This is a genomic window from Paenibacillus sp. FSL L8-0641 (assembly GCF_038006265.1).
Classification (GTDB): Bacteria; Bacillota; Bacilli; order Paenibacillales; family Paenibacillaceae; genus Paenibacillus; species Paenibacillus polymyxa_D.
This window is the reverse complement of record NZ_JBBOUW010000001.1, coordinates 4,925,172-4,982,842: the sequence shown is the minus strand read 5'-3', so window position 1 is coordinate 4,982,842 and position 57,671 is coordinate 4,925,172. Positions and strand designations below refer to the sequence as shown.

39 protein-coding genes (2 of these 39 cut by a window edge) are annotated in these 57,671 nt (G+C 47.0%); 34 read left to right on the top strand and 5 right to left on the bottom strand.

All coding sequences use genetic code 11. The annotated features are described in order from the left end of the window. The 6 genes from MKY16_RS22465 to MKY16_RS22440 all read left to right on the top strand — a co-directional run. Nucleotides 1–810 carry the 3' portion of a class I SAM-dependent methyltransferase gene (locus MKY16_RS22465; RefSeq protein ID WP_340957061.1) on the top strand. It extends 429 nt beyond the left edge of the window, so 810 of the gene's 1,239 nt are visible here — the last part of the coding sequence; its start codon lies off the left edge, out of view; the stop codon is at nucleotides 808–810. Nucleotides 811–985: 175 nt separating this feature from the next. Continuing rightward, nucleotides 986–1,375, top strand: coding sequence for a flagellar protein FlaG (locus MKY16_RS22460; protein WP_340957059.1), 390 nt, complete (start codon nucleotides 986–988; stop codon nucleotides 1,373–1,375). 15 nt (nucleotides 1,376–1,390) lie between these two features. Continuing rightward, a complete protein-coding gene (fliD, locus tag MKY16_RS22455; RefSeq protein ID WP_340957057.1) occupies nucleotides 1,391–2,851 on the top strand; it encodes a flagellar filament capping protein FliD in 1,461 nt (486 codons plus the stop codon). A 19-nt stretch (nucleotides 2,852–2,870) separates the two neighbouring features. Then, the gene (gene fliS, locus MKY16_RS22450) at nucleotides 2,871–3,275 is read left to right on the top strand and encodes a flagellar export chaperone FliS (RefSeq protein ID WP_340957617.1); all 405 of its coding nucleotides are present in this window, start codon (nucleotides 2,871–2,873) and stop codon (nucleotides 3,273–3,275) included. Beyond that, on the top strand, nucleotides 3,268–3,603 hold the full coding sequence (locus MKY16_RS22445; RefSeq protein WP_134902729.1) for a hypothetical protein: 336 nt from the start codon (nucleotides 3,268–3,270) through the stop codon (nucleotides 3,601–3,603). The genes fliS and MKY16_RS22445 overlap by 8 nt, the downstream gene beginning before the upstream one ends. A gap of 251 nt (nucleotides 3,604–3,854) precedes the next feature. Then, nucleotides 3,855–4,052, top strand: coding sequence for a cold shock domain-containing protein (locus MKY16_RS22440; RefSeq protein ID WP_013312263.1), 198 nt, complete (start codon nucleotides 3,855–3,857; stop codon nucleotides 4,050–4,052). A gap of 158 nt (nucleotides 4,053–4,210) precedes the next feature. Here MKY16_RS22440 and MKY16_RS22435 read toward each other — a convergent pair whose 3' ends face one another. Beyond that, nucleotides 4,211–15,286: a DUF7507 domain-containing protein gene (locus tag MKY16_RS22435; protein WP_340957053.1), complete on the bottom strand. Its 11,076-nt coding sequence runs from the start codon at nucleotides 15,284–15,286 to the stop codon at nucleotides 4,211–4,213. 433 nt (nucleotides 15,287–15,719) lie between these two features. Here MKY16_RS22435 and hpf point away from each other — a divergent pair, with 433 nt between their 5' ends. From hpf to MKY16_RS22410, 5 genes are all read left to right on the top strand, one after another. After that, entirely contained in the window at nucleotides 15,720–16,274 is a 555-nt protein-coding gene (gene hpf, locus MKY16_RS22430; protein WP_029514571.1) for a ribosome hibernation-promoting factor, HPF/YfiA family, read from the top strand. Between the two features lie 412 nt (nucleotides 16,275–16,686). Beyond that, nucleotides 16,687–19,137, top strand: a complete 2,451-nt coding sequence (gene secA, locus MKY16_RS22425) for a preprotein translocase subunit SecA (RefSeq protein WP_039271459.1) — start codon at nucleotides 16,687–16,689, stop codon at nucleotides 19,135–19,137. A 225-nt stretch (nucleotides 19,138–19,362) separates the two neighbouring features. Continuing rightward, a complete protein-coding gene (locus tag MKY16_RS22420) occupies nucleotides 19,363–19,497 on the top strand; it encodes a hypothetical protein (protein ID WP_280921432.1) in 135 nt (44 codons plus the stop codon). 151 nt (nucleotides 19,498–19,648) lie between these two features. Then, nucleotides 19,649–20,762 (top strand): peptide chain release factor 2 gene (gene prfB / locus MKY16_RS22415; protein WP_141695457.1). Its coding sequence is split into 2 segments (ribosomal slippage): nucleotides 19,649–19,720 and nucleotides 19,722–20,762, totalling 1,113 coding nucleotides; the frame shifts between segments, so codons are not numbered across the junction. Between the two features lie 97 nt (nucleotides 20,763–20,859). Then, entirely contained in the window at nucleotides 20,860–21,759 is a 900-nt protein-coding gene (locus MKY16_RS22410; protein WP_069010671.1) for a YitT family protein, read from the top strand. Nucleotides 21,760–21,858: 99 nt separating this feature from the next. Here the strand turns inward: MKY16_RS22410 and MKY16_RS22405 are convergent, their stop codons facing one another. Continuing rightward, a complete protein-coding gene (locus MKY16_RS22405; protein WP_340957052.1) occupies nucleotides 21,859–22,773 on the bottom strand; it encodes an SMP-30/gluconolactonase/LRE family protein in 915 nt (304 codons plus the stop codon). Between the two features lie 416 nt (nucleotides 22,774–23,189). Here MKY16_RS22405 and argC point away from each other — a divergent pair, with 416 nt between their 5' ends. The 13 genes from argC to MKY16_RS22340 all read left to right on the top strand — a co-directional run bounded on the left by argC (nucleotide 23,190) and on the right by MKY16_RS22340 (nucleotide 39,548). Beyond that, nucleotides 23,190–24,239, top strand: a complete 1,050-nt coding sequence (gene argC, locus MKY16_RS22400) for an N-acetyl-gamma-glutamyl-phosphate reductase (RefSeq protein WP_340933372.1) — start codon at nucleotides 23,190–23,192, stop codon at nucleotides 24,237–24,239. A 105-nt stretch (nucleotides 24,240–24,344) separates the two neighbouring features. Beyond that, on the top strand, nucleotides 24,345–25,571 hold the full coding sequence (argJ, locus tag MKY16_RS22395; RefSeq protein WP_069010676.1) for a bifunctional glutamate N-acetyltransferase/amino-acid acetyltransferase ArgJ: 1,227 nt from the start codon (nucleotides 24,345–24,347) through the stop codon (nucleotides 25,569–25,571). A gap of 118 nt (nucleotides 25,572–25,689) precedes the next feature. Next, nucleotides 25,690–26,529, top strand: a complete 840-nt coding sequence (argB, locus tag MKY16_RS22390) for an acetylglutamate kinase (protein ID WP_029514564.1) — start codon at nucleotides 25,690–25,692, stop codon at nucleotides 26,527–26,529. Between the two features lie 53 nt (nucleotides 26,530–26,582). After that, nucleotides 26,583–27,845: an acetylornithine transaminase gene (locus MKY16_RS22385; RefSeq protein ID WP_318627922.1), complete on the top strand. Its 1,263-nt coding sequence runs from the start codon at nucleotides 26,583–26,585 to the stop codon at nucleotides 27,843–27,845. Nucleotides 27,846–27,893: 48 nt separating this feature from the next. After that, entirely contained in the window at nucleotides 27,894–28,850 is a 957-nt protein-coding gene (argF, locus tag MKY16_RS22380; RefSeq protein WP_340957051.1) for an ornithine carbamoyltransferase, read from the top strand. Between the two features lie 63 nt (nucleotides 28,851–28,913). Next, on the top strand, nucleotides 28,914–30,149 hold the full coding sequence (locus tag MKY16_RS22375) for an argininosuccinate synthase (RefSeq protein ID WP_069010680.1): 1,236 nt from the start codon (nucleotides 28,914–28,916) through the stop codon (nucleotides 30,147–30,149). Nucleotides 30,150–30,235: 86 nt separating this feature from the next. Further along, on the top strand, nucleotides 30,236–31,648 hold the full coding sequence (gene argH, locus MKY16_RS22370; RefSeq protein WP_340886555.1) for an argininosuccinate lyase: 1,413 nt from the start codon (nucleotides 30,236–30,238) through the stop codon (nucleotides 31,646–31,648). 447 nt (nucleotides 31,649–32,095) lie between these two features. Beyond that, nucleotides 32,096–32,347, top strand: coding sequence for a hypothetical protein (locus MKY16_RS22365; RefSeq protein ID WP_029514559.1), 252 nt, complete (start codon nucleotides 32,096–32,098; stop codon nucleotides 32,345–32,347). Further along, the gene (locus tag MKY16_RS22360; protein ID WP_069010682.1) at nucleotides 32,340–34,799 is read left to right on the top strand and encodes a glycosyltransferase family 2 protein; all 2,460 of its coding nucleotides are present in this window, start codon (nucleotides 32,340–32,342) and stop codon (nucleotides 34,797–34,799) included. The genes MKY16_RS22365 and MKY16_RS22360 overlap by 8 nt, the downstream gene beginning before the upstream one ends. A 23-nt stretch (nucleotides 34,800–34,822) precedes the next feature. Beyond that, the gene (locus tag MKY16_RS22355; RefSeq protein WP_029514557.1) at nucleotides 34,823–35,830 is read left to right on the top strand and encodes a glycosyltransferase family 2 protein; all 1,008 of its coding nucleotides are present in this window, start codon (nucleotides 34,823–34,825) and stop codon (nucleotides 35,828–35,830) included. Then, entirely contained in the window at nucleotides 35,793–36,212 is a 420-nt protein-coding gene (locus tag MKY16_RS22350; RefSeq protein WP_029514556.1) for a GtrA family protein, read from the top strand. Before MKY16_RS22355 ends, MKY16_RS22350 begins: the two co-directional genes overlap by 38 nt. Continuing rightward, nucleotides 36,209–37,810: an ArnT family glycosyltransferase gene (locus tag MKY16_RS22345; protein ID WP_340957050.1), complete on the top strand. Its 1,602-nt coding sequence runs from the start codon at nucleotides 36,209–36,211 to the stop codon at nucleotides 37,808–37,810. Before MKY16_RS22350 ends, MKY16_RS22345 begins: the two co-directional genes overlap by 4 nt. A 103-nt stretch (nucleotides 37,811–37,913) precedes the next feature. Continuing rightward, nucleotides 37,914–39,548, top strand: a complete 1,635-nt coding sequence (locus MKY16_RS22340) for a glycosyltransferase family 39 protein (protein ID WP_340957049.1) — start codon at nucleotides 37,914–37,916, stop codon at nucleotides 39,546–39,548. A 78-nt stretch (nucleotides 39,549–39,626) separates the two neighbouring features. Here MKY16_RS22340 and MKY16_RS22335 read toward each other — a convergent pair whose 3' ends face one another. Then, on the bottom strand, nucleotides 39,627–40,415 hold the full coding sequence (locus tag MKY16_RS22335; RefSeq protein WP_340957048.1) for an alpha/beta hydrolase: 789 nt from the start codon (nucleotides 40,413–40,415) through the stop codon (nucleotides 39,627–39,629). Between the two features lie 265 nt (nucleotides 40,416–40,680). Here MKY16_RS22335 and MKY16_RS22330 point away from each other — a divergent pair, with 265 nt between their 5' ends. After that, complete coding sequence (locus MKY16_RS22330; protein ID WP_340957046.1) at nucleotides 40,681–41,844, top strand: S-layer homology domain-containing protein; 1,164 nt, start codon at nucleotides 40,681–40,683, stop codon at nucleotides 41,842–41,844. Nucleotides 41,845–41,915: 71 nt separating this feature from the next. Here MKY16_RS22330 and MKY16_RS22325 read toward each other — a convergent pair whose 3' ends face one another. Continuing rightward, nucleotides 41,916–43,334 carry a VanW family protein gene (locus MKY16_RS22325; protein WP_069010687.1) on the bottom strand — a complete coding sequence of 473 codons (1,419 nt, stop codon included), beginning with the start codon at nucleotides 43,332–43,334 and terminating at the stop codon, nucleotides 41,916–41,918. A 224-nt stretch (nucleotides 43,335–43,558) separates the two neighbouring features. Here MKY16_RS22325 and ftsE point away from each other — a divergent pair, with 224 nt between their 5' ends. The 8 genes from ftsE (at nucleotide 43,559) to MKY16_RS22285 (ending at nucleotide 55,433) form a co-directional block, all read left to right on the top strand. Beyond that, nucleotides 43,559–44,245 carry a cell division ATP-binding protein FtsE gene (gene ftsE, locus MKY16_RS22320; RefSeq protein WP_023990620.1) on the top strand — a complete coding sequence of 229 codons (687 nt, stop codon included), beginning with the start codon at nucleotides 43,559–43,561 and terminating at the stop codon, nucleotides 44,243–44,245. Continuing rightward, nucleotides 44,235–45,152 carry a permease-like cell division protein FtsX gene (gene ftsX / locus MKY16_RS22315; protein WP_013312238.1) on the top strand — a complete coding sequence of 306 codons (918 nt, stop codon included), beginning with the start codon at nucleotides 44,235–44,237 and terminating at the stop codon, nucleotides 45,150–45,152. The genes ftsE and ftsX overlap by 11 nt, the downstream gene beginning before the upstream one ends. An 83-nt stretch (nucleotides 45,153–45,235) precedes the next feature. Beyond that, complete coding sequence (locus MKY16_RS22310; protein ID WP_029514550.1) at nucleotides 45,236–46,519, top strand: M23 family metallopeptidase; 1,284 nt, start codon at nucleotides 45,236–45,238, stop codon at nucleotides 46,517–46,519. A gap of 206 nt (nucleotides 46,520–46,725) precedes the next feature. After that, entirely contained in the window at nucleotides 46,726–48,192 is a 1,467-nt protein-coding gene (locus MKY16_RS22305; protein WP_029514549.1) for a S41 family peptidase, read from the top strand. 165 nt (nucleotides 48,193–48,357) lie between these two features. Beyond that, entirely contained in the window at nucleotides 48,358–49,674 is a 1,317-nt protein-coding gene (locus MKY16_RS22300) for a PDZ domain-containing protein (protein WP_340957043.1), read from the top strand. Nucleotides 49,675–49,851: 177 nt separating this feature from the next. Further along, complete coding sequence (locus MKY16_RS22295; RefSeq protein WP_029514547.1) at nucleotides 49,852–50,409, top strand: class I SAM-dependent methyltransferase; 558 nt, start codon at nucleotides 49,852–49,854, stop codon at nucleotides 50,407–50,409. A gap of 273 nt (nucleotides 50,410–50,682) precedes the next feature. Beyond that, entirely contained in the window at nucleotides 50,683–51,066 is a 384-nt protein-coding gene (locus MKY16_RS22290) for a hypothetical protein (protein WP_029514546.1), read from the top strand. 302 nt (nucleotides 51,067–51,368) lie between these two features. Beyond that, nucleotides 51,369–55,433, top strand: a complete 4,065-nt coding sequence (locus MKY16_RS22285) for a glycosyl hydrolase (RefSeq protein WP_340957041.1) — start codon at nucleotides 51,369–51,371, stop codon at nucleotides 55,431–55,433. 414 nt (nucleotides 55,434–55,847) lie between these two features. Here MKY16_RS22285 and MKY16_RS22280 read toward each other — a convergent pair whose 3' ends face one another. Then, on the bottom strand, nucleotides 55,848–56,228 hold the full coding sequence (locus MKY16_RS22280) for a helix-turn-helix domain-containing protein (RefSeq protein ID WP_340957040.1): 381 nt from the start codon (nucleotides 56,226–56,228) through the stop codon (nucleotides 55,848–55,850). Nucleotides 56,229–56,483: 255 nt separating this feature from the next. On the opposite strand from MKY16_RS22280, the gene MKY16_RS22275 reads away from it, so the two are divergent. Further along, nucleotides 56,484–57,671 carry the 5' portion of a DNA-binding protein gene (locus MKY16_RS22275; RefSeq protein WP_340957038.1) on the top strand. It continues 222 nt past the right edge of the window, so 1,188 of the gene's 1,410 nt are visible here — the first part of the coding sequence; it begins with the start codon at nucleotides 56,484–56,486; the stop codon falls past the right edge of the window.

Here is a 57,671-nt window from a genome sequence, read left to right as displayed (position 1 = left end):
GGATTTGATCCAAGCTACATTGGACCTGAGGTGGACCTCAATGGCAGATTAAGATTCGAGAAGAGACTATACGATGAAGAGAGTGTTCACATTAATGCAGATGCTATTCTGTGTCGGCATGTTATTGAACATATTCCTAATCCTTTAATATTGCTCAAGTCCTTAAGAAAGACACTAGTACATTCTCCAAATGCTAGGGTATTTTTTGAGACGCCATGTGTTGACTGGATTTTTAATAATAAGATAATGTTTGATTTTTTTTACGAGCATTGTTCTTATTTTAATAAATATTCGATTTCTAAAGTATTTGAATTGGCTGGATTTGATGTATTAAGTATAGAACATATTTTTAATGGTCAATACATGTGGGTAGAAGCTAGGCCAGTAGAAGGCGCGAGAAACGCACAAAATACAAATTACTCAGAATGTAGTGACACAAGCAGCATTGATTTTACCCAAAACGAAGTCGAGTGGAAACGAAGAGCGCTGAAGCAGTTTTCTGAATATTCTAAATTAGGAAAAACTGCTGTTTGGGGGGCGGGGGCTAAGGGCGTAACATTGTTAAATTTAATTGATCCTGAGTTAAAATTTATTGACTGTGTAATAGATGTCAATCCAAATAAAGTAGGTAATTATTTGCCTGGAACAGGGCATGAGATAGTTGGGATAGAAAGCTTAAGCAATAAGGGACTGTCAACAATTATAGTAACGAATTCGAATTATCTTGATGAGATTATAAAGGTAGTTAAACAAAAAGAACTTAAAATCAAACTTGTCGATATTGAGAATTGGTATACTCAGCAGGTATGACATTTTTTTAGTTTTAAAGAGCGGGGACTACTAAGAGATTGTCATATATATCCTGAATCCAGGAAGTGAATTCATAAAAATGATTTCTCTGTATGAATGGATATCCTATTCAATCTTCAATCTTCAACCTCACTAACCGATAAATATAATAAATAATTCCATCGGGGGATGAACGATGAATCTACAGTTTTCACTTTCTACCAATGCGGCAAGTTCCACGTCGAGTACGAGAAGTCAACTAAGTGATTCAGATGTTACTCAAAGCAGCATGCTTCTGCGGGCAGCAAAAACCGGGATTGATTTAAGTAGGCTTGAACAGCAAGGAGTTAGCATTTCGCTTGGGGACGAACAGCTTATTAAGGCGATAGATCGAGCCGTTAAGGCTCTCCAGGGCCCTACAACAACTTTGGAAATGAGTGTACACGAAAAGACGCATCAGATTTTGGTTAAAGTTCTCAATAAGGATACAGGTGAATTGATACGTGAAATTCCTCCTGAAAAAACACTTGATCTTGTTGCGAAAATGATGGAAATAGCAGGGATCCTAGTAGACGAAAAAGCTTAAGGAGGTAATTATATAATGCGTATTAACGGATTTTCGGGGATGGATATTGACAGTATGGTCACAAATTTAATGACTGCCAAAAAAGCACCATTAAACAAGTTGAATCAACAGAAACAAATCTTGGAATGGACACGGGACAGCTATAGAGAGTTAAACAGCAAAATTGTTGATTTCAGAACTAAGCTTTCGGAGTTTAAGTTATCACCAGCGATGAATACACAACAGGCGGTTGTATCGGGAAATACGACCGCAATCAAAGCAGACGCAAGTGCTAATGCGAGCGGTGCGGCGATGGCTGTACAAGTTACAAGTCTCGCGCAAAAGTCGAATATGACAAGTGGAAGTAAGTTATCGACTAGCTCTAGTGCAGATGCTACGCTAACAACAAAAATTGGAGATCTATCCACCAGTACAGGTGCTGCAGATTATACAGTCACCATTAATGGGAAATCTTTAACCTTTTCTAGCGACAAAACTATAGCTAATGTTATTAATACAATTAGTACGGATGCCGATATGAAGGTTAATGCGAGTTTTGATGAAGTATCCGGTAAATTTTCCATCACATCAAAAGATTATGGAACGAATCTTACAGATGGTTCAGGTACTTTGAAAACATTATTGGGCATGGGTACAATACAAAACGCTACAGCAGGAACAGTCAAAATTAGTACGGACGGTGGTTCAAGTTTTAAGGAATTTACCACTAATAACAATTCTCTTACTGTTAATGGTGTCACGCTCACCCTTTTATCAACGAACACATCTACAGATCTTGCGAATATTCAAACTCAAACAGATCCAGCTAAAGCGCTAGATACGATCAAAAATTTCGTTCAAAATTACAATGACTTACTCAATACCTTTGGCTCGAAAGTTAAAGAGGAAAAATACCGCGATTATCAGCCACTTACAGATGAACAAAAGAAAGACATGAAAGAGAATGATATTACACTTTGGGAACAAAAGGCTAAAAGTGGCCTTCTCAAAAACGATAATATCCTGTCCTCTGCAGTCTCCTCGATGCGTTCAGTGATTACAGGAAGTCTCGGTGATCTAAGCGCAATAGGCATTACAACTGGACAATACTATGAAAATGGAAAAATATATATCAACGAGGAGAAGCTTAAAGTTGCTTTACAGAGCGACCCTCAAAAAGTCATGAATATTTTTCAGGGTAGTGCAGATGGCGCAACTCCAGGAATATACAGTAAAATCAGTGACGAAATGAACGGAACATTGGACTTACTAGCTAAGAAAGCAGGTACATCCAAGTTTAGTTCTGATGTAAATAGTATATTTAAAACAGAAAGTATTATGGGCAAGCAGCTTGCGGATTACAATAAACGAATTTCTGACATGAAAAGCCGACTTAGTGATATGGAAACACGCTATTACAAACAATTCTCAGCCATGGAAGAAGCTATGAATAAATACCAATCCCAGTCGTCCAGTCTGACAAGTTTTTTACAATAGAAAGTAAAGGGTGAGTGGATTGATTACATCTCCTTATGAAAAATATCGGCAGTCTTCGGTTCAAACCTCTACTCCTTCTCAACTTGTAGTTATGTTATATGATGGAGCCATTCGCTTTGTTAAGGCGGGACTGGTTGCTTTAGACTCTAAAGACTATCAAAAGGTTAACCTAAACCTTGGTAAAGCACAGACCATCATTAGTGAGCTTATGTCGACGTTGGATCACTCCTACGATATTTCGAAAAGCTTGTTTGCTCTCTACGAATACATGAATTATCTTTTAATTCAAGCCAACATAAAAAAAAGTGCAGATCCAGCCAATGAAGCTCTAGGATATCTCACCGAATTACGCGAAACCTGGGTACAGGCAAGTAAGTTGACGGCTGGCGCTGCGGATACACCGATAGGATCCAACCATGGATGAGCTTATCGGCCAACTGGAGAACCTTACTGCTGATTTAATGAATCGACTGAATATAACATCTTATGAAGAGATGGTGAGATTTGTTGAAAGTCGTCAGTTGCTAGTGAATGAACTAGAGGACATTCTTAAGCTAAGTGCTGCCGACGCAGGGCAGACTGATCGTATAAGAAATCTTATAGGTAATGACACTGCCATCATAAGCAGAATGAATTTCTTAAAAGCAGAAGCAGCCGACTGGCTTCAACAGCGTAACATGGCCAAAGTTCAGCGCAACGTCTACGAAACTGCCTATTCTCCTGATGCCATTTTGATGGATCGCCGAAAATAAAAATATTTTCCCTAACCCGCTTCACCTGTTTCAGCATACAGGGAAGCGGGTTATTACTATATTATAACCTCTATACAATCATTAAGAATTCATTGTAACGATATTCAACTGTATTAGCAGGAGGATATTGATGGCAAATAAATGTATGAAAACATTATCAATTCCAATTGACAATGGATAACTTTGGGTGGTATAGTCGGAAATGTGGGCGAGAGCTTCACTTCATTTGATGACGAAGGGAATGTTAGTGCATGCAAGGTAAAGTAAAATGGTTTAACGCAGAAAAAGGTTATGGTTTCATTGAAACATCTGACGGCGGCGACGTATTTGTACATTTTTCCGCAATTCAAACAGAAGGCTTCAAAACACTTGAAGAAGGACAAGACGTGGAGTTCGACATTGTTGAAGGCGCACGTGGACCACAAGCCGCTAACGTAACCAAATTATAATCATCCCCGGCATAGCCGACCTACATAATTGGTAAGATGGTTAGCAATGGATAACGCGCTAGCACTGCCCTGGAATTTATTCCAGGGCTTTTTTATGTTTTCTAATTACATAAAAAAGCCCCTTACCCGGTGGTAAGGAGCTCAACGCAACAGAACATTTACTCTAGAGAACCATCAAAGTCAGCCATTTCCACAAAAATGGTATTGGAAGAGGCAGATTGTTTCTCTACGCTTCCGTCTGGATAACGGAATTGATAGCGCAGAATAACTTGGGCGATCAGATACGCACGGAGCGCAGATTCGATGTCGAAAGAGAATACGATGACGGCTTTGTGGTCTGGGTCAAGCCGACCTAACGGTATATCTTGGAGCAGGTTAGGATGCGGAAGCGGCACAGAATTCACGGTGACCGTTCGCAGCAAAATGAAATCTTCGGCTGCAAATGGTGCAGTGAGCAAGAGCTCTTCCAGCGGGGTATTGCCGATGTTTTCCACATGGACGGTGAAGGACAGGGTATCTTCTTGGCCGACACGCAGAGCGCTGGAGCTAAGCGTGAGTTTAGGAATGGCTGCAATAACGGTCACGCCAACGGTGTTGGTCTGGGAGGTTTTCTGGATGGTCTCTCCTCCACTACGACGTGAGGTATATTCGATGATGGCCTGGTTGCTGAATGTTCCATCAGCAGGTGCTTCACGAATTTGTGTCTGAAGCGTAAGGGTGAGCGTCTCCCCTGGTGCAATATCCGGGAGCGTGATACCTGCGGCGGGATTAGCACCTGGCTGTGCTTTTTCTTGGATAGTTAGGCTGTTGGGTACATAAATGAGTCCATGCGGCAACGGGTCCGTGAACAACGGATATTGTGCAGAGATCCCCCCTTTGTTAGTAATCTGAATGGTGAAGGTGAGTGTGTCGCCTACAGAGGCATCTGTGGTGTTCACCTTTTTAACTAATTCGAGCAGTGGGGATACAATTGGGATCGTAACGGCTTTGGTAGTCAATGTCCCTGATACGACTCTTCCTCCAGGTAGCGTAAACGAGTAGGCAAAGGCAGCTTGATTTACGATGTAGCCAGATGGAGGCGTCTCCGATACGGTCACTTGATAAGTCAATGTCAATGACTGTCCTGGTTCCACATACCCTAGGCTAACACCGATAGTTGGATCGGCTCCCGACAGTGATTGACCGTTCAACTGTATGCTGTCAGGAATCAACAGAGTCCCGGCAGGAATGAAATTTTGCAGTGTAACTTCGGATGTTACGTTGCCGAAGTTGTTGAGCAGTACCGTATAGGTAAGACTTTCTCCTGCGATGGCCTCCGTATTTTCCGTGGAGATACTTGCGGCAAGCTGTGGATCGAAAACAGCTATAGTCACGGTATTGCTGGTAACCTCGCTAGCACCGTCACTGCCAGCATATTGAAGCCGCACGCTATTGTTTAGACGTCCTCCGAGAGGCAGAGACTGAACGTTCACGCTGTAGGATACATCAATTGTCTGTCCTACCTGCAAGCTGCCGATAAATAATGGTTCACCCGGCTTGCTAGAAGCAGGTGGAGAACCGCTAATTCTCAAGCTACTCGGGTTTATGATGGTTCCATTCGGTACGTAATCGGCTAACACTACATCGGTAATGACCGAGCCTCCATCATTAACAAGAGTCAACTGATAAGGCACAGCATCGCCTAATGCGACAGTAGACACTGTTGTGCGTAGCACGGCTGACAAGGCTCCTTTAGCAGTAGGGGCTACTTTAACCGAGACAGAAGGTGAAGCAGTTACCAGATTCGTGCTTCGTCCGTCCGGCAGCTGGTAGGAGTAAGCCAGCGAAGCTTGATTCACCAGTGTGCCAGACTCGGAGGCACGAACGACAAGCGCGGAGAAGAGGGTAGTCGTCTTTTCTCCTGGTGCGATAGTGCCTAGGGCAATGCCTTGCCCTGGACTGACGCCATATTGAGGGATTCCATTAACCGAAACAGAGCCAGAAACAAAAGAAAGCTCCGATGGCAGTGAGTCCGTTAACAAGCCAAATGCACCGATATTCCCAGTATTTTCTGCAATGATGGAATAGGTGATGCTTTGACCTGGCTGTACGCTCTCCGTGCTGGCTATTTTCGTCAGTTTCACTACAGGCTGAAGTAAGGCAATGGTGACAGCATTGGACAAAACGGCACTCGCTTCTTCACCATTTGAGAGTAACAGGCGTGCCTGATTCGTACGTGGTCCTGGCTGTTCTGTCGCTGTGATACGGACATCAAAGGATATGACAGTCTTGGAATTCGCTTCTAACGGTGGCAAAGGTATACCGGTGCCGGGATCGCTTTCTGTTACCGTAGATCCATTAATCTGAACTGAACCTGTAATAAACTCGATGTCTTCTGGCAAAATATCCAGCAAACGGGCATCTTGCACGGTATTTGTATCCTCGTTGAAGATCACGAGTTCATACGTCAAGGTTTCGCCAGTAGTGGCGAAAGGTGAGCTTACGCTTTTACTTAATGTGATGTCTAGCGGTGACACGGCAACCTCAACAATGTTGGATAAACGGAAACCGCCTGCCTCTCGCCCATTTGGTGCATTAAAGCGATAGTCTACCTCGGCCTGATCAACCAGCAGTACGGTTGCAGGGATGGAAGATACCAGCACTTGGAAAGTGACAGTTGCCGATTGTCCTGGTGGTATGGCTGGAGTCGGGATGCCGGAAACCGGGCTTGCACCGGGAGCTGCAATGCCATTAATCGAGACGGTGTTGGGAAGGAATACAGAGCCGTCTGGAATATTGTCGCTTACCGTAGTTGAGGCTGCAATGTTACCCGTGTTGGATACGACAATCGTATAAGTGATGATGTCTCCGACGGTGGCATTATTAGTATTGCTTGTTTTGACTGCTGTCAGGATCGGCTGGAAGACTGGAATAGTTACCACATTAGATGTTGAACTGCCAGTAAATGCCCCGCTGGTAAAGCTAACGGATGCCTGATTGGTTAATTGTGCCGATGTGGGCAAGAAATCAACTCGAGCCTGGAACGTAACGGTAGTAACAGCTCCTGGAGCGAGCGTACCGATGGCAATACCAAATCCAGGATTTCCATCAGGGAAGGAGGTTCCATTTACAGTAACACTGCCATTCACAAAGGAGCTTCCTGCTGCAATGATATCTGAAACCACTATATTATTGGCGGTACTGATTCCATTGTTGGAAACGGCCAAGGTATAGGTGATGATATCGCCGACAATGGCGTCTGTAGCTGCTGTTCCTTTGACAATGCTCACATCTGGTGAGGATACAGAGATACTAACTGTGTTGGATACCGCAGATCCGGATACTGTTCTGCCATCTGGTGGTTGGAAAGTGAATGAGCCTGATGCCTGATCGACCAGTACCTGTGGATTAGGCAGAGTATTGATAACGGTTTGGAACGTTACGGATACCGTTCCGCCTGGCAACACGGATCCAACGGGAACGCCAGTTTCGATGGACAATCCAGGTTGCGGACTGCCAGCAATGCTGACACTGTTGGCAAGGAAAGTCGATCCGGCTGGGATGTTATCGCTGATGGTAAGTGCTGCTGCAATATTGCCGCTATTTACGGCCGTAATCGTGTACGTCAGTGTATCGCCGACGGAGGCGTTAAGAGTGCTGGATGCTTTAGTAATTGCAATTAGCGGTTGGAACACAGGTACGATGAGTGGATCGGAAAAGGCAGTGCCAGTGAACGTTCCGCTAGTAAACGTGACGGCTGCAATATCTGTGAGCAGGGGTGGTTGCGGCAAAGACTGGACAGTCGTTTGGAAACTGACGACGAATGTATTTCCAGGTGCGACGTTTCCAATGGCAATTCCAGCAATCGGAGAGGCATTAGGGAAGGCTACTCCGTCGATGAGGACACTGCCCGGAACGAAGGAGGTACCTGCAGGAATTGTATCGGTCACGACAGTATCTGTGACTGAATCCACACCGCTATTCGTGATGCTCAGTGTATATCTGATCGTATCTCCGACTACAGCGGCTGCCAGACTGGATGTTTTCGTCACCTGAATATTAGGTGCAGACACAGCAACATTGACTGTATTGGATGTGACGGAACCACTCAGCACCCTACCATCTGGTGGTGAGTACGTAAAATTCGCTTGCCCTTGGTCGGTTAATATAGGCGGAACTGGCAGAGACGAGACGATGGTTTGGAAGCTCACTGTAATACTGCCTGAAGGGGCCAGTGATCCGAGCGTTATGCCTGTAACTGGCGAAGCTCCTGGTACAAGGATGCCATTAACGACTACGCTGTTAGGCAGTAGCTCAGAGCCAGTAGGAATGTTATCCGACAGCACAGGTATAACGGCAATATTTCCGGTATTGGTGAGTGTCAGGGTATAGACCAATGTTGATCCGATCTGTGTATTGACGGTATTGACGGTTTTGGTCAGGCCGATGATTGGCTGATAAACAGGCAAGGTCACCGGATCGGATTGCGAAGACGAGGTCAACGCGCCCGAAGTAAAGCTGACGGTTGCTTGATTAGTTATTTGCGGCGGCTGCGGCAGACTAACGACGGAGACCTGGAATGTAACGGCTGCCGAGCCACCTACTGCAATGGTGCCAACAGGGATACCTGAGCTTGGTGATGCAGTAGGTACAGATGTGCCATTCACGGTTACACTGCCAGAAACAAAGCTGGTGCCGGGCGGCAGCTGATCAGATACAACGGCATTGACGACTTGACTGATTCCGTTATTCGTAGCGACGACAGTATACGTAATGGTATCTCCGACTACAGCATCTGTAGCGGAGGCTGTTTTGATAACGTCCACATCTGGCGAAGAGACCGAGACGGTCACGGACGGAGATACTGCACTTCCAGTCAGGACACGACCATCTGGTGGTTGATAGCTGTAAGCTGCGGTCGCCTGATTGACCAATGTACCTGATGCGGGCAGTGAGGTAATGACTGTCTGAAAGGTCAGAGTGACGGTCGTAGCTGCACCTATGATACCCAATGGGATCCCAACACTTGGATCTGAACCAGGTGCTGCGGTGCCATTGATCACTACACTATTAGGTATAAAAGCTGCCCCTGCCGGAATGGGATCACTAAGTACGGTATCTGCACCGATGTTTCCAGAGTTCGTAACGGAGAATGTATAGGTTACAGTATCTCCAACTGTAGCTCTTCCCGCTCCCGCGCTTTTAGTTACAGTGACGATCGGTTGATACACAGGGATGGTAACGGGATTGGATACCGAAAATCCATTAAATGCACCTGAAGTAAAGCTGACGGTTGCTTCATTAGTGATGGACGCCGGTGTCGGCAGGGATTGTACGTTAAGCAAAAAGCGAATCGTGGCTCCGCCACCAGCTCCAAGCGTTCCGACAGGAATGCCATTTTGTGGGTTGGCTGTAACAACAGGAGTACCATTAATTGTAACGCTGCCCGGGACAAAGGCGGTTCCGAAAGGAATGGTGTCCGTAACGATTACGCTAGTAACCGGATCGAGTCCGTTATTGAACGCAGTTATGACATATGGGACAGAATCGCCCACGACAGCGACAGCCACCTCAGCTGCCTTCGTGGCTGTAACATTCGGTGACGAGATTGGAATGGATACAGGCAGGGCTGCTCCGCTTCCAGTCAATGTTCGTCCATCTGGCAATTGGAACGTGTAGTTCACAGTGGCCTGGTTGGTCAGTATAGAGCCAGGTGGTACTGATATGACCACGGCGCTAAATGAGACGGTTACCGTCGCGCCTGGTGCGATTGAACCGATATTAATGCCTGTAATAGGGTCTGCTCCGGGAATGGGCGCACCGTTGACCAATACGCTATTTTGATTCAGGCTAAGCGAGCTGGATAACAGATCAAGCACGACCGTTTCTGCAGGCGCGTTGCCGGTATTGGTTACAGTGATGAAAAAACCAAGTGTATTCCCTACGGTAGCACGATCCGCACTGAGGGTATTGGTCACATTCAAGATCGGCTGTAATACAGGCAGGCTGACTTGATTCGAGATGGATTGACCTGCAAAAGCCCCGGAATTAAAGGATACCGTTGCCTGATCTGTTGACAAACCTGATGCTGGCAAGGATGTTACTGTGGCCTGGAAGGTAACCGTTGCTGAGCTGCCAGCTGGAACAGTGCCTACGGACACACCTGTAGCAATGTTGGCTCCTGGTATAGTGATACCGTTGACTTGTACGGAGTTAGGTATAAAAGTAGTGCCATCAGCTATCGGGTCGATAAAGACCGTCCCTGTTACAGGTTCAATGCCTCCGTTTGCTGCGGTAATGGTGTACGTAATGGTGTCTCCAAAGGCTACAGAAGTCTGATTGACTGTTTTGGTCACGGTGACATCTGGATTGGATACAGGAATAAACACCGGATTGGATTGGACGCTTCCGTTTAATGTGCGACCGTCAGGTGGCTGGAAAGTGAATGTGGCCGAACCTTGATTTAACAGGCCCAGGCCAGTGGGGACAGCGTTAATGACCACTTGAAAGGTAAGAGAAACAGAAGCCCCCGCTGCAATGTTTCCGACTATTACCCCTGATTGGGGATTGGCTCCAGCAACAGGCAGACCGTTCACGGTGACGCTATTCGGTATAAAGGAGGAACCAGATGGAATGGCATCGGTGAAGGTGGCGGTCGCTGCTAGATTACCTGTATTTTGGGCAGTGAGTGTATAGACTACGGTGTCGCCTACCGTTGCTTGACTCGTATTTGCGGTTTTAAGAAGACTGATAATAGGCTGGTAAACAGGGACGACAACGGTGTTGGAGAGTGATGTGAAGTTCAGTGTGCCGCTGGTAAAAGAAACTGTAGCCTGATCACTCAGCTGAGGTGGGTCAGGCAGGCTGTTGACAGACACGGAAAAGGTAACGGTTGTTGACGCTCCAGCAGCGATGGAGCCAATTGGAATCCCCGTTAAGGGGCTAGCTGACGGCAGCGTTGTTCCATTTACGATAACGGAGCCAGGAACAAAAGAGGAGCCTGTCGGAATGGTATCGGTCACACGAACATCTGTTATGATTTCGATGCCACTATTGGTAGCTGTAATAGTATAGGTTATCGTATCACCAGGAACGGCATCAGTTGCCGAGGTGCTTTTACTGACCTGCACATTGGGTGACGATACAGGAATTGTGACAATATTGGACGAAACATTGCCGTTAACAATCCGGCCATCCGGCGGTTGAAAGGAAAAGCTGATATTCGCCTGGTCGGTGAGTTGGGGAGGTAAAGGCACGGAAGTAATCACCACCTGAAAAGTTGTTTGAGTTACGGCTCCAGGTGCAATGGAGCCAATAGACAGACCTGCTTCGGGACTGGTACCAGGAATAGGAACACCGCTGACGACCACACTGTTCGGTACTAGTGCTGAGCCTGCGGGAATATTGTCTGTCAATGTGGCAGCAGCAGCTATGTTACCATGGTTGGTTACCGCCACGGAATACGTTACGATATCGCCAACTGTTGCCCGTAGGAGGTCAGCAGTTTTACTTACAGTTAGCACTGGAGCATTGACGGCTACTGTCACCGGGTTAGATACTGACACGCCTGAAAAAGCACCGCTCGTGTAGCTGACACGCGATTGATTGATGAGCTGCGGCGGACTTGGTAATGGAGAGGATACCGTTACCCTGAAGGTGATCGTAGCTCCCCCTCCAGCGGCAATGCTCCCAATTACGATACCTAAAGAAGGATCTCCACTGGCTATTGTGGAGCCATTCAGCGTTACGCTACCCGCAGTGAATTGAGAGCCGGCCGGGATAGGATCGGAAACGACCACATTGTTCACGGTCTGGATTCCGTTGTTAAGTACGGTCAGGGTGTATAATACCGAATCACCTGGAATGGCGGTGAAACGGTTTGCAGTCTTCGAAATGGACACATTCGGCGCAGACACAGGAATGGATAGCACGTTGGACGATGTGCTATCTGTTCGCACCCGCCCATCAGGCAACGTAAAGGAAATGGCGGCGGTGGCCTGGTCTGTCAGTTGAGATGGTGTTGGAAGAGAGGCTACTACGGTTTGGAATGTCAGTGTGATAGGGCTTTGCGGCGACACGGTTCCGATGAAAATGCCTGCTGCTGGACTGGCTCCGGGCTGACTAACACCATTGATTACTACGCTGTTCTCCATAAATGTGGAACCGGCAGGAATAACATCTGTCAGCGTTACAGAAGCATTATAGTTACCGTTGTTCGCGACCAACAATGTATACAGAATTGTGTCGCCTATCGTAGCTGCTGTTGTATTTGCAGATTTGACCACACTGATACGAGGCTGATAAACCGGCACAGAGACGGTATTTGTCTGGGATGTTCCGGTAAAAGCACCGCTGGTGAAGCTGACACTGGCTGTGTTTTGCAGCGGCTGTACGGACGGAACGGCGTTAACTAGCACGGCATAGGACACCTGCACGGATGCGCCTGCGCCAATGGTACCGACTGGAATGCCACTTCTTGGATCGACTGTGCTCACAGGTGAACCACCGACGGTTACGCTTCCGGGTACAAATGACACGCTGCCGGGGAGTGGATCGGTAATCACGGTGTTTGTGATGGGGTCAATTCCGTTATTAACGGCGTTCACGCTGTAGGTCAGCGTTTCGCCAACACTAACGGATGTGAATCCCGCAGACTTGGTTACGGCTACGTTGGGAAGCGAAATCGATACGGAAACAATATTGGAAAGAAGCGAGCCCGAGAGGGTTCTTCCGTCTTGCAAATGATATGAATATTGGAGCAGGCCCTGATCGTTTAATCCACCCCCGGGTGGTAGGGAATCTACTGTCGTCCGGAATGAGACTGTAATTTGTGCACCAGGGTTTACGGTGCCCACTGAAATTCCCGTATTAGGATTGGCGCCTGGCACTGAGGACCCGCCGACAATGACGCTTCCGGGAATAAAGGTAGAGCCTGTCGGTACAGTTTCCGTCAAGGTCGTGTTTAATACGACTGTTCCGGTATTAGCGATGAGAAATGAATAAGTAATTATTCCACCAACGCTGGCACGGTTGGAGCTTGCGCTCTTGGTAATCGTCGGCGCTGCGATAACGACAGGTATGGTTACAAGATTGGACAAAGATGATCCGGTAAAGGCCCCAGAAGTGAAGCTGACAGTTGCACGATTGTTGATCTGTGCAGGAGAAGGTAGAGAATTAATGGCTGCCCGAAATACAACTGTAACCGATGCGCCTGGAGCTAAAGTACCGATCGGAATGCCGTTCACAGGTGTAGTAGTCGCAGAAGCTGTTCCGTTCACGGTGACGCTACCAGGTACAAAGGCAACTCCGTTTGGCAGCGGATCGGTAACGACTACATTGGTCACATTGGCGATTCCGTTGTTTGTGGCGGTTAGGGTAAACTGAACAGTCTCTCCGACTGCGGCTGCTGCCAGAGAAGATGCCTTTGTCACGGTCACATTTGGTGAGGAGACGGGAATGGTGAGCGTGTTGGACGTCCCGCTTCCGTTCAATACACGTCCGTCAGGTGGTGTGAAGGTATACGTGTAAGCCGCCTGATCGGTCAAATTACCAGAGGCGGGAACCACATTGACCAGGGTCTGGAAGGTCACGGGTATAGTAGCACTTGTATTAATCGTTCCTACTGAAAAACCAGTAGCGGGATTGGCAGCAGGCACGGAGGAACCGCCAATGGTCACACTACCCGGTATGAAGGATGATCCGGCGGGAATACTCTCCGAAAAGCTGAGATTTGCAGCAATGCTGCCCGTGTTGGATATTTGAAACGTGTACGTAATCGTATCTCCGACTGTAGCAGCCGTTGTATTGGCACTTTTAACAATCCCGATGACGGGCTGGTAGATCGGTGTACTGGCAGTGTTGGACGGAACGTTGCCAGAAATGATAGGCCCTCCAGGTACAGTTTGGAAGGAAAAGGATGCGGATGCCTGATTACCTAGCTGGGTGTTTGCTGGCAATGAAGTGACGGTTGCACGGAATGTAATGGTCACCGTGGAAGCAGGAGCTACACTGCCCACTGTGATACCTGTAGCGGGATTGGCCGTTGACTGGGCTGTGCCCGCGACAACAACACTGCCAGGTACGAAGGTAGCCCCGGTTGGTATGGTATCGGTAAGTACTGTGTTGGAAGCACTGACGAGCCCCGTATTCGAAATGTTAACCGTATAGGTAACTGTATCGCCAATAACCAAGCCCGTAGAGCTGGCAGTTTTGGTCAGGGTCACCAGCGGAGCATTGATATCAATTTGAATGGCATTGGCATTTACAGTGTAAATGTCGCCATTGGTTGTCAGCTGGAGGACACCTGTCGTTTGGCTGTTGAGCAGCGTGGAGGAAATATCGACATTGGTAATGTCCCAGCCTTGCCGTCCACCGGTCACCTGCGTTCCAGGTGTCCCATTTACGGCATTAGTTGTACCGAAGGTCCCGGTCGTGACCAATGTACCGTCATCTCCGTTTATTTGCGAAGCGAAAAAATTAGTCGAAAAATTATTAGGCCCAGACAGCGCAGTCAAACTGGATGTGGTAGGTCCAAACAACGCACGGTCACCAGTGATGTCCACGTCACCCTCTTGGGCGCTAATCAGCGCCCTGCCGCGCAGAGTTCCCTGTACAGGAGTGGCAAAGCCACTCACTACAACGTTGACCGAGCCAGTAGCACTGCTGACCCCCTCACCGCCTACACGCAGCGACAGGTTACGGAAGGGCAGAGATGGGTTATTGTACACCACAGCCAGCGTCCAGCCGGCATGGTTGGTGTTGGTGGAATCCGGAACCGTGATGGTGCCCGTCACATTTCCGACCGTGTATGCCCCTGCACCGCCTTGAATGACCAGATTTGTGACATTTGCTGTTCTCACATAGGTACTGAGACTGGTGACGTTGACTGATGTTGCAGATTCAGGGCTGACCGTGGTAGATAAAGCAGGTGTCTGAAATGTGACCGGGTTACTGGCGCTGGACAATACATTGGTGCTGCCGTTGGCATAACTTCCTCCCCAAATAAGCTCAGCATACAGCACTGTACTGCCCGCAGGGAGCACAAGGAATGCTGTCGATGAGTTACTGGTAAAGGTAGAAGTCGTGCCAAATGGATACGTGCCGAAGCGAGAGGCTGTATTGGTTGTGATGAAAGCGCCAATGCTGGTCGCTGTTCCCGGCACTCCTACCGAATTAGAACGTGCCAGCCCAAGTGTATTCCCTATAAAGGTGACAGCCCCCGTCTGGTTCGTTACGTAACGCTGAATAAAAGCCATGGATTAGCTTCCTACTTTCCATCTCTTCCAAATCTGTTATCTTGAGATCTCCGTATAGGAAGAGCCAGCTAGGCTGGGTGTAATAATCCTTTCGTATAAATTGTCTGGGTTGTAACCAGGCCTTGCATACCGCACAAGTCCATGTACCTGTCCAGCGGGAAAGGGACACCCCCTTTTTCGATAAGATCGCTTAGCATGAAGCCCAAAATAGTTGTTTGTCATGACGTCAGCGGAGCAATATTCGTATATGCACTCATTATTCACATATGTATGCAAGTCGATTTTAAACATACCTGTTTTCAAAGAATGACGTTATGGGAAGCGTTTTAGCGAAAAAAGAGGGATTTTGTAAAATAGCTTCGAAATGTTGGTCTCTTTTTTTACTTGGCGTTAACATATGTGCTATACTGAAGGGGCAAAGGAGGCGTGCCCTATGAACTTAACAGTACGAGGTCAACAGATCGAGGTTACCGACGCTTTGAAGGACTACGTTGATAAGAAATTCAGCAGACTTGAAAAGTATTTCGATGCACCCCCGACGTCTGATGGAAGTGTAACGTTAAGCACAACCAGAGATTTGCACACTGTAGAAGTAACCATTCCTTTGCCGGGGCTTGTACTCCGTGCCGAAGACGAGAGCGATGACATGTATGCATCCATTGATGCCGTGGTAGACAAGCTTGAACGGCAAATTCGCAAGCACAAAACCAAGCTAAACCGAAAATTCCGTCAAGAAGGCAGTTTGAAAACCCTTTTTGTGGAAGATCCGGCAGGTGGCGTGGCTGTTGCTGAAGATGCAGAACTGGATGAGCTGGAAGTTGTCCGCACCAAGCGTTTCTTATTGAAACCTATGGATGTGGAAGAAGCTATTCTTCAAATGAACATGGTTGGACATAATTTCTTTGTGTTTTCCAATATTGACAACGAAGAAGTTAACGTAGTTTACAAGCGCAATGATGGTAAATACGGTCTGATCGAACGGCAATAGCCTGTGAAGTAGGAACTTTTCACATTTTAAAATGAATAGAACGATTTCGATTGAAGCATGCTTCATGGATATTAGGAAAATGAAAACAACACGAGCCTTATCCTTGCGAACCTGGCGGGATAAGGCTCTTTTATATGTTTTTTTGTGAAAGTAAGGAAATTTAAACTTGGATAAGTGTAATCAAGTTGTGTATTTCGTGCGTCAATTGTTTTGGTATCTTTAACCGGATGCAAATCTGGAGGCTGCTTGTGTTGCGGCATGTCCTACAAACTGTTACAATTTATGCAAAGAACATCGCACGATGGGCTGGTACAGCCGGGCCTGTCAAACATATCGGGAATCAATTTCATCATGGACCCTTTCTTATTGTGAAATTGATTCTATTAATTGTTTTGCGCGAAAGGGGTAAACCATGCTAGGAATTGTTAAGAAAATCTTCGGAGATACCAATGAACGTGATGTCAAGCGTTTGATGAAGACGGTTGAACTGATCAATAAGATAGAGCCGGATTTCGAAAAGCTCTCGGATGAGGAGTTGCAAGCGAAGACGGTGGAATTTAAAGCTCGGGTCGAACAAGGGACTACGGCTGAAGAAATTTTGCCAGAAGCTTTTGCTACTGTTCGCGAAGCGTCCAAACGGGTGCTGGGTAAACGTCATTATGACGTACAGATGCTCGGCGGTATTGCGCTGCATGAAGGTAAAATTGCCGAAATGAAAACCGGTGAAGGTAAAACACTGGTAGGAACACTGCCGGTTTATTTGAATGCTCTGTTGGGCAAAGGCGTGCACGTGGTTACGGTCAATGACTATTTGGCGCAACGTGACAGCGGAGAAATGGGACAAATTTATAACTTCCTAGGAATGTCCGTAGGGCTTAATTTGGCCAACATGGATCATGCCGCCAAGCAGGCAGCATATGCTTGTGACATCACATACGGTACAAACAACGAGTTCGGATTCGATTATCTGCGTGATAATATGGTGCTTTACAAAGAACAGATGGTACAACGTCCGTTGTACTTCTGTATCATTGATGAAGTGGATTCCATTCTCGTCGATGAAGCCCGTACACCATTGATTATTTCAGGACAAGCCCAGAAATCGACCGAGCTGTATTTTGCGGCTGACCGTTTTGTGAAGAGCCTGAATGTTGAAGAAGATTACACGCTGGATATTAAGGTGAAGTCGGTTGCTTTGACCGAAAACGGCGTATCCAAAGCTGAAAATTTCTTTGGTCTTGAAAACTTGTACGATCAGGAAAGTGTTACAATCAATCACCACATTGTACAGGCATTGAAAGCTAATGCTATTATGCGTTTGGATGTGGACTATGTCGTGGCTGACGGTGAAGTCCTAATTGTCGATGAGTTTACAGGTCGTTTGATGGCTGGACGTCGTTACAGTGATGGTTTGCACCAAGCTATTGAAGCCAAGGAAAACATCATTGTACAAAATGAAAGCATGACATTGGCGACAATTACATTCCAAAACTATTTCCGTATGTACCGCAAATTGGCGGGTATGACGGGTACAGCTAAAACAGAAGAAGAAGAATTCAAAAAAATATATGGTCTGGAAGTGCTCCAAATTCCGACGAATAAGCCTAACCAGCGTGTAGATATGCCTGACATAGTGTACAAGAGCGTGAAAGGCAAATTCCATGCTGTGGTAGATGAAATCCTGGAGCGTAACAAAAAGAACCAGCCGATATTAGTAGGTACGGTTTCTATTGAAAACTCGGAGCTTCTTTCTGAAATGCTGAAACGCAAAGGCGTTCGTCACAAAGTGCTTAACGCCAAGTATCATGCTGAGGAAGCTGAGATTATTTCCCGTGCAGGTGAAGCAGGCGCAGTTACCATCGCTACCAACATGGCCGGACGTGGTACTGACATCGTACTGGGTGAAGGCGTATCAGAACTTGGTGGTTTGCACATCATCGGTACAGAACGTCATGAATCCCGTCGTATTGATAATCAGCTTCGCGGACGTGCAGGACGTCAGGGTGATCCGGGCTCCACACAGTTTTACTTATCGCTGGGCGATGAGTTAATGAAGCGTTTTGGTGCGGACAACGTACTGAATATGATGGAGCGTTTGGGCTTCGAGGAAGACCAACCTATCGAGAGCCGTATGATTACACGTGCTATCGAATCAGCTCAAAAACGCGTCGAAGGCAACAACTTTGATCAGCGTAAAGTCGTTCTCCAGTATGATGATGTAATGAACCAGCAGCGTGCTATTATTTACAAACAACGCCGTGAGGTGCTGGAATCAGAGAACATCAAGGAAATTGTGTTTGACATGATCAAGCCTGTCATTGAGCGTGTAGTGGAAGCTCATTGCGGGGATGACATTCCTGAAAACTGGGAACTTGAAGAAGTAGCAGAGTATGTGAATAACAACCTGCTTGAGGAAAATACACTTACACGTGACGACCTGTGGGGCAAGGAAAAAGAGGAGATCGTGGATATGATCTTCGAAAAAGTTACCAACAGATACCACAGCCGTGAAGAAATGATTGGCGAAGATATGGTACGCGAGTTCGAGAAAGTTATCGTACTGCGTGCGGTCGATAGCAAATGGATGGACCATATTGATGCTATGGATCAATTGCGTCAAGGTATTCACTTGCGTGCTTACGGCGGTACCGATCCTCTGCGCGAGTATCAATTTGAAGGCTTCGAAATGTTCCATGCTATGATTGCTAGCATCCAAGAGGAAGTAGCGACATACATCATGAAAGCACAAATTGAATCCAATCAAGAGCGTCAGGCTGTCATCGACGAAGACAAAATTTCGACGAGTGGCGAACCTGCGGCTCCTAAAAAGAAATCCGCTCCTTCGCGTCCGCGTAGAAAATAACGGATTGAAATTAAGGGAGAGTCTTGAGATACACTATTCCCTGCAGTGCATATAATGGCAGGCGGCAGTTCAACCACTGACCGTCGGCCATTTTGTGCCATACAGGGGATGCACTGATGTTTTCAGCTTATAGTGTTTTTGTTGGAGGATCAGTTTGAATATTTTTTTCTTGAGAAGATTGTCCCTATTTCTATAATTATGACAAGCAAGCGGGTCTTAGCTTGCTTGTCAGTTAATTCAGCTCTTGACTCGGCTCACATACCTGAGCCGATTATCTATAAGTCGTTTGACTTTACGGCGGTCGGTAGCGAAGTGAAGGATTTGAATCTGGAGAAGCGTCAGCGTTCGCCTTTGCAGTGAGATGCCCACCTTTGAATGTGTTAATCCAATCAAGGGCATCTCGCTGCAACAGCGATCGTAAGATCAAATCATTCGCGCAGCGCCTACCCACCAGTCGTAACTCACAACGCTTTTACTTCCCCTAACCATATATTAAAAGGAGAATGACATCATGATTGATCCAAGTGTAAAGCATGATTTGCGAGAAATAGGCAAGAAACTAACAAACCTTAGGGGGTCTCTTTGACTTAGATCTCAAACAGGAAATGATCGCAAACTTTGAAGTAAAGATGGCTGCACCTGACTTTTGGGATGATAATGATAAAGCCCAAGGTGTAATAGCGGAAATGAACGCTGTTAAGTCTTCAGTAGACAGCTATGAACAGCTTCGTCAGGAATACGAAGACGCTGGCATGATGGCCGAGCTGGCTGATGAGGAAGGCGATGAAACACTGGCTGGAGAGATTGAGAACAGTGTCAGTTCTCTGCTGAGCAAGCTTCAGGAGTTTGAATTGCAATTGCTTTTGAATCAGCCGTATGACAAACTTAATGCCATCCTGGAGTTGCATCCGGGAGCAGGCGGAACGGAGTCCCAAGACTGGGGCCAAATGTTGCTACGGATGTATACACGCTGGGCAGAAAAACGGGGCTTTAAGGTAGAGACCCTGGATTATCTAGCAGGTGATGAAGCAGGGATTAAGAGCGTAACCCTTTTGATCAAAGGTTACAATGCCTACGGCTATTTGAAAGCAGAGAAAGGCGTGCATCGGCTTGTTCGTATCTCTCCATTTGATTCCTCCGGCCGTCGACATACATCGTTCGTATCCTGTGATGTGGTGCCGGAAATTGCGGATGATGTGGACGTTGAGATCCGCACGGAAGATCTTAAAATTGATACGTACCGGGCCAGTGGTGCGGGCGGTCAGCATATTAATACGACCGATTCAGCCGTTCGGATTACGCATTTACCTTCCGGTATTGTCGTGACCTGTCAGAATGAACGTTCCCAGATCAAGAACCGAGAGCGTGCCATGACGATGCTCCGTTCCAAGCTCTACGAGCGTAAGATCGAAGAGCAGCGTCAGCATTTGGACGAAATCCGCGGAGAACAGTCCGATATTGCATGGGGCAGCCAAATTCGCTCCTACGTGTTCCATCCATACAGCATGGTTAAGGATCACCGTACTAGCGTGGAAACTGGCAACGTAGGGGCTGTCATGGATGGCGATCTCGATCCCTTCATCGATGGTTACCTGCGCAGCCAAATTAAGCTGGACGCAGAATAATAGCCTGTACGTTTTCCTACAGTCCGCAGACCATGTGCCTGCAGACTGTAGGAATTTTTGTGTAACGGTATTTTTTAATTAAAGGAGAACACGAATGATGCCTCAATTGAATCCTCCCGCTGCTCGCCGAAGACGACGCAAGCCTCTGATTGCCGCCAGCGGACCCGCACGCAACGTGACCGATATTTTGCTGATTATACTCGGCTCTTTCATTACAGCGCTGACCTTTAACATGTTCTTGCTCCCAAACCGGATTGCATCCGGGGGGGTATCGGGCTTGTCTATCTTGGGCGAGGAGCTGTTTGGCCTGGAACCAGCCTATACGCAGTGGGGAATGAATATTCCGTTATTTATAGCAGGGGTCCTGCTGTTAGGGAAAAAATACGGTTTGCGTTCTTTGCTGGGAAGTATTATGCTGCCGCTATTCGTTTATGTTACGAAGGACTGGGCAGTTCCGACAACCAATCCGTTGCTGGCTTCGCTATATGGTGGAATCGGAGTAGGGTTGGGTTTGGGTACCGTGTTTCGGGGCAGGGGCTCGACGGGTGGACTGGCTATTTTGGCGCAGATTATTCAAAAATATACGGGTTTTAGTCTTTCTCTCTGTGTCATGTTGATGGATGGCACGGTGATTACACTGGCTGGTTTTACCCTCTCGCCAGAACGGGCGTTGTACGCGTTGATCGGCTTGTTTGTAACGGGCAAGGTCATTGATGCCGTGGAAATGGGATTGGGCTACTCCAAAGTGGCTTACATCATATCCAATCAGAAAGAAACGATCACGCAGGCTATTTTGCAGGATTTGGACCGAGGATTGACAGAGCTGGCAGGACGGGGCGGTTACACGAACGAAGAACGTCCTGTGCTTATGGTTGTAGTCGGACAAAACGAGGTAACTCGCCTTAAAACGCTCGTCCGCTTGGTAGACCCGGAAGCTTTTGTGATAATAAGTAATACTCGTGAGGTATTGGGTGAAGGGTTTAAGAAGGAAAGCTGAAACAAAGAGGGCCTTCTGGAGGCATGCTCTTAACTGAATCCATGCAGGAGAGCCCACTAATATAGTAGGCTCTTCTCTCTTCAGCATGCTTTACTAGATTCATTTTACCAATCGTTCAAGCCAATTTGCCGTTTGTCCTTGATTAAAATACGAGGTAGGCGTTCCTTTTACCCCTGTCTTGACCATAAATAGGCCGCCTGCTAAGGGTTGATCGGCACTATCATCATCTTGAGCAGTCGTAATATATAACTCATCCAGCTGTTCACCGCCAAAAGCGCACGAAGTCACACAATTGACGGGAAGTGATACCTCAGCAATTACTTCTCCATGAGCAGGATGGATACGGGAGACACGTTTACCACCCCATCTCGCGACCCACAACATGCCCTCTGCATCGATTGTCATGCCATCTGGATACCCTTCACTTTCATCCAATCTAGCCACCAGTTGCTTATTCCTAATAGTGCCTTGTGCCACATCGTAATCAAAGGAGACGACCTCCAATGTTGGAGTATCAATGTAATACATTGTACGATGATCTGCGCTCCAGGCTAATCCATTAGATATGGAAGCTTTATCAACCAGTAAGGAGACCTTGCCTTTTGTGCTCAGACTATACAATGCTCCTTGCGCATGTTCGCCATTTAGACTCATGGTTCCTGCTAAAAAACGTCCGGCAGGATCGCATTTTCCATCATTAAAACGATTACCTAGTCTACCTTCCTCAGGGTCATGAATTAATACTTTGGCCCCTGTCTCAATATCCAAACAATATAGACCGCTAATCAGCGCTACGATCACTTTATTTTTGAGATAAGGTACAACTGCACCAATATGTTCACCAACATTTATTGTACGATCTGTGTATGTAAAAGGATCGTAGATATGCAATTGAAAGCCTTTAATATCGACCCAAAATAAACGTTGAAACCGCTGATCCCAGCTGGGACCCTCACCTAACTTTGCTTTTGCATCTATAACGATATTCGCTGTATATGTTTCGATGTGTAACACCCCTAACGTATAGGTTTATTTTCGACCCCAATTATCTGCTTCAGAGGTTCCTCTGAGCAGATTCACTAGATGCAGCCCATGTGATTTCCTCTTGTATGAGTGCTACATGTACTCCCTTCATGTTCAACAAGTCCATAAAGTGCAGCAAATGACCAATCGAGATGAACTCCAATAAGTGAGATCATTTAAAGGGAATATCCCCCTTATTCTTTATGCAAAATGGCAAGCTGTATTCAAGAAGTTCGCTGTCTATTTTTTATTTCCTTTATTATAGCTCGTACAGCTTGTCGGTCAAAAGAATAGACAAGAGCGCATATTTTAAATTAGGGGGAATAACATGACATGAGGTGTTGTATTTATATAAATAGAGTCGTATAATAATACATATTTCATACGAACGGAATGGAGGAAGGTCTGTGAGCAGCAAGTTAAAAGTGGCAATTGTCGGTTCCACCGGGTATGGCGGGGTGGAGCTGATTCGTTTTTTGGTTCATCATCCGCAAGTAGAGATTGTATCTGTTATTTCTTCGTCCAGCGCGGGTGTCCCAATCAGTGACGGATTTCCACATCTGACGGACATTGTGGTGCAGGATTTGGACGGTGTCGAAGTCCACGAAATTGCTGCTAAGGCCGATCTGGTTTTCACTGCTACGCCATCGGGCGTTAGTACCAAGTTAGTGCCGCAGCTTCTTGATGTCGGACTGAAGGTCATTGATCTTTCCGGGGACTTTAGGCTTCGAAGCGGGGAAATGTATGAAGCTTGGTATAAAAAGCCTGCGGCTTCACCCGAATATCTCAAGCAAGCGGTATACGGACTCAGTGAGGTGTATGCAGAAAAGCTGGCGGGCGTTTCTTTTATTTCAAATCCAGGCTGTTATCCGACTGCAACATTACTGGGGATTATTCCTGCGCTGAAAGCGGATTGGATCGACCATCGGTCGCTGATTGTGGATGCCAAATCCGGTGTATCCGGCTCGGGTAGGGGAACAAGCCTCGTTTCGCACTATGCGGAAATGAACGAGAATTTTAAGGCTTATAAGGTGAATAAGCACCAGCACATCCCTGAGATCGAACAGGTACTGGGTGATATTGTGGGCGAGGACGTTACGATTACGTTTACAACACAACTTGTTCCCATGACCCGAGGAATTATGAGCACGATTTATGTCACGCTGAAGGGTGATCATACAGATCAAGATCTTATCGGGTTATACCGGGATTATTATAAAGGCCATCCTTTTGTCCGTGTACGTGGCGAAGGTATATGGCCAGCAACGAAGGAAGTAATGGGTTCGAATTACTGTGACATCGGTTTTGCAGCAGATGCCCGAACCGGGCGTCTTACGATTATTTCTGTCATTGATAATGTTGTGAAGGGTGCCGCTGGGCAGGCGATTCAGAATTTAAATTTGATGATGGGATGGGAGGAGAACCTCGGGCTAGGCTTCATACCGGTATATCCGTAAGTAGCAAGTAACTGCAACATGGATACGGATAACGGCAGCGAGCGGGAATTTGGAATACAAACAGCTGTCATTCATCGAATATGTTGCGAACGAGGGCACATAATTATGGGCAAAGTAGAGTTTACAGTAGTGAACGGGGGTAACATCGTAACTCCGCGTGGTTTTACAGCCGGAGGATTACACTGCGGGCTAAAAAATTCGAACCGCAACGATATGGGCGCGATTCGTTGCGAGGTAGAAGCGACAGCTGCTGCGGTGTACACCACCAATGTGTTTCAGGCTGCACCGCTGAAGGTGACCCGCGAGAGCTTGGCAGATGGTCGATTGCAGGCAGTAGTGGTGAACAGCGGAAACGCCAATGCCTGCACGGGACAACAAGGAGAGCAGGATGCCTACGCTATGCGTTCGGCTGCGGCTCATGAACTGGGTGTTGCTGAGAGCAATGTAGCCGTCGCCTCGACAGGCGTGATCGGCGAGCATTTGAAAATGGATTGTGTGCTTGAAGGTATATCCTCCTTACCTGACCGTATGAACGGGGCAAACGATGGAGCAGAGCAATTTACCCAAGCCATTCTGACAACGGACTTGGTTAAAAAGGAAGCATGTGTGGCGGTTGAAGTGGACGGTGTGACCGTGCACATCGCCGGGGCGGCCAAGGGATCGGGCATGATACATCCGAATATGGCAACGATGCTCGCTTTTATGACCTGTGATGCAGTAATCGGACAGACGGCGCTTCATCAACTATTAAAGCAGGCAACGGATACCAGCTTTAATATGATTACGGTGGATGGGGATACGAGCACGAACGATATGCTGATTGCTATGGCAAGTGGGCTGGCTGGCAACCGTGAACTGCACGTAGGGCATCCCGATTGGGACGCTTTTGCCGAGGCGTTCACCTATATCTGCCGAGAACTGGCGAAGGCAATTGCTCGCGATGGAGAGGGTGCTACGAAGCTAGTAGAGGTGTCTGTAAGCGGAGCGGTAAGCGATGCGTCCGCTCAAGCGATAGCCAAGACGGTGGTTGGGTCTAGTCTGGTCAAGTCAGCCGTCTTCGGAGCAGATGCGAATTGGGGACGGATTATTGCGGCCGTAGGGCGTGCTGGAGAGCCAGTTAATCCAGAAACGGTAGATATTCGCTTGGGTGATATTGTTGTGCTAAGCCAATCAAGTCCGGTCGCTTTTGATGAAGAAGAGGCGCTAGCCTATTTGCGGGGAGATACGGTGCAAATTATTGTTGATTTGCATCACGGAGACGGAACCGCTACAGCATGGGGCTGTGACCTAACCTATGATTATGTGCGGATTAACGCAGCTTATCGGACATAGATACCCGAATAAAATACGGATTGAATAAGGATAGTAGTTAATAGAAGCAAAGAGCGGATATAAGTCCAGCATCATTTAAAAATTGCACGGATATGCGGAGAAGAAAAGGAGAGATGATATGCAATCGGCAGTGGAACACGCGGATCAAGCGAATCATGCGGGAGTGGCACGTCGTAATTTTGTGATGAAATGCGGAGGAAGTACGCTGGCTGCGTTACCTGATTCCTTTTTTGAAGATTTGGCGCGTTTGCAGTCGGAAGGTCTTCAACCTGTCATTGTACATGGCGGTGGCCCTGCGATCTCCGACAACTTGGCGAAGCTGGGGATCGAAACAGAGTTCATTCATGGATTACGCAAAACGACCGAACCCGTGCTGGATGTCGTGGAGATGGTACTGGCGGGTAGCATTAACAAGCAGATTGTACGTAGAATAGGACTGCATGGGGGCCGAGCGTTGGGGTTGTCAGGTAGTGATGGTTATTTAATCGAAGCCAAGCCTGTGTCGAATGCTGCTGAGGTCGGTTGGGTCGGAGAGGTAACATCTGTTCAAGCCTCGATTATTACAGGTGTCCTGGATATGGACTATATGCCTGTTATTGCCCCCATCGGGATTGATCGATCGGGTCAGCGTTACAACATTAATGCGGATACGGCGGCGGGTGCGGTAGCCTCTCATCTGGGGGTCAGTCGGATGATCGTCGTTACAGATGTACCAGGCATATTGAAGAAGTATGGCGGAGAAAAGAAAGTGCTGGACTCTATCACCGTACAGGAAATTGAGGATATGATCAGCACAGGTGAAATATATGGGGGTATGATCCCGAAAGTGAGAGCGGCTATTGCCTGTATCCACGGCAAAGTGAAGGAAGTCGTCATTGTGAACGGTAGCGAACCGCAGGTACTAAGTCGTGTGCTAGGCGGAGAATCGATTGGAACACGCATTGTGCGTATGCAGTAATTGTAATATATAGCTCGACCTATATAACCAAACGATAAAGGAGCGTGAACATAATGAGTAAGGAACCGAATACGCTGGTGAGCGAGGAAATGCCAAGTACGGATGGAAGCGAAGTGCAAACGGAAAAGGTGTCAGCAAAAGCGCAGACAAATAGCTCTCTTTTTCCAAACTACGCAAGATACCCGCTTACACTGGTGAAAGGGCAAGGAAGCTGGCTGTGGGACGATCAGGGCAAGCGTTATCTGGATTTCATGTCAGGCATCGCCGTTACTAATTTGGGCCATGCGCCTCAAGCAGTAGCTGAACGATTGAAAAAACAGATCGATGAATTGTGGCATGTATCCAATCTGTTTCATATACCGGGGCAGGAACGGGCAGCTGCCTTGCTGACAGCCCATAGCAGCGCAGATGCCGTGTTCTTCTGCAACAGCGGGGCCGAAGCGAACGAAGCTGCAATTAAGCTGGCGCGTCGTTACCACCAGAAGGTAAAGCAGACCGGTCGCTACGAAATCATTACGTTCACGCAATCCTTTCACGGACGGACGCTGGCAACCTTGACCGCTACGGGTCAGGACAAAGTGAAAGAAGGCTTTTTACCGCTTCCCGCCGGATTCAAAAGCGTTCCGCTTCATGATCAGACGGCGCTTGAAGCAGCCATCAGTGAGAATACGGCGGCAATTATGCTGGAAATGGTGCAGGCCGAAGGCGGCATGTATCCGGTAGACCCTGCTTTCGTAGACGTGATCACCAAGCTATGCCGCGAGCATGGTTTGCTGCTGATCATTGACGAAGTGCAAACAGGTATGGGACGGACGGGCAAGCTGTTTTCCTTTGAGCATTATGGTATAGAGCCAGATATCTTTACATTGGCGAAAGGACTGGGCAGTGGTTTCTCTGTGGGTGCGATGCTAGGCAAAGGATATTTGCGTGAAGCGTTCACAGCGGGCAGTCATGGTTCTACCTTTGGAGGTACGCCACTTGCTATGGCGGCGGTTCAAGCTACTATTGAAACGATTATTGATGACAAGCTGCCAGAACGTGCAGCAGAGATGGGAGATTACCTCTTCCATAGCCTGCAAAAGCAGCTTGGAGATAGTCCTTTTGTAAAGGATATCCGTGGAAAAGGTTTGATGGTCGGCATTGAGTGTGCAGAGCCGGTAGCGGAGCTTGTTTTGGCAGGACAGAAGAAGGGCATTCTGTTCATTACAGCAGGACCGAATGTGATTCGCCTGTTGCCTAACTTGTATGTAACGAAAAACGAAATAGATCAGGCTGTAACATGGATTGCTGAATTGATTCGGGAGCATGTGGCTTAGTGTAAAGATCAAATCATCCCAGACTAGAGTGTAAAAGGAGACGATAGCATGAGCCAGGGCGGCGCACTGCAGCAGATGAATTTGAAAGGACGGGACTTCCTGGAGCTGGACGATTACTCGCCAGAGGAAATCCAGTATTTAATTGATCTCGCTGTTGAAATTAAGCGTAAGCATAAAAACGGGGAAACCTATCAGCCGCTAAAAGGGAAAACGCTCGGACTGATTTTCGAGAAATCCTCTACCCGCACACGGGTATCTTTCGAAGTCGGTATGTATCAATTGGGTGGGCATGCCCTTTTCCTCAGCAAAAATGACATTCAACTGGGACGCGGCGAACCGATTAGCGACATGGCCCAAGTCATGTCACGTTATCTGGATGGCATTATGATTCGTACCTTTGGACACGATAATGTGGTAGAGTTGGCACGTTATGCGTCCATTCCTGTGATCAATGGATTGAGTGATTTGGCGCATCCGTGCCAAGTGCTAGCAGATTATCAAACCTTGTATGAGCAAAAGGGCAAGCTAAAAGGGCTCAAATTGGCTTATATCGGAGACGGCAACAATATGGCGCATTCTCTCTTGATTGGTGGAGCGAAGCTCGGAGTGCATGTCTCCATTGCAAGTCCAGCTGGATACGAGCCTAACCCGAGTGTGGTCGCAGCTTCCCGTGAAATTGCCAAACAGACAGGTAGTGAGATCGTTATAACCCAAAGTCCGCAGGAAGCAGTACAAGATGCGGATGCGATCTACACAGATGTGTGGGCGAGCATGGGGTTTGAGGAAGAGCAGAAGGAGCGGGAGCTTGCTTTTGCCGACTTTCAGGTGAATGAAGAGCTGGTCAAGCTGGCAAAGCCGGATTATTTATTCCTGCATTGTCTCCCTGCGCATCGTGGGGAAGAAGTGAGCGCAGGCGTAATCGATGGTCCGAATTCGGTCATCTTTGATGAAGCAGAAAATCGTCTGCATGCGCAAAAAGCGCTGTTAGTTGCTTTAATGGCATAAGATTGATAGGTATTGATAGGTAAAGAAGATAAAGGCTAGAAGCATTCGGGGAGGACTTTAACAATGGCAAAAGAAAAAATCGTACTCGCATATTCCGGCGGTCTGGATACGTCGGTTATTCTGAAATGGCTCAAAGAAACTTATGATGCTGAAATCATCGCTTTCACCGCAGATATTGGTCAAAAAGAAGAACTGGACGGTTTGGAGGAAAAAGCACTCGCTACAGGGGCTTCCAAAGTGTACATTGATGATCTGCGTGATGAATTCGCCAAGGATTTTATCTATCCGATGTTTCAGGCGGGTGCCTTATATGAAGGACAATATTTGCTCGGAACGAGTATTGCACGTCCATTGATCGCTAAGCGGATGGTCGATATTGCGATTGCCGAGGGAGCAACAGCCATTGCTCACGGGGCAACAGGCAAAGGTAACGATCAGGTACGCTTCGAGCTGAACGCGGCGGCGTTGACGCCGGATATCAAGGTGATTGCACCTTGGCGGCTGGAAGAGTTCCGCAATCAGTTCCCGGGCCGTGCAGAAATGATTGCCTATGCGGAAAAACACGACATTCCGGTAACTGCTTCTGCAGCCAAGCCATACTCCATGGACCGTAATCTGCTGCATATCAGCTATGAAAGCGGCGTGCTGGAGGACCCTTGGTTTGATCCAAGTGCTCCTGAAAATAAAGAAATGTTCTTGCTCAGTAACGCGCCTGAGGACGCTCCTGATGAAGCAGAATATTTGGAGTTGGAATTTGAAGCAGGTAACTGCATCGCTTTGAACGGAGAACAGCTTAGTCCATTGCAAGTGATGGAAAAACTGAATGAGCTCGGCGGCAAGCATGGTATCGGACGCGTGGATATGGTGGAAAACCGTTTTGTTGGTATGAAAAGTCGGGGAGTCTATGAGACGCCGGGCGGTACGATCCTGTTCACAGCTCACCGCAAAATGGAATCCATCACGATGGATCGCGAGGTTATGAATCTGCGTGATAGTCTGATTACCCGTTATGCTACCTTGGTTTACAACGGTTTTTGGTTCGCACCGGAACGTGTCGCTTTGCAGGCTCTGGTTCATGAGAGTCAGAAAAATGTTAGTGGTACCGTGCGCGTGAAGCTGTACAAAGGCAACATTATCGGCGCAGGCGTTAAAAGTCCGGTTAGCTTGTACAATCCGGACATTGCGACCATGGAAGCCGATCCGACACAAGCCTACGATCAAGGCGATGCAACAGGCTTTATCCGCTTGAATGCTCTGCGTTTGAAGGTCAATGCGGGTGTAACACAAAATCATAAATAATGATGTAACCTAAAAAATGTACGGGATGCGGGCCGTTCTTGTCCAAACGACGAGGGCGGCTTGTATTGCAGAGAGGGGATCATGCAATGAGTAAGCTATGGGGCGGACGGTTTACGAAGCAAACGAACAAGCTGGTAGAGGAATATACGGCTTCTATCGGGTTTGATCAGGCGTTGGCGGAAGAAGATATTCAAGGCAGTTTGGCTCATGTGGCCATGCTAGGAAAATGTGGAATTATTCCGCAGGAGGATGCAGACACGATCAAGGAAGGACTGCACACCGTTCTGGAGCGTATCCGCCGTGGGGAAATTGAATTTTCCGTTTCGGATGAGGATATTCACATGAATATCGAAAAAAATCTAATCGAGGCTATTGGTCCAGTGGGGGGTAAACTACACACTGGGCGTAGCCGTAACGATCAGGTAGCAACGGATATGCACTTGTATTTGCGTGGACGTGTGGTATCGCTGGTGGGTATGCTGCATGATGTACAAGCTGCATTAATCGGCCAAGCAAAGGATAATCTGGACACGATTGTACCTGGATACACACACTTGCAGCGTGCGCAGCCTATTTTATTTGCACATCATCTGCTGGCGTATGTGTCTATGCTGGAGCGTGATATTGACCGACTCAAAGACAGCTACAAGCGGATTAACGTGTTGCCGCTTGGCGCGGGTGCTTTGGCCGGGACCACTTTTCCGATCGACCGTCATTTTGTAGCCGAGCAACTGGGATTTGATGGCGTATATGAAAATAGCCTCGATGCCGTCAGCGATCGGGATTTTATCGTAGAGTTCCTGGCTGGCGCCTCGCTGATTATGACGCATTTGTCTCGTCTGAGCGAAGAATTGGTGCTATGGAGCAGCACGGAGTTTGGTTTTGTCGAGCTGGATGATGCTTTTTGTACAGGCAGCAGCATTATGCCGCAGAAGAAAAACCCGGACGTACCGGAGCTGGTACGTGGTAAAACCGGACGTGTCTATGGAAACCTCGTGGGCTTGTTGACTGTACTGAAATCCTTGCCGCTGGCATACAACAAGGATATGCAGGAGGACAAGGAAGGGATGTTCGATACCGTTGCCACGCTGGAAGGAGCCTTGCAACTGTTCGCACCGATGATCGCCACGATGAAGGTGAACAAGGATCGCATGCGTCAAGCGGTCAACCAGGACTTCTCCAATGCAACGGATATTGCGGACTTCCTGGTCGGCAAAGGGCTTCCGTTCCGTCAGGCGCATGAGGTCATTGGCAAAACCGTACTGTATTGCATCCAGCATGGAAAATACCTGCTTGATCTGACACTGGACGAATTCCAGCAGTTTTCGGATCTGTTTGACGAGCGTATCTATGAGGTACTTCAACCAGAAGCGGTGGTTAATGCACGGAATGTATATGGCGGAACCGCTACCGGGCAGGTACAGGCAGCTATTGGGCGCAGTGAACAGCTCCTGGCGAATACATCAACATGGTTTGAAGGGCACAAGCAAAAAAAATAATCAGTAAAGAAAGATATTATTCTCTTGCATAGCAGCGGGATGCTGTGTAAAATCAAATTTTAAGGAATTAGCAATCTAAGTTTCAAAGGCACCGTTCGCGGTGTCTTTTGTGTTTTTTGGGGCATTAATTCATAGTTCTAAATACCTATTACTACACTAGTGTGAAAGTTTCTAGAATTTACATTTTTGTATACTACGTCTACGGTGATTATGGTAGAATAGCACTAAGTTTTTCATTGAATTACCAATTCAATAGGACAAGAACTATATTCAATAAATAAATGTCAAGTTACTAGGGGCTCTTTTGGTCAAGTGAATTTCATAAATGTGTAAATGAAGGGCTTGAATGAGAACAGAGGTATGTCTTGGTTTTGGGAGAACGGCATGTATATGCTTTAAAGTAGTGACGTAGCAATAGGCAGAGTCGGGATGATTCAGGGAGGTATTATGAGAACTAAAAGGACGGCGCGTCAGTTAAAGAGCGCTTGGATCGGTTATCGCGCTTCTGAAGCCGATCAACTGATATCTTCATTGCATGAGGAACGGATACAAGCGGAGGAGTTACTGCGCGAGGAGCGGGAACTTTTTCACGCGGCGCTGGAACGGAAAAAGCAGCGGGATGCGGAGTTAAAGCAGCTGCTTGCAGATGCGCTTGCGGAAGAGCGGCGCTGGATTGAAAGGGCGGGAATTCATGGGTGACAAGCTTAGGTGGCAGGTTGGAGGAGTTTCAATTCGCCAAACCAAGAGAAGAATAAAAGAAGAGCGTCAGCGAATCGAACAACTGCAACAACAGCTAGAGGCTCAGCGGGCAGAGCAGGCTCCGGTGCTGTACAAGCTTGATTTTCATATCGAAGAGTTGGAACGGCGACTTCAGGATACAGAACTTCGTATCGAGGCTATACGGAACGCCAATGATACAGCAGCAGCTGTGGAACAATTGCTGGATGAAGGGATACAGGATGGACAGGCGCAGGAGGCTCAAGTCCAATATGCATCTGGCCAGGAACAGACAGCAGCAGGAGCTGCTATGGTCACTGCTTCCAGTATCCCTGGTACGGAAGGCGAAGAGGCAGCAACAGGAACGCGGAGCGGCCGAAACGGCAAGGCCCGTCTGGGGGATCAACTGGTGGAGAACGGGATGATCACCCGCGATCAGCTGACAGATGCCATCCGCAACCAGAAGCGCTACGGTGGTAGGCTGGGCGATATTCTTGTAGAAATGGGCTTCATTACAGCCGAGCAGCTACAGGAACAGGTTGGCGGCGACGAGTCCAAGGAGCGCCTAGGCGATATGCTGGTTCGTTCCGGTTATATATTGCCGGAACAACTGGAACGCGCACTGGAGTTCCAGGCGAAGAGCGGCGGGCTGCTGGGCGACATCTTGCTGTCATTGCAAATGCTGGAACCTGCGGATTTGTACCGCGCGATTGCTACACAGAACCGGATCGGGCGTATTGGTGAGGAACTCGCGCTGGATGCGGCGTACAAACTACCCGAGCAAGTGGCAATGGCTTATGGCGTGGTCGTTATCCATCAATATATGAACCGATATATTGTGGCGGTCAGCGATCCGCTGCCAGAAGAGCGACGCTTGAAGCTGGAGGAAATTCTGGGTATGCCGGTAGAGCAGGTGCTTGCTACGAAGGAAGAGATGGAGCAGCTCTGGGGTAAAATCTACGGTGAAGAAATGATGCAGGAGAGCACGACCGGGCTGTTGGAAAAAGAACCGCACAATTCGGCGCGGACGACTTTTACAAAGGGACAACTTTGGGTGTTCGCAGCCATGGGTATGATTACACTGCTCGGTCTCTTCTGGAACAGTTGGAAAACGGTGTTGATCATCAATATGATGATTCAGCTGTTTTATTTTGCGATGACGCTATTTAAATTTGGCATTATTTATCTTGGTTCCCGGCGTGGGGCGCAGCTTCGTTTTACGAAGGAAGAGGTTGACGCCATGGATGAAAAGAAACTGCCGATCTATACCATTCTTGTACCTATGTATAAGGAAGCGGGCGTGCTTCCGATGTTGTTGCGAAATTTGGAGCAGCTGGATTATCCCAAGTCCAAGCTGGACGTGCGGCTGCTGATTGAAGAGGATGACATTGAGACGATCGAGCTACTTCGGGAAATGAAGCTGCCGGCCTATTACACGACACTGGTCGTTCCAGACGGTTTGCCGAAAACCAAGCCGAAGGCATGTAATTATGGACTTATTCGGGCACGTGGCGAGTTTGTCGTGATTTACGATGCTGAGGATCGTCCCGACGCTGATCAGCTTAAAAAGGTCATTGCAGCGTTCGATTCACTCCCTGAGCATTATGCGTGTATTCAGGCGAAGCTCAACTATTTTAATAGTACACAAAATTTGCTGACCCGCTGGTTCACTCAAGAATACAGTATGTGGTTCGAGCTACTGCTGCCGGGTATTATGCAGTTAGATACCCCAATTCCTTTAGGTGGCACATCCAATCATTTTCGGGTATCTGTATTGAAAGATATTAATGCGTGGGACCCCTATAATGTAACCGAGGATGCCGATCTGGGCATACGTCTGTATAAAGGCGGCTACAAAACTGCTATTGTCGATTCCCGTACATGGGAGGAAGCTAACAGCCGCGTGGGCAACTGGATTCGTCAGCGGTCGCGCTGGATCAAGGGGTATATGCAGACGTGGCTGGTTCATATGCGCAATCCGGTGAAGCTGGTGCGCGAAGTGGGCTGGAAAGGTTTTTTCGGCTTTCAGGTGATGATTTTGGCAACTCCAATGTTGCCGTTGCTGAATCCGATTTTTTGGGGCTTGCTTATTTTATGGTTTGGCTGGGAATTGTCCTTTATTCCCAAGCTGTTCCCGGGATATGTGTATTACCTGGCCAGCGCGGAATTTTATATCGGTAACTTTCTGTTCGTATTCAGTAACGTGGCCGGAATGTATTGGGTCATCGGGGAACTGGAAGAGCGCGGTGAACGAACATTTTCATACGCGATGGTCAAATATGGGCTACTCTCGCCGTTATATTGGGTACTAATGAGTATAGCTGCGGTGAAAGCAGCTTGGCAGCTCATTACCAAGCCGTTCTATTGGGAAAAGACGACACATGGTCTGACCGATATGCACGACTTGGATGATACCCCGGCACAGTCCTCCTGAATATGAAGAAAGAAGGAGCAAGAATGGAGACAAAAACACCTTTTTTATCCGTCGTCATTCCCATGTACAATGAAAGCTCGCATCTTGAGCGTTCGCTTAAGGTGATTGATGGGGTACTGTCTGTTGTCACCTCACGCTATGAACTCATCATTGTAGATGATGGTTCCAAGGACGATACGTGGCTTAAATTGTCTGAATTATCCCATCGAATGCCCTCTTTGCTCGCGCTCCGGTTGAGTCGGAACTTCGGTAAGGAACTGGCGTTGTGCGCAGGTCTGGAAAATGCCTCTGGCGATGCAATCATTGTCATGGACGGTGATTTGCAGCACCCTCCTGAGATGATTGGAGAAATGGTGCGTTTATGGCAAAATGAAGGTTATGATTTGGTCGAATGTGTGAAAGAATTCCGGGGAGAAGAGTCGGTGGGCAAAAAGCTTGGAGCTTCTTTGTTCTACGCGACCTTGAACCGCTTGACGGGCTTTAATCTCAAGGATGCCTCCGATTATAAGCTACTGGATCGACGAGTGGTGGATGCCTGGATGGCGATGCCAGAGCGGATGCCGTTTTTTCGCGGAATGACGGCCTGGCTCGGTTTCCGTAAAACCCAGATTTCATTCCGAGTGGCTCCACGCGAAGAGGGTCCAAGCCGCTGGAGTCCGTTAGGGCTGACTCGACTGGCAGCAGAAGCGATCGTTTCGTTTTCGACAGTACCATTGCGGGTTGTAAGTCTGATGGGCCTCATTTTTATGCTGATTTCAGTCGTATTGGGGATTCAGACGTTAATGCGTAAATTAATGGGTGACGCTGTGACCGGTTTTACCACTGTCATTTTGCTGCTCTTGATTATCGGCAGTGTACTCATGCTGTCGATCGGAGTAGTAGGAGAATATATTGCCGCCATATATCACGAAGTCAAAGCTAGACCTCGCTATCTGATAGCAGATAAACGGGCGAATGCTGACCGATTGTGGGTGGACAGGGAGTTTAATCAACATGATCAGACGTTCATATCTAAAGTATCCAATCATTAAATACGGTATTGTAGGACTGCTGGGTACAGGTATCCATGTTGGTGTACTTGTGCTGCTGGTGGAGCTGTTTACGGTACCTGCAGTAATGGCTACTACAATAGGATTCGTGGTTACGCTGCTCGTTTCCTATGTGCTGAACCGAAACTGGACGTTCGAGCCTACCGGTGAGGGAAGCCGCACCCAGTTTCTTAAATATTTATTGGTCTGTACCTGTGGCTTACTCTTAAATGCCGCCCTGATGTACGTGACCATTCACTGGATCGGTTGGTCGTATCTGATCGGTGAAGTACTAACTACCATCATCGTGCCTGTTCATAATTATTTCTGGAACCGCTACTGGATCTTCTCCGTTCCGCAACAGCGTCAGAAAGAGGTTTCATGATTTTAAGAAAACACGGAAAATTGCTGTCATTGTTTGTTTTTATTGCTGCTCTTGAACTGGCGGTGGGTGTGTATTTTGCATGGCATCTTGGCTATATGCATACCGATGCGCTTAGTCGAGTGGCTAATGCATTTTATGTGCTATACAGTCGTGATCCACACTTGGGTGCTATCGGGTTTGTATGGAATCCGCTGCCCAGTTTGATGGAACTGATCGTGCTGTTGTTTTATCCTTTATTTCCAGTACTCGCTTCCCACGGGCTGGCGGCAGTGATTGTGAGCAGCCTGTTTGCAGGGGCGAGCGCGGCATTATTGTATGCGACGGGCAAACAGTTGGGGCTTCACGGTGCAACCAGCTTGCTGATTGCGCTATTATTTTCACTGAATCCATTTATGTTTCTGTTTGGCTTCAACGGCTTAAGTGACTCGCCATATATCTTTTTCATCCTGTTGACAGTGAGTCGATTTTGTATGTGGTTGAAGGATCGCAAGGCGGCGAATTTGATCGTATCCGGTTTTGCACTTGCACTCGCTTTTTGGGTGCGCTATGAAGCGGTTCCGCTTGGCGTTGCGATGGCTTTGGGTGTATTGCTGACGATCTTTTTTCTGCATCGGTGGCGTACAAACAGAGAGAGCGTTAGAACGCAATTGTCTTTAAAAGAGCGCCTGTACAAGGTAGAAGCGACATGGCTTCTATTGTTGCTGCCGCTTGTCTTTTCCGGTTTGCTGTGGCTCTTTTTTAACTGGATTATCATGGGCGACCCGCTTTACTTTTTACGCTCGCAATATTCCAATTCCACACAATCAGCGGCTTTGTTAGAGGATCAGCGCTTTGTAGAAATGTTTGCTCACCCTGTGCTGATGCTAAAGTTTGTCGGGCAACGAACCTTATGGTATGCGGCTCCGTTAATTTCCATTTTGCTTATACGCCTATTGGACAAACGTCTGTGGAGTTGGAGCACGCTTACGCTATTAGCAATCTTTTTATCGGTACCCGGGCTTCAGCTTTTACTGATGTTTAAGCATTCTTCATTTGGCTGGTTCCGCTATTTTATGTATGTATTCCCGATTACGGTTGCTTGGCTGCCGTATGAGCTTAGTCTGTTGAAGGGGAAAATGCGGGAGATCGGAATCTCACTGGTAACGGCAGGGATGTTGGTAACAGCAGGCTTGTTATCCTACGCACTGACGAACCCCGCGATTGCAGCAGATGAACACAGCTATTTGACGCATAGTGGTAATGAAAGCTACGAACGTCAAATTATTGAGCGGAAAATAGCGCCGTGGCTGGATGAGTATTATGGTTCATCTCTTATTTTGACAGATTCTTATGCCGCCTATCCGATCATTTTGAGCAGCAAAATTCCGAAGAAGTTTATGATTACGAGTGATTATGATTTTGGGGAATCTTTAATAGATCTGCCTGCTTCCAAGGTGGATTATGTCTTGGTCACGCGCTTGGTGGATGGGGTACCGCTGGATCAGGTAAACCGGAGCTATCCTGATTTATTCGAAAAGGGAGCGCCGTGGGCCTCGTTGGTACATGACTTTGACGGGCAGTGGCGACTGTACAAAATAGAGCATGAAGAATCGAAATAATTATTATATTTTAGTGCATCGTAGCGGAGGGAAGAATACAGCTGTAGGGTGTGAGTGGGCTACAGCTGTATCACCGCAAGAAGTTTGAGGGGGAACGAGAGGAATGTCCTTTCGCAAATGGTCTGCAAGCAGATGGATGGCTATAGGTCTGTTTGTATTTATACTTGCATTGGAACTTTCTGCGGGCATCTATTTCAGCTATGTTCTGGGATATATGCACACAGACGCGCTCAGTCGCGTAGCTAACGCATTTTACGTGCTGTACAGCCGCGACCCGCATCTGGGCGCCATCGGATTTATCTGGAATCCACTACCCAGTCTTCTGGAAATGGTGATTCTACTGCTGTATCCAATCTTTCCGGCATTAGCCACCTATGGATTGGCTGCTATTATTTTGAGTGCTACCTTTTCTGCTTTGACCGCTATGTTGCTATATCGGGCGGGTGTCAGAACAGGGCTTAGCTCTAGTATGAGCTTGCTGCTGGCTTTGTTGTATGCACTGAATCCGTTTATTTTACTGTTTGGTGCCAATGGGCTGAGTGATTCGCTATACATATATTTCATTATGATGACGGTGATTGAGTTTGCATTGTGGCTCAAGGATCGCATGACGGCAAGTCTGATTGTTTCTGGATTAGCGCTTGCCATGGCGTTCTGGACTCGTTATGAAGCGGTTCCTCTGGGCGTGGCAATGGCAGGTGGCGTGGTCTTGGCGGTTTTGTTTCTCCATCGAAACATGGGCAGACGCGAGCTGGCCTTGCGAGAAAAACTGCACAAGGTCGAGGCAACGTGGTTACTGCTTCTGCTCCCCGTGGTCTTTTCCGGGCTGTTGTGGATTTTCTTTAACTATCTCATTATGGGGAATGCTTTTTACTTCCTGAATTCGGAGTATTCGAACACGGCCCAATCGGCAGAGCTGCTGAATGATGATAAGTTTGTAGAGATTTTCTCCAATCCGCTGGTGGCCTTGAAATTTATTGCTTCCAAAACACTTTGGTATTCGGTACCGTTGTTTGCTATTCTGTTCATTCGTCTGTTGAGTGGACGCTTGTTCCGATGGGGAACACTGATTATTTTGCTGCTGTTCCTATCAGTGCCGGGATTGCAGTTTTTACTTATGATGAAGCAATCCTCGTATGGATGGTTTCGTTATTTTATGTATGTATTCCCAATTACCGTAGCCTGGTTGCCTTATGAGTTGAGCCAGCTTCAGGGACGATGGCGGAGGGCAGCCTTTGGCCTGGTATCCGTCAGTCTGCTGCTTACCGCTGGATTACTTTCCTATGCGTTGACTCGCCCGGATATTGCACCGGATGAGAACAGCTTTCTCACACGGACAGGTAATGTGAACTATGTGAGACAGGAGTCAGATCGTAGGATTGCCGTTTGGTTGGATGAGCATCTGCCGAAGTCTACCATTATGACCGATTCGGCTTCAGCCTACACCATGATTGTTTACAGCCAACATCCTAAACGCTTCCTGATCACCAGCGATTATTCGTTCAATAAGGCATTAAGTTATCCGCAGGATCACCATGTGGATTATATCCTTGTACCTAAGATCATGTCAGGCATGCCACTGAGTAAGATCAATATGGTATATCCGAACTTATATGAACATGGTGCCCCATGGGTTCAGCTTGAACGTGAGTTTAATGGTGAGTGGCGCCTGTATAAAGTACTGCCTAAGTCACTAACTAAAGAATCTCCATCAACGGAGACCACAACAAATCCCTAATGTGCATATAATAAATCCCCGAGCCTATCCCTTCGCCATGGTGCGATGAGAGAAGCTACGGGGATTTTTTTAACCTGTTTAGTGCTCTTTGAGCGGTAGCCATGCCAGAACATCCTGAATTTTCGCGTCCCAGTATCCCCATTCATGCGCTCCAGGACCTTCTTCGTAGGTCAGCGGAACCCCGACGGTACTACATGTTTCACGAAAAGCCTGATTTCCCTTATAGAGGAAATCCTCTGTGCCGCAGCATTGGTAGAGTTGGGGGAGTGAGGTCCCCAAGGCAGCATGACGTTGTAGCAACTCTAGCAAGTCGTGATCTGTTCCGCGTATTTCATCTGGCCCCAAAATGTTAAGCCATTCCGCTGGACTCATCGCATTTTGCATAGGATCGGTGCGTGATGCGTGTAAATCCATGACTCCCGAAAGACTGGCAGCGGCTGCAAACCGCTCTGGATGCTGGAGTGCCAGTTTGAAAGCACCATATCCACCCATAGAAAGTCCGGCTACAAAATTATCCTCACGCTTGTCGGATAGAGGAAAGAATGAACGTGCCAAAGCCGGCAATTCTTCACTGATAAAGCTCCAATAAGCCGCTCCTTGCTCCATATTCGTATAGAAACTCCGATGTACTTGGGGCATAACGACAGCCAGGCCCAATGAGGCCACATAGCGTTCAATGGAGGTTCGACGCAACCAGGTTGAATCATCGTCCGATAGGCCATGCAGCAAATACAGCGTCGGATGTGGCCCGGTTCCTTGCTTGCCCTCTAGTCCAATTTGTGAACGGGTTGCCTGAGGAAGAATAACATTCATGGATGTGCTCAGACCAAGAACTTCCGAATAAAACTGACATTGAATAAGAGCCATAAGAAGACCTCTTTTCCTAGGGGTTTGTGACCTCATTGCGGTGTTCAGCATATGACTGAGTATTCATTCAGTATACCTTAGCCTGTCTAAATATACATATCCAAGTGATTGACTAGGTATTAAGTCCCGTTTCTTATTTATCCTACATTAGGAGGGGGTATGGTTATATGGGACGATTTTTTTAATTTGGGGGTTATTTGGGTTTGATTTCTGGTAAAGTGTTTAAAAAAGAATGATGAATCCAATCAGAGGAGGAATTTATAGCATGGGAAAAAAGTTAAGAAATACAGTTACAGGTGTATTGAGTACAGGTCTTATTCTTAGCGCATTCAGCGCAGCGGCAGCTGCTCCTCAAACTACAAATGGACATTGGGCAGGAGATCAGGTGCAACGCTGGTCAGCCACAGGACAATTGGACGGCGCGGTAAAACCGGATGCGGCAATCACACGTGCAGAATTTATTGTTCTTCTGAACCGCAGCTTGGGTACGTTCACGCAGGATACTCCAGCTGTGACAGACGTAACGTATGCGGACAGTGTAAAAGTAAACGGTAATGGAGGCAGAACGTTCACAGATGTACCAGCTTCTCACTGGGCATACAACGAGCTGACAAGTGCCGTGAATGCAGGTTACATAAGCGGCTATGCAGGTAACAAGCTCAAACCAAATGGTAAGGTAACACGTCAAGAGGCTGCGGCTATCGTAGGCAAAGCTATTGGACTCACTGCGGGTAACGCAGCAGATGTTACTAAATTTATTGACTCCGACAAAATTGGATCTTGGGCAAAGAAAAGTGTAGCGGCAGCTGCGGAGCAAAAAATCATCAACGGTTATCCGGATGGTAAATTTCAGCCACTGAAGTCGCTGACTCGTGCAGAGGCAATTGCTATTCTGGACGCTGCTTCCGGCTACAACCTGAGCCCTGTTGATAATCTGACGACGACTCCTGGTGGAACGGTAACGGATTCCACATACAGCAACGTGACAGATTCCACTTATGGTAACACGTCGACTACTTCTGGCAGCGAAACAGAAGATAGCAGCACAAATACCAGCACAGATAGCACGACTACGAACAACTCTACAACAATAGATACCAACACAGATGCAGACACAACTACGGATACGACTACAGATAGCACTACAGATAGCACTACAGACACAGTTGCAACTACGGGAGTACTGAAAGTCAACGATGTGTATGACGGAGAAAGTACAATTACGGGGACAGCTAAAGCAGGTTCCACAGTAACCGCCTATTCCAACGAACTGCCTATCGGTAGTGCAGTAGCCAAAGATGATGGCACATTTAGTATCAGTGTGCTTACTCAAAAAGCAACGGTTAGACTGGTAATCAAAGCTAAAGATGCAGACGGTAACGAAAGTGAGCCTGTAGAAATTTCTGTTTTGGGTAAACGCAGCGAGTAATTTATAGCTAAAATCCCCCTTTCATTCTGTCTGGAACAAGTCCAGCCGACAATGGAAGGGGGATTTTTCGTTTATTCGCTTATACCATCCTCGACAATAGACTTCTCGGGTTCACGTGTTTGTGGCTCAGACGATGTGCCACCGCCATAACTAGCTATAATGCGTTGCTGCGCTCGATACGTATCGCGGCTGATTCGGGTGCGATCTACGGCTTTTCCGTCTACCTTTTTTACCCGAAATGTTTCTACCACATACCCTTCTTTGCCCTGCCGAAGTACTTGATAGAAGCCAGGGGAAAGTGAGTCATTACGCAGCCTCTTCTCCGGTATGGGAAGTACGCGAACCGTATGGGATTCCAGTTCATACGAAACATTGGACGGAAATGTACCAAAAAATTTAACAATAAGTGTTCGGTTTTGGACAGCCGCACGAAGTAACAAATGCTTGCCTGTATTGTTTTTAAAACGGAAATTAATGGACCCCGTAGCGAAAGTCGCATCCTGACCTTTGGGCAGATAGCTGACCGGCAAGGAATGGTTGCGGCGCTCAACAATGTCCAAACCGACTCGCAGCGCTGCATTATACACCGTGCTGGATACCTGACAAATCCCCCCGCCTATACCGGACTCCAACTGACCGTTCACGATCACTGGAGCTTCACGAAAGCCATGAGTGCGCTCAGCCTTGGCAATCAATTGGCCATAGTCAAAAATGTCACCCGGCTTGAGAATTAAACCATCAACGGTGCTTGCCGCTGAGTTAACGTTGTACACGCGTCCTTCCGAGCTGCTGCCCAGACTGGTGGAGAACTGGACAATTTTGCGCTCAATCCCTTCGTTACGTAGACTGTCCACCGAAATTTTCGGTTCCAGCTGACGGAAAGGTAATTCCACTCGTACGGGCTCTTCCGAAGCGGTAAAATCCTTGGGCAGCGCCTTATCTAGTGCGGCGTCCAATCTGGGCCAATCTAGGCGTCGGGCAGAGCGCCCCGGAATATAACGAACCTGATCATTCCCGTCAATCTGTCGCACAGCATTGATAGGCATGCCATATCGTTGCTCCTCCCAATCGGCTCCGAATTGGGCCCTTAATATCTCCTCCTGTCGGAAAGATGTGATAGACCATTCCTTCTCGAAGCTAAAACGTGTCTGCACACGAGTCCATAGATGCTCCGAGCTGAGTGCCGTCACGGCATTCCGAAATGCCTCCGCTTTATAATGAATTCCTGCTTCCCCGAGTGTAATTTTTATATCCTGTGCACTGCTGTCACTGTCCGTCAGAAGTAGTGGACGTTGCTTCAATGCATCCAATTTTTTATCCACCAGCCGAAGAGCGGCTGTGTGATCCATGCTTCCTACGTTAATTCCTCCGACCCTCACTCCCTCCGGCAGTGTTTGTCTGTCGGCGTACAGATGAAGTCCTCCCCACAACATGGCTAGCGCCAGAACACCAGACCATATCCAAATGACAGATAAATGAATTTTTTTCATAATGCAGATGTCTCCTGTCTGATAAGCTTGATAGCGTACTCGTGTGCCATAATATTCATATATATGTGCCAAAAGCAGAAAACTTTCGGTACTATTTAGGTAACAAATTTGTTACAATGATAAACGGTATGATGAAATAGAGAAGTTTTTAAAGGAAATGCATGGAATATGTCGAATGGATATTAGGTTATGCGTAATATGATTAAGCAACGGGAAGTGATCGAGTGATTGAAATGCAGGATGTGTGGAAGACCTATACTAACGGAACCCACGCACTTCAAGGAGTATCGGTCAGAATTGACCGCAATGAATTTGTATACGTAGTCGGCCCGTCTGGAGCGGGGAAATCGACTTTTATGAAGCTTATTTATAGAGAAGAAGTACCTACCAAGGGGCAAATTTCAGTCAATGGTTTTAATATCGGGAAGCTCAAGCAGCGTAAAATTCCCTACGTTCGTCGTAACATCGGAGTCATTTTTCAGGATTTCCGGCTTTTGCCGCGTTTGACGGCTTATGAGAATGTGGCTTTTGCTATGGAAGTTATTGAAGCTCCCAAGAAGCTGATTCGCAAACGGGTACCCGAAGTGCTTGAACTGGTTGGCTTGAAAACAAAAATGAATCGTGAGCCTGCCCAGCTTTCCGGTGGGGAGCAACAGCGTGTAGCGATTGCACGGGCCATCGTAAACAATCCTTCCGTGATCATTGCCGATGAACCTACGGGAAATCTGGACCCGGAAACATCGTGGGAGATCATGCAGTTGCTGGACGAAATTAATTTTCGAGGCACGACCATTGTGATGGCGACCCACAATAAGGACATCGTGAACTCTATGCGTAAACGCGTGATTGCCATTGAAAATGGCAACATCGTAAGGGATCAGGTAAGAGGGGAGTACGGATATGACTTTTAACACCTTCTTACGTCATGTGCGGGAAGGTTTCAAAAACATATTCCGCAATGGCTGGATGTCCGTGGCATCCGTCACCTCGATTATTGTGTCACTGCTCATATTGGGCGTATTTATCATGCTGGTGCTCAACGTCAATTCCCTGGCTGATCAGGCAGATAGTCAGGTGGAGGTTAACGTATTTCTGGAGCTGAATGTAGAGCAAAACATGCGTGAAACACTGCAAAAGGAAATCGCGGCGATGCCAGAAATCAGCAAAACGACCTTTGTGACTAAAGCTCAGGGTTTGGAAGAGCTGCGCAAAGATTTGGGTGACAGCGGCAAGGAGCTGCTGGAGGGTTTTGACAAGGACAGCAATCCACTGCCGGACAAAATTGTGGTAGAGGTTATTGAACCAACAACGGTTCCATTTGTGGCCGAAAAGATTGAGAAGCTGAATACGTTGCATCCAGAGAAACCGATTTTAAAGGTTCGTTATGGAAAAGGCACCGTAGAGACGCTCTTTACGATTACGAAGCTCATTCGTAATGTAGGCTTTATATTCGTCGCTGGACTGGCGATCATGTCCATGTTCCTCATCTCGAATACGATTCGCGTGACCATATTGGCACGACGAAGAGAGATTGGCATTATGAAGCTGGTCGGTGCGACCAACTTTTTTATACGATGGCCGTTTTTTATTGAAGGAGCGCTTATTGGTCTCATTGGTTCCCTGATTACCGTGGGTATTTTATTTACTGGATATCAGCGTTTGCTGACCGCCGTTCAGGGCGATATAGCTCTGAATATGTTGAAGCTTATGCCACTTGAAGGCATTTGGATTCAGTTGAGTGCATTGCTGATTATTTTGGGGATGCTGGTCGGAATTGTTGGCAGTACCCTGTCCATGCGCAAGTTCTTAAAAGTATAAGAAGCGCTGGATGGACGTCGTGGTCGATTTAATAGAACGGGGAAGCCCGGTGTTATTTTGCGATAAAGGATGGGGAGTGCAAGTTGAAAAAAACAGGATCTGTGTTGGCCGCTACCTTGGTAGCCGCATTGCTAATCCAGCCTTCTGACGGATATGCCAAAAGCATGAGTGAGATCAATTCGCAGCTGAACAAATTGGAAAAGCAGGCCCAATCTGCCAAGCAACAACAGGAAAAGGCTGCTCAAGATAAACAGTATGCCCAACATTACAAAAATAAAACCGTGCAAAACCTAAAAATTGTGCTTGCTCAGATTAACAGTGTCAGTGATCAGCTGACTCGTGTTGCGGTTCAGATTGATCAAACGGAAGATAATCTGCGTGCGACTAAAAAAGATTTAGCTGAGGCCATTGATCGTATCCAGTCACGGGAAAAAATGCTGGAAACTCGTGTGCGTTTGATGTATACGGATGGAACCGTCTCATATATGGACGTGCTGATGTCTTCGTCCAGTTTTAGTGACTTTCTTAGCCGGGTAGATTCCCTGAAAACGATCGTGGAGCAGGATCAAATCCTGTTGGACGAGCATAAAAAGGACAAGGCTCTGGTCGTAAGTAAGAAGAAGCAGCTGGATACGGAATATAAAAATGCCAAGAAGCTGTATGCGCTCAAGCAGGGCGCCAAAGCAGAACTGAATTCGAAGGAGAAAGAGAAGCAAAGACTGATTTCCAATTATGATCATGATATTGCGGAGTCAGATGAAATCAGCGAAGAGCAAAATGACATGCTGGTAGCCCTCGCGAACAAACGTGTGGGTCTGGTGCAGGAGAAGAACAAGCTCAGAGCGGAGCAGGCTGCCAAAGCAGCACGCGCCAGAGCGGCTGCACGTGCGGCTGAAGCCAAACGATATGCATCTTCTTCCTCAGGCGCTGCCTCGAATTCCAGCCATGCGGCAGCCAGTACGTATACGGGTGGATCAGGTACGTTGGCTTTACCTGTATCTCATTACAGACTCTCATCTACTTTTGGCATGCGGGTACATCCGATTACTGGCAAGCTTAAAGGCCACACAGGTATTGATATGGCGGCTCCGCAGGGAACTGATATTCATGCAGCTGAAGACGGTGTTGTCATTGTTGCCGAGTGGTGGAGTGGTTATGGAAACACAGTTGTAATTGACCATGGAGACGGACTATGGACCCTATACGGACACATTCGCAATGGCGGTACGGTGGTTCATACGGGGCAGACTGTGAAACGTGGTCAAAAAATTGCAGAAGTTGGTTCGACGGGCAATTCCACGGGACCTCACTGTCATTTTGAGGTGCGTGAAAATAACAAACCTGTAAATCCGATGAACTATTTATAGTAAATAAGGTAAGCCCTATTTATAGCCATTACGGTTGTAGATAGGGCTTTGCTGTAATGGTTAATATCCGATGAAGAACATGTGCATTGAGACACGGAGTAGGATACAATTAACATATTCCGTACAAGCTAGACGTATACTTCGTGGATGGATATGCGTTGTAAGGCAATAGGATACAAGATAACGAGAAGGCGGTGGACGATTAGATGTTGAAAAAAAGTACAGCGATACTCTTGATGGTGATCGGGCTGCTTGGCGGCAGTCTGCTCACTTTTGCCTATACTGGAACGACTACAGTAGGGAACAGCGCTCTGGGCGAAGGACTGCTGGCGAGTGTGACAGGTAGCAGTTCTACCTCCAGAAGTGATATCCGCAAAATCGAGACGGCGATGGACCTGATTCAGGGACAATATTATCAGGATGTGGATCGTACCAAGCTGGTGGATGGCGCCATCAATGGTATGATGGAGTCGCTCGGCGACCCGTATTCCTCTTATATGGGTAAAGAAACTGCACAACAGTTCGAGCAATCTATAGAAGGCTCTTTTACCGGGATCGGAGCTGAAGTAGCGGCTGAAAACGGAAAAGTAGTTGTAGTCACGCCAATTAAAGGCTCGCCGGCTGAAAAGGCAGGGCTACGCTCTAAGGATATTATTTTGTCTGTTAATGGTGAAACACTGGACGGATTGGATCTGAACAAGGCCGTTTCCAAAATCCGTGGACCTAAAGGCAGTCAGGCGAAAGTCAAAATTCAGCGCAGTGGCTCTCCTGATCCGCTCGAATACACGATTACCCGTGACAATATTGATATGGAAACTGTAACAGCTCATATGGAAAGCGACGGTGTAGGCGTCATCACGATCACCCAGTTCTCCTTGAATACAGCAGAACGATTCAAGGAAGAGTTGGCGAAGCTCGAGAAGCAAGGGCTAAAAGGGCTCGTCATTGACGTGCGTAATAACCCGGGCGGCGTGCTTTCCGTTGTCATTGAGATTGCGCAGCAATTTGTACCTTCCGGCAAAACGATTGTACAAGTGGAAGACAAGAATCAGAAGCGTGAAGAAGAGAAATCCAAAGGTTCACGTAAAAATTACCCTGTGACTTTGCTAATGAATAAAGGTAGCGCAAGTGCGTCCGAAATTCTGGCAGGTGCTCTCCAGCAATCAGCAGGTGCTGTGTTGATCGGGGAAAACTCCTTTGGTAAAGGTACTGTACAAACCAGCTATGACAAGCAAATGGGTGACGGTAGCCTGCTCAAAATCACGATTGCCAAATGGTTAACGCCAAATGGAACGTGGATTCATAAAAAAGGGATTAAGCCGAACATCGCGGTGGAACAGCCTGAATACTTCACAGCAGCACCGCTGAACAAGGAAAAGTCCTTGAAATACAATATGAATAGCAGTGATGTGAAAAATGCACAAATCATTCTGCAAGGTTTGGGTTACAAACCAGGTCGCGAGGATGGCTATTTTGACAAAGTAACTGAAAGCTCTGTTATTGCTTTTCAAAAACAAGCGAAGCTGACGGCTAGTGGCATCATTGATGCGAAGACAGCAGCAGCGATGGAAGCCAAGCTGATTGAGAAAATTCGTGATCCGAAAAATGATAATCAACTCAAGCAGGGGATTGAAGAGATTCGGAAGGAAATGAAGACAAGCGTAGCGAAATAATAGTGAGGCTACAACAAGGGGGCTGGAAACAGCCTCCTTTTATATTGGGATTTATTTGCAGTCTGTCGGTTTGTCTTCCCTACGTTGGCAATTTCATATAGAATAAATGGATATGAAGTGTACGTGATCCGCTATACAGCGGGCCAGGGGCATAAGGGAGTGTGAATGGACTTGGAATGGGCATTACAATGGGGATGGAGCGTCTTGAATGCTTGCTTATACCTGCTTATGCAGCCGTTTTATTATATCTCAATACTCATTGTCGCACTTGGTTATCGTCGGCAAATGTTGCTGGAGCGCAAGCTATTTCATACTAAAATGCATAGCTGGGCCTCAGAGACCTGGCGTGTCGTATGGAGTGGTTTGCTTGCTGGAACGGCGCTATCCGCTCTGGGAATGTTCGTCAGCGTGCATCTGAACCCGGCTTCCATCGTGTGCCTGTGGGTAGCAACATTACTGCTCATGCTGGTACGCGTCCGTTACCTGTGTCTCGCTTATTCGGTAGGTCTGCTAGGTGTGGTTCAATTTTTCCTAAATGTGGCCAGTGGCTGGCAACCTGTGGGAGCGCTCGGAACTTCAGTAACGGCTATCCGCGGATTGGATATTCCAGCACTGTTGGTGTTGGTCGCCGTGCTGCATGTGGCTGAGGCGCTGTTGGTTCGCTGGCAAGGGGGGAAAGCTGCCACTCCACTGTTTGTCGAGGGCAAACGGGGGAGATTGGTTGGCGGCTATCGGATGGAAGATCTCTGGCCCATTCCGTTGTTATTGCTGGTACCCACTCAGGGAGGATTCATGCTTCCCTGGACACCGTTGTTCGGCGGCGATGCCGGAACCGGGTATATGCTGGCAGCCTTACCAGTCCTGATGGGCTTCAGCAGCGTGACGCTAGGCCAGCTACCACGACAGAAGGCGGTACTCACTTCGAACCGCTTGCTTCTGTACAGTGTGGCTTTACTTCTGCTGAGCTTGCTGGCTGCATGGTGGAGTCCGCTGATATTGTTAGCAGCGTTATTCTCTTTTCTGGCTCATGAGGCACTGATCTGGTATGGTAATATGGAGGAAAGTCGTCTTAGCCCGATGTTTGTCCATCCGGAGCAAGGGATGCGTGTGCTCGCTGTGCTGCCAGACAGTCCGGCGACAGCCATGGGCATACTGCCGGGCGAGGCCATTTACCGCGTGAATGGAGTTATTGTGAATACCCGTGCCGAGTTACACCAGGCCTTGCGGATCAATTCTGCCTTTTGCAAGCTGGAAGTACGCAATCTGCAAGGCGAGAGCAAGTTTGTGCAGCGAGGCATGTACGATGGCGATCATCACCAGCTAGGGGTCGTGCTTGCACCGGATGCAGACGCGAGCTGGGCCGTATCCCTACAGCCGGCCTCCATCTATCGGATTGTTGCCATGCATATAGGCGCACGGCGACGTAAAGCTGGACAGGCATCGCAGGCAGAGGGTACACAGTTGGATACGATGAACAAATAGATGTTACAATAAGAGGGTAGTCATTATTTGATTAGAGTCGAATAAGGCTACGCTCTTTTTATATGCCGACAGTAGCCTGCTTGAAATCAATATTCTGATCGGTATACAATGAATATGTAATAAGAAGCGTCGATGAACCGAATGTCTATCATGTGTGTCAAGCAGGGAGAGGAAAAGATGAACGCGATTCACTTTATTCGAGAGTACATCAGGCATCCACGCAGCGTAGGCGCTGTTATACCCAGCTCAAGACAGTTGGCCAAACAAATTGCCACACCGATTTACTTTGACAAAGCATCGTGCATTATTGAATATGGTGCAGGGACCGGTGTGTTTACGCAAGAGCTGATTTTGAACAAGCGTCCAGAAACGCTACTTTTAGTGATTGAAGCTAATGAATCGTTTTACAAAACGCTACAAAGCAAGTACGGACACTTGGAGAAGGTACACATCATTCATGGATCGGCTGAGCATGTAGCGCAGTATATACGACAGTATGAGGTTCCAAAAGTGGATTATGTCGTATCAGGGCTCCCTTTCACCAGCCTGCCAGGCGCGTTATCTAGCCTTATTTTGGGACAAACGGCTGAGGTTTTGGGCCAGGAAGGCAAATTTATTACGTTCCAGTACAGCAAGGTCAAACACAATTTTTTCCGCACCTTTTTTGCTGACATTCAGATTAAAAAGGTAAACTGCAATGTCCCGCCCGCTTATGTGTTCACGTGCAGCCTGTAACCTTGCAGCTATGTAGAAGATTAGAATAAATACGAATGCGATTATACGGATGATTATGAGAAGACTTGGTCAGCGTCATTAAGATACTGAAACGGTCTTTTTTTGTTGTCCACTTTCATAGATATATAAGAAGGGGATATGTTAAAAAGCAAAATTCATTTAAGGAATCATATTTTAAAATGGGGCTTAACCTATATATTACATAAGATGGAACCCACTAGATTTTTGTAAGATTCATGATAAATCTGAACTTTTGTTAAAGGAGATTTATATATGGTAAAACCACTGATATTCATGCGTTGGTGTGAGTACTATAAGTTAAGTGATCGTGAGACGGACTTTGTATCTTTTTTTATGATGAATTTCTCGGCTGCCCGTTCAGGCAATCAACCGAAGCTTAGGGAGCAATTTGTTGAAATTCAGAAAAAAACCTTTCCTGAGTACCCGTTTGATATTACCCCGGAAGAACTGGATTACTCCAAATTCGAAGGTTTGATGAAGCAGGTGTTGAAAATTCATTTTGACACGGCCGAGCTACTATACTCCTTTTACCTCCAAAAGCTGTGCGCACCTTTGGCAGAATACATTTTATCCACTGGGGAATCAGAGCCTGCACGCATCTATTATAAGCTTATTCAAAAGGATAAAGTGCGCTAGGGAAGACGAGTGTGGATGAGCAAGAGATATTGGGATACCTCAAGCTATATGGTTATTTAAGAAATTAATACTAGCTAATTAAAACAATAGTTAAAAATGTCAATATACCTTTGTGTTAAGGTAATATTATAAATCCAGTTTCAAAGAAAGAGGGTGTTGTCTTCGGCTGGAACATTTCAAGCACGGATATGACGCTGCAACGGAACGATAAGCTCGTTTGGGGGCAGGGAAGGGGCCTTAAAGCCTAAAGGAGGGGCATTCGTATGGGTGCCGCTCTTTTTAAATTGAAGGGAGGAAGCGGTATGAAGGCGAAAAATTGCAGGGGTATTTTGTCCAAGCGTTTCAAATGGCTGCCGGTCATCATGGCATGCACGATTATAGCAGTGGGGGCTGTACCGGCTCCTGCTGTAGTTCACGGTCAAACGGCAAAGACTGTTACTATTAAGGTCGATACATCCAAGGATCGTAAGCCTATTAGCCCTTATGTTTACGGTACGAATCAGGAGTTGGCAGGCGATGAGAATCTGACTGCCAGACGACTTGGCGGCAATCGAATGACCGGATACAACTGGGAAAACAATATGTCCAATGCAGGAAGCGACTGGAAGCAGTCCAGCGATAGCTATTTATGCGACAACGCCGGATTGACAAAAGCCGAATGTGAAAAGCCGGGTGCGGTGGCAACCTCGTTTCATGATCAATCGCTGAAGCTTGGCACTTATTCTCTAGTCACGCTGCCGATGGCCGGTTATGTGGCCAAGGATGGAAACGGAAGTGTGCAGGAAAGCGAAAAGGCCCCTTCCGCTCGTTGGAATCAAGTCGTTAATGCCAAAAATGCGCCGTTCCAACTACAGCCTGATGTGAATGATAATCAGGTTTATGCGGATGAATTCGTCAACTTTTTAGTGAAAAAGTACGGCGGTGCTTCAACAAAGACAGGCGTGAAAGGATATGCGCTCGACAATGAACCCGCTCTCTGGTCGCATACGCATCCACGCATTCATGGTGAAAAGGTCGGAGCGAAAGAGTTGGTAGACCGATCGGTAAGTTTATCCAAAGCTATTAAAGCGGTTGACGCGGGTGCGGAAATTTTTGGGCCGGTTCTTTACGGTTTTGGCGCCTATACAGATCTTCAAACCGCACCTGATTGGAGCACTGTCAAAGGCAATTACAGTTGGTTCGTGGATTATTACCTGGATCAAATGCGCCTTAGCTCGCAAGCTGAAGGCAGGAGATTGCTGGATGTTTTCGATGTCCACTGGTATCCTGAAGCGAGGGGCGGAGATATTCGAATTACGGATGAGGTAGGGAATGACGAGACGAAGAAGGCAAGAATGCAGGCGCCTCGTACCTTGTGGGACCCGACCTACAAGGAAGATAGCTGGATCGCTCAATGGAACAGTGAATTCTTGCCTTTACTACCTCGATTGAAACAGTCGGTGGATCAGTATTACCCGGGAACCAAGCTGGCTTTGACCGAGTATAGCTATGGCGGCGAAAATGATATTTCCGGTGGTATCGCTATGACCGATGTGCTGGGCATCTTGGGCAAAAACGACGTTTATATGGCAAACTACTGGAAGTTAAAGGAGGGTGCCAACAACTACGTTAGTGCCGCTTACAAGCTTTACCGTAATTATGACGGAAAAAGCTCTACTTTCGGTGATATCAGCGTTCATGCGCAAACGTCGGATATTGTTAATAGCTCGGTGCATGCTTCCGTAACGGATGCATCCTACAAAGAACTGCACCTCGTTGTCATGAATAAAAGCATGGACAGCGCATTCGACGCCCAATTTGATCTTTCCGGCGAGACGACTTACGGTTCCGGTAAAGTATGGGGCTTCGACAAAAATAGCTCGCAAATTAAGGAAGCAGCGCCAATCAAGCAAATTTCAGGCAACCGCTTTACCTATACAGTACCGCCTTTGACGGCTTATCACATCGTGTTGACTGCCGGCAATGATACGTCTGTGCCACCTGGGGAAGATCCTGAAAGCATTGCGCTGAAGGCGGAGGCTGGCGATGGGAAAGTCGTTTTGTCATGGGACGCTTCCAGCGGAGTTGTAGGTTACAGCGTACAGCGGGCAACGTATGAAAACGGTCCTTTTGCTGCTGTAGCATCCAACTTGGTAGAAACGTCTTATACGGATACGAACGTGACGAACGGTACTTCTTACTATTATAAAATAACCGCAAAAACAAAGACGGGAACGAGTGAATCCAATGTTTTGAAAGCGGTTCCGCGAACGTCTGTAGACGTACCGCATCGCTATGAAGCCGAAGATGGCACGCTGAAGGGAACCATTGTGGAATCCAGCGGGACCGGCTTCTCGGGTACTGGTTATGTAACTAATTTCCACAATGCAGGGGATTCCCTGGCGATGACGATTCAGGCAGAGGCGGCAGGCTTGTACAATCTTACAATTGGCTACCGTTCGCCTCATGATGACAAACGCACGAACTTCTCTTTAAACGGCAAAGCGTTTGGCGAGCTGATACTTTCGAAATCGGCTGATTTTAAAGAAACTTCGGGTGGTAAGGTTCTATTGAATGCAGGGGCGAATACGATCGGTTTTGAAACAGGCTGGGGCTGGTATGATATCGACTACGTCAAGCTGGAGCCAGCTGCTGACCGGCCACCGCATGCGGTGACCAAAACGCTCACCAATCCGAATGCGACAGTAGAAGCAAGAGCCTTAATGAACTACCTGGTCGATCAATACGGGAAGAATATGCTTTCCGGTCAAGAGGAAATAAACGAAATTGATTGGCTTCAAGCCAATGTAGGTAAAAAGCCGGCTATTGCAGCGCTTGACCTGATCGACTATTCGCCAAGCAGAGCGGAGCATGGTCTTAGTTCCACAGAGGCGGAAAAGGCAATTGAATGGGATAAACAAGGGGGCATCGTTACCTTTGCATGGCACTGGAATGCGCCGAAAGGTCTGATCGATACGCAGGGAAAAGAATGGTGGAGAGGCTTTTATGCTGATTCGACCACATTCGATATCGAATATGCGATGAATCATCCAGAGTCCGAAGATTATAAATTGCTTATTCGCGACATCGATGTGATTGCAGGGCAATTGAAGAAGTTGCAGGATGCGAAAGTTCCCGTCCTGTTCCGTCCTTTGCACGAAGCGGAAGGCAAATGGTTCTGGTGGGGCGCTAAAGGTCCTGAGCCTGTTAAAAAGTTGTATGTTTTAATGCACGATCGTTTGACGAATGTGCACAAATTGAACAATCTGATCTGGGTATGGAATTCTGTTGCTCCGGATTGGTATCCGGGAGACGAGTATGTGGATATTTTGAGCTTTGACTCTTATCCGCAAGCAGGCGACTACAGCCCGCAAATTGCAAAATACGAAGACCTTGTTACATTGGGCAAGGACAAAAAGTTAGTTGCCATGAGCGAAAATGGACCTATCCCGGACCCTGATCTGATGAAGGCGTATCAAGCCCATTGGAGCTGGTTCGCTACATGGTATGGGGATTTCTTGAGAGACGGCAAACAAAACAGTCTTGAGCATCTGAAAAAAGTCTATAATCATCCGAACGTCATTACGCTTGAAAAGCTCCCGACTAACTTAAAAACGTATGGCATTACCGAGCAACCATCAGTACCGGGCAGCTTCACGCTGAAGGCAGCGGGCGAAACGGCGAAAGTAGCGTTGAGCTGGACAGCATCGGCGAATGCCGCAAGCTATGAAGTGAAGCGTTCGACGGCTGAAAACGGTACGTTCGCCACCGTAGCGAGCGATGTATACGAAAGCAGCTACACCGACACAGCCGTAACGGCAGACACGATATACTATTACCAAGTCGTAGCGAAGAACGATGCAGGTCAAACGTTTTCGAACACGGCTAGCGCAGCACCGAAAGCGGATACTCAGCAGCCGACAACGGGACTGGTGCTCCAGTATCGCACAGCGGATACAAATGTGAACGACAATCACTTGAACCCGCATTTCCAAATTGTAAACAAAGGTACAGCCTCCGTACCGATCAACGAGTTGAAAATTCGCTACTACTACACGATCGACGGTGACCGTGAGCAGACATTCAACTGCGACTATGCAATGCTGAGCTGCTCAAAGCTGAATGGTAAACTGGTTAAAATGGATAAGGCCGTCACCGGCGCTGATTATTATTTGGAAGTCAGCTTCAACTCGGATGCAGGCGTGTTAGCACCTGGAGGAAGCACGGGCGGAATTCAAACCCGTGTTCATAAAGTAGACTGGTCGAATTATAACGAAAGTGACGATTACTCGTATAAAGGCACGCAAACTTCATTCGCCGATCATACGAAAGCTACGTTGTATCATAATGGAGTACTTGTTTGGGGAACCGAACCGACAGCTAATTAAAATGATATAAATACTATCGCTGAAATGAGCAGGGGATTTAGTACCCACCTGCTCATTTTTTTATGTACTGACCTAGTGACCTATTCTCGTTTTTTTTCTTAAGTTTAGTCGATACCCTTTTAATAAGGGAAACTACTCTGAGGCGATCGACAGTATGCTGAACAGTCTCAAAGCATCCTCACAATTGAATGATAAAGCTTTCTATATCAAGTCTATCACGTTGTTGTTTGAGAAATACAAAGACCGTTCGATACATGAACAACGGGCAGAATATGAAAAAGTACTTAAAACTGTTGAAAGTAATATTAAGCAAATGACTTCTTGAAACTTATAAAAGGCTATGTGACCTACTACTATTATTAGGTAGAGAAACATAGCCTATTTGGTATTTAAATAGCAAGGCTATTCGGAAATCTAATTTTTTTCATTACCATTTAAATTATCAGGGTTATTTTCAGAAAGCTCACTCTCTGACGAGAAAAGTTCCTTCAATATGCGATAAGCTTTATTTTGCCCCGCTTCATTCTGCTGGGAAAGGATATGAACGCATTCCCAAATCCAAGGCTGGCTTTTGAGTTCTTCATATGGATTATAGTCAAAAAATGCAAATACGTTTGTGTCCAGCGCCTCTGCTATTTTCTCCAGTGTCTTGATCTGCACATTGACCTCACCGCGCTCTAACTTGCCGATATAGGAACCTGTTGAATCGGATGCTTCTGCTAACTGTTCTTGTGTAATACCCCGCAATTTTCGAAATTGGCGGATTTTTGTTCCTAGTAGTTTCGTTGTTTCCATAGACATCCACACTCCTATAGTATGAGTGTAGACAAAGCTAGATTAAGCGTGGAGGTAATTAAATTACCTTAATTATTCGTCATTTAGTTCTTGTGGGAACTATTTTAATAACATCAAATTCCATAATATAATAAAACAGTGTAGAAAAGGGGTTGACCATCATCCAATTTATTCATATAATTTCTAGTATATTGTAATTGATTGTCGAGGAGGGTGATTTTTTAAAATCATCTGAATATGCCGGGGGTGTTTTTATTGGAAAATGCAACCACGATTCGTTCGGAAATTGAGAAAGAATTAAAACTTGGTGGCTACACGTTTAATAGTTTTGGACAAGCTACGGGGCTTAACCGGGGTATATTTAGTGCGATGCTTAACGGAAATCCACCTAAACCTATATCTGTAAGACAAATGGACTTGATTACCAAAGCCTTTAATTATCCAGAGGGCTGGTTATATGATCTGTATGTGGATGAATGTTTTTATGATGGAAGACCACATTGGAAAAGGGTCAAGCCGTTCCTGATTCGTTGTGTTGAAGTGGGAAACCTGCGATGTGTTGAGAAAGTGCTTTCACGCTTAATGGAGGATCTTAACCACATTCCAACAATCTTTGCTTTGGCAGAGGAGCTTTATGAAGAAGGGAAGTTACAAGAGGCAATTCCTTTCTATGAATGTGTCATTGAAAATGAGAAATACCAACATTCCGAGAGATTGGCTATCAGTCACTATAGAATTTTTTCAATATCTGTTAGTGAAAATATGAAGATAAATTTGGAAGCCGCCTTAAGATTTGTACCCTTTAGGAATCGGGTACCCTTAGATTATCATTTAGATGGTCTGCTTAAACTGTCAAATCTTTATTACAACTTGCATCATTGGAAAGAAGCAGAGCGTTATGCAGATGAATTAAGAGCGCTTGCAACTATTGTATGTAAAAGTAGAGAAACTAACAAAAAGAATTCTACATTGAAAACTGAGAGACATTTAGTGGTCTACTATGGTCAAGGTTACTTGACGAAGGGAAATGCGTTGGAAAAGCAAGGGAAATACGAAGAGGCCATGCAGTTTATTTCTGGCTATGCTGATTTGAGTTGGTTTGAAGATTTAGGGGAAATTGGACAAAAAGAAGTGCAAAGGTTCACCCTTTGGGCAAATGTTAATCAACTTAACTTGAATATTCTTATGGGTGATACAAGTAGTTTGCCAATGTATATTCAATTTCTTAAAAGTAACCCACCCGAGATTTTGTTGGGTTTATTAACGATAGTAGAGTCGGCTAACAAGTATGGTTTTTTGATAGAACATATTCTACAGCAGTTTTCTAACGAACTGATGTCCTTTAATACTGAATTATCTGTTGGTACGAGTTATTATAAGCAGTCATTTAGTTATGACACTTATGCTGATTTGTGTTACCAACTGGCCATATATATGTTTAAT

Excerpts from the sequence above, each read along its gene's own strand:
- MKY16_RS22435 (WP_340957053.1), bottom strand. The coding sequence starts at position 15,286 with ATGGCTTTTATTCAGCGTTACGTAACGAACCAGACGGGGGCTGTCACC.
- MKY16_RS22360 (WP_069010682.1), top strand. The coding sequence starts at position 32,340 with ATGGGTGACAAGCTTAGGTGGCAGGTTGGAGGAGTTTCAATTCGCCAA.
- MKY16_RS22365 (WP_029514559.1), top strand. The coding sequence starts at position 32,096 with ATGAGAACTAAAAGGACGGCGCGTCAGTTAAAGAGCGCTTGGATCGGT.
- MKY16_RS22385 (WP_318627922.1), top strand. The coding sequence starts at position 26,583 with ATGAGTAAGGAACCGAATACGCTGGTGAGCGAGGAAATGCCAAGTACG.
- secA (WP_039271459.1), top strand. The coding sequence starts at position 16,687 with ATGCTAGGAATTGTTAAGAAAATCTTCGGAGATACCAATGAACGTGAT.
- MKY16_RS22445 (WP_134902729.1), top strand. The coding sequence starts at position 3,268 with ATGGATGAGCTTATCGGCCAACTGGAGAACCTTACTGCTGATTTAATG.
- MKY16_RS22285 (WP_340957041.1), top strand. The coding sequence starts at position 51,369 with ATGAAGGCGAAAAATTGCAGGGGTATTTTGTCCAAGCGTTTCAAATGG.
- MKY16_RS22280 (WP_340957040.1), bottom strand. The coding sequence starts at position 56,228 with ATGGAAACAACGAAACTACTAGGAACAAAAATCCGCCAATTTCGAAAA.
- hpf (WP_029514571.1), top strand. The coding sequence starts at position 15,720 with ATGAACTTAACAGTACGAGGTCAACAGATCGAGGTTACCGACGCTTTG.
- MKY16_RS22375 (WP_069010680.1), top strand. The coding sequence starts at position 28,914 with ATGGCAAAAGAAAAAATCGTACTCGCATATTCCGGCGGTCTGGATACG.
- MKY16_RS22305 (WP_029514549.1), top strand. The coding sequence starts at position 46,726 with ATGTTGAAAAAAAGTACAGCGATACTCTTGATGGTGATCGGGCTGCTT.
- argH (WP_340886555.1), top strand. The coding sequence starts at position 30,236 with ATGAGTAAGCTATGGGGCGGACGGTTTACGAAGCAAACGAACAAGCTG.
- MKY16_RS22460 (WP_340957059.1), top strand. The coding sequence starts at position 986 with ATGAATCTACAGTTTTCACTTTCTACCAATGCGGCAAGTTCCACGTCG.
- MKY16_RS22290 (WP_029514546.1), top strand. The coding sequence starts at position 50,683 with ATGGTAAAACCACTGATATTCATGCGTTGGTGTGAGTACTATAAGTTA.
- fliD (WP_340957057.1), top strand. The coding sequence starts at position 1,391 with ATGCGTATTAACGGATTTTCGGGGATGGATATTGACAGTATGGTCACA.
- MKY16_RS22335 (WP_340957048.1), bottom strand. The coding sequence starts at position 40,415 with ATGGCTCTTATTCAATGTCAGTTTTATTCGGAAGTTCTTGGTCTGAGC.
- argB (WP_029514564.1), top strand. The coding sequence starts at position 25,690 with ATGCAATCGGCAGTGGAACACGCGGATCAAGCGAATCATGCGGGAGTG.
- MKY16_RS22345 (WP_340957050.1), top strand. The coding sequence starts at position 36,209 with ATGATTTTAAGAAAACACGGAAAATTGCTGTCATTGTTTGTTTTTATT.
- MKY16_RS22410 (WP_069010671.1), top strand. The coding sequence starts at position 20,860 with ATGCCTCAATTGAATCCTCCCGCTGCTCGCCGAAGACGACGCAAGCCT.
- ftsX (WP_013312238.1), top strand. The coding sequence starts at position 44,235 with ATGACTTTTAACACCTTCTTACGTCATGTGCGGGAAGGTTTCAAAAAC.
- argJ (WP_069010676.1), top strand. The coding sequence starts at position 24,345 with ATGGGCAAAGTAGAGTTTACAGTAGTGAACGGGGGTAACATCGTAACT.
- MKY16_RS22330 (WP_340957046.1), top strand. The coding sequence starts at position 40,681 with ATGGGAAAAAAGTTAAGAAATACAGTTACAGGTGTATTGAGTACAGGT.
- MKY16_RS22440 (WP_013312263.1), top strand. The coding sequence starts at position 3,855 with ATGCAAGGTAAAGTAAAATGGTTTAACGCAGAAAAAGGTTATGGTTTC.
- MKY16_RS22355 (WP_029514557.1), top strand. The coding sequence starts at position 34,823 with ATGGAGACAAAAACACCTTTTTTATCCGTCGTCATTCCCATGTACAAT.
- MKY16_RS22300 (WP_340957043.1), top strand. The coding sequence starts at position 48,358 with ATGGACTTGGAATGGGCATTACAATGGGGATGGAGCGTCTTGAATGCT.
- argF (WP_340957051.1), top strand. The coding sequence starts at position 27,894 with ATGAGCCAGGGCGGCGCACTGCAGCAGATGAATTTGAAAGGACGGGAC.
- MKY16_RS22325 (WP_069010687.1), bottom strand. The coding sequence starts at position 43,334 with ATGAAAAAAATTCATTTATCTGTCATTTGGATATGGTCTGGTGTTCTG.
- MKY16_RS22340 (WP_340957049.1), top strand. The coding sequence starts at position 37,914 with ATGTCCTTTCGCAAATGGTCTGCAAGCAGATGGATGGCTATAGGTCTG.
- MKY16_RS22350 (WP_029514556.1), top strand. The coding sequence starts at position 35,793 with ATGATCAGACGTTCATATCTAAAGTATCCAATCATTAAATACGGTATT.
- MKY16_RS22295 (WP_029514547.1), top strand. The coding sequence starts at position 49,852 with ATGAACGCGATTCACTTTATTCGAGAGTACATCAGGCATCCACGCAGC.